This is a genomic window from Peribacillus sp. N1 (genome assembly GCF_054600815.1).
The window spans coordinates 403,700-461,370 of record NZ_BAAHZO010000002.1; the positions used below are offsets into that span (position 1 = coordinate 403,700).

Annotated in this window: 55 protein-coding genes, 1 pseudogene, 1 riboswitch and 1 other annotated feature (2 of these 58 running past the window's edge); of the genes and pseudogenes, 13 read left to right on the forward strand and 43 right to left on the reverse strand. The window is 42.7% G+C overall.

The annotated features are described in order from the left end of the window. Positions 1–1,098 carry the 5' portion of a tyrosine--tRNA ligase gene (gene tyrS / locus ACYP5M_RS10395; RefSeq protein WP_101222954.1) on the reverse strand. Its footprint begins 159 nt before the window's first position, so the window shows 1,098 of its 1,257 coding nt (coding positions 1–1,098); the start codon lies at positions 1,096–1,098; its stop codon lies off the left edge, out of view. 65 nt (positions 1,099–1,163) lie between these two features. Beyond that, positions 1,164–1,380: a binding site (T-box leader), on the reverse strand. 148 nt (positions 1,381–1,528) lie between these two features. Here tyrS and ACYP5M_RS10400 point away from each other — a divergent pair. Beyond that, complete coding sequence (locus tag ACYP5M_RS10400; RefSeq protein ID WP_459735019.1) at positions 1,529–4,555, forward strand: transglycosylase domain-containing protein; 3,027 nt, start codon at positions 1,529–1,531, stop codon at positions 4,553–4,555. 132 nt (positions 4,556–4,687) lie between these two features. Here ACYP5M_RS10400 and acsA read toward each other — a convergent pair whose 3' ends face one another. Beyond that, positions 4,688–6,406 (reverse strand): acetate--CoA ligase, encoded by a 1,719-nt coding sequence (gene acsA / locus ACYP5M_RS10405; protein ID WP_101223490.1) that lies wholly within the window; start codon positions 6,404–6,406, stop codon positions 4,688–4,690. Positions 6,407–6,744: 338 nt separating this feature from the next. Between acsA and ACYP5M_RS10410 the strand changes: the two genes are divergently transcribed. From ACYP5M_RS10410 to ACYP5M_RS10420, 3 genes are read left to right on the forward strand one after another with little or no spacing between them, the layout of a single operon-like run. Next, complete coding sequence (locus ACYP5M_RS10410) at positions 6,745–7,377, forward strand: GNAT family N-acetyltransferase (RefSeq protein ID WP_034309235.1); 633 nt, start codon at positions 6,745–6,747, stop codon at positions 7,375–7,377. A 26-nt stretch (positions 7,378–7,403) separates the two neighbouring features. After that, positions 7,404–8,054, forward strand: coding sequence for an acetoin utilization AcuB family protein (locus ACYP5M_RS10415; protein ID WP_101222957.1), 651 nt, complete (start codon positions 7,404–7,406; stop codon positions 8,052–8,054). Then, positions 8,047–9,228 (forward strand): acetoin utilization protein AcuC, encoded by a 1,182-nt coding sequence (locus tag ACYP5M_RS10420; RefSeq protein WP_101222958.1) that lies wholly within the window; start codon positions 8,047–8,049, stop codon positions 9,226–9,228. Before ACYP5M_RS10415 ends, ACYP5M_RS10420 begins: the two co-directional genes overlap by 8 nt. A gap of 91 nt (positions 9,229–9,319) precedes the next feature. On the opposite strand, the gene ccpA is transcribed toward ACYP5M_RS10420, so the two are convergent. The 5 genes from ccpA to ACYP5M_RS10445 all read right to left on the reverse strand — a co-directional run bounded on the left by ccpA (position 9,320) and on the right by ACYP5M_RS10445 (position 13,887). After that, positions 9,320–10,324 (reverse strand): catabolite control protein A, encoded by a 1,005-nt coding sequence (gene ccpA, locus ACYP5M_RS10425; RefSeq protein WP_101222959.1) that lies wholly within the window; start codon positions 10,322–10,324, stop codon positions 9,320–9,322. A gap of 382 nt (positions 10,325–10,706) precedes the next feature. Continuing rightward, the gene (locus ACYP5M_RS10430) at positions 10,707–11,783 is read right to left on the reverse strand and encodes a bifunctional 3-deoxy-7-phosphoheptulonate synthase/chorismate mutase (protein WP_101222960.1); all 1,077 of its coding nucleotides are present in this window, start codon (positions 11,781–11,783) and stop codon (positions 10,707–10,709) included. A gap of 518 nt (positions 11,784–12,301) precedes the next feature. Further along, positions 12,302–12,628 carry a bacillithiol system redox-active protein YtxJ gene (gene ytxJ, locus ACYP5M_RS10435; RefSeq protein ID WP_054400017.1) on the reverse strand — a complete coding sequence of 109 codons (327 nt, stop codon included), beginning with the start codon at positions 12,626–12,628 and terminating at the stop codon, positions 12,302–12,304. 128 nt (positions 12,629–12,756) lie between these two features. Next, on the reverse strand, positions 12,757–13,329 hold the full coding sequence (locus tag ACYP5M_RS10440) for a YtxH domain-containing protein (RefSeq protein WP_434167552.1): 573 nt from the start codon (positions 13,327–13,329) through the stop codon (positions 12,757–12,759). A gap of 48 nt (positions 13,330–13,377) precedes the next feature. Beyond that, entirely contained in the window at positions 13,378–13,887 is a 510-nt protein-coding gene (locus tag ACYP5M_RS10445) for a DUF948 domain-containing protein (RefSeq protein WP_101222962.1), read from the reverse strand. 228 nt (positions 13,888–14,115) lie between these two features. On the opposite strand from ACYP5M_RS10445, the gene ACYP5M_RS10450 reads away from it, so the two are divergent. Next, positions 14,116–15,228, forward strand: a complete 1,113-nt coding sequence (locus tag ACYP5M_RS10450; RefSeq protein ID WP_260358334.1) for an aminopeptidase — start codon at positions 14,116–14,118, stop codon at positions 15,226–15,228. Between the two features lie 48 nt (positions 15,229–15,276). Here ACYP5M_RS10450 and murC read toward each other — a convergent pair whose 3' ends face one another. The 6 genes from murC to ACYP5M_RS10480 all read right to left on the reverse strand — a co-directional run bounded on the left by murC (position 15,277) and on the right by ACYP5M_RS10480 (position 23,597). Further along, the gene (murC, locus tag ACYP5M_RS10455) at positions 15,277–16,581 is read right to left on the reverse strand and encodes a UDP-N-acetylmuramate--L-alanine ligase (protein ID WP_101222964.1); all 1,305 of its coding nucleotides are present in this window, start codon (positions 16,579–16,581) and stop codon (positions 15,277–15,279) included. Positions 16,582–16,866: 285 nt separating this feature from the next. Beyond that, positions 16,867–19,707 carry a DNA translocase FtsK gene (locus ACYP5M_RS10460; RefSeq protein WP_459735020.1) on the reverse strand — a complete coding sequence of 947 codons (2,841 nt, stop codon included), beginning with the start codon at positions 19,705–19,707 and terminating at the stop codon, positions 16,867–16,869. 418 nt (positions 19,708–20,125) lie between these two features. Beyond that, the gene (locus tag ACYP5M_RS10465) at positions 20,126–21,313 is read right to left on the reverse strand and encodes an amidohydrolase (RefSeq protein ID WP_434169709.1); all 1,188 of its coding nucleotides are present in this window, start codon (positions 21,311–21,313) and stop codon (positions 20,126–20,128) included. Between the two features lie 122 nt (positions 21,314–21,435). Next, a riboswitch (glycine riboswitch) is annotated at positions 21,436–21,542 on the reverse strand. 238 nt (positions 21,543–21,780) lie between these two features. Next, positions 21,781–22,587 (reverse strand): DUF1444 domain-containing protein, encoded by an 807-nt coding sequence (locus ACYP5M_RS10470; protein WP_101222965.1) that lies wholly within the window; start codon positions 22,585–22,587, stop codon positions 21,781–21,783. 50 nt (positions 22,588–22,637) lie between these two features. Next, entirely contained in the window at positions 22,638–22,949 is a 312-nt protein-coding gene (locus ACYP5M_RS10475) for a thioredoxin family protein (protein ID WP_101222966.1), read from the reverse strand. A 108-nt stretch (positions 22,950–23,057) separates the two neighbouring features. Further along, positions 23,058–23,597, reverse strand: coding sequence for a hypothetical protein (locus tag ACYP5M_RS10480; protein WP_459735021.1), 540 nt, complete (start codon positions 23,595–23,597; stop codon positions 23,058–23,060). A gap of 90 nt (positions 23,598–23,687) precedes the next feature. Here ACYP5M_RS10480 and ACYP5M_RS10485 point away from each other — a divergent pair, with 90 nt between their 5' ends. Further along, positions 23,688–24,137 (forward strand): YtoQ family protein, encoded by a 450-nt coding sequence (locus tag ACYP5M_RS10485; protein ID WP_241592555.1) that lies wholly within the window; start codon positions 23,688–23,690, stop codon positions 24,135–24,137. Between the two features lie 132 nt (positions 24,138–24,269). On the opposite strand, the gene ACYP5M_RS10490 is transcribed toward ACYP5M_RS10485, so the two are convergent. The 3 genes from ACYP5M_RS10490 to ACYP5M_RS10500 form a co-directional block, all read right to left on the reverse strand. After that, on the reverse strand, positions 24,270–25,139 hold the full coding sequence (locus ACYP5M_RS10490) for a GyrI-like domain-containing protein (protein ID WP_434167555.1): 870 nt from the start codon (positions 25,137–25,139) through the stop codon (positions 24,270–24,272). 119 nt (positions 25,140–25,258) lie between these two features. Beyond that, on the reverse strand, positions 25,259–25,780 hold the full coding sequence (locus ACYP5M_RS10495) for a DUF84 family protein (RefSeq protein ID WP_434167556.1): 522 nt from the start codon (positions 25,778–25,780) through the stop codon (positions 25,259–25,261). Positions 25,781–25,862: 82 nt separating this feature from the next. Then, on the reverse strand, positions 25,863–26,936 hold the full coding sequence (locus ACYP5M_RS10500) for a M42 family metallopeptidase (RefSeq protein ID WP_053535952.1): 1,074 nt from the start codon (positions 26,934–26,936) through the stop codon (positions 25,863–25,865). 177 nt (positions 26,937–27,113) lie between these two features. Between ACYP5M_RS10500 and ACYP5M_RS10505 the strand changes: the two genes are divergently transcribed. Next, on the forward strand, positions 27,114–27,431 hold the full coding sequence (locus tag ACYP5M_RS10505; protein ID WP_101222972.1) for a PepSY domain-containing protein: 318 nt from the start codon (positions 27,114–27,116) through the stop codon (positions 27,429–27,431). Between the two features lie 42 nt (positions 27,432–27,473). On the opposite strand, the gene ACYP5M_RS10510 is transcribed toward ACYP5M_RS10505, so the two are convergent. Beyond that, entirely contained in the window at positions 27,474–28,319 is an 846-nt protein-coding gene (locus ACYP5M_RS10510) for a YtnP family quorum-quenching lactonase (protein ID WP_427571704.1), read from the reverse strand. A gap of 142 nt (positions 28,320–28,461) precedes the next feature. Continuing rightward, positions 28,462–29,100, reverse strand: coding sequence for a tRNA (guanosine(46)-N7)-methyltransferase TrmB (gene trmB / locus ACYP5M_RS10515; RefSeq protein WP_101222974.1), 639 nt, complete (start codon positions 29,098–29,100; stop codon positions 28,462–28,464). 253 nt (positions 29,101–29,353) lie between these two features. On the opposite strand from trmB, the gene ACYP5M_RS10520 reads away from it, so the two are divergent. Next, a complete protein-coding gene (locus tag ACYP5M_RS10520; protein ID WP_101222975.1) occupies positions 29,354–29,629 on the forward strand; it encodes a YtzH-like family protein in 276 nt (91 codons plus the stop codon). Here the strand turns inward: ACYP5M_RS10520 and ACYP5M_RS10525 are convergent, their stop codons facing one another. The 8 genes from ACYP5M_RS10525 to ACYP5M_RS10560 all read right to left on the reverse strand — a co-directional run bounded on the left by ACYP5M_RS10525 (position 29,630) and on the right by ACYP5M_RS10560 (position 39,055). Continuing rightward, entirely contained in the window at positions 29,630–30,412 is a 783-nt protein-coding gene (locus ACYP5M_RS10525) for a phosphotransferase family protein (protein WP_063232868.1), read from the reverse strand. 292 nt (positions 30,413–30,704) lie between these two features. Beyond that, the gene (locus ACYP5M_RS10530; protein WP_459735022.1) at positions 30,705–31,736 is read right to left on the reverse strand and encodes a diacylglycerol/lipid kinase family protein; all 1,032 of its coding nucleotides are present in this window, start codon (positions 31,734–31,736) and stop codon (positions 30,705–30,707) included. Then, positions 31,648–32,649 carry an NERD domain-containing protein gene (locus ACYP5M_RS10535; protein ID WP_459735023.1) on the reverse strand — a complete coding sequence of 334 codons (1,002 nt, stop codon included), beginning with the start codon at positions 32,647–32,649 and terminating at the stop codon, positions 31,648–31,650. The genes ACYP5M_RS10530 and ACYP5M_RS10535 overlap by 89 nt, the downstream gene beginning before the upstream one ends. 19 nt (positions 32,650–32,668) lie before the next feature. Beyond that, positions 32,669–33,226, reverse strand: coding sequence for an RNA 2',3'-cyclic phosphodiesterase (gene thpR, locus ACYP5M_RS10540; protein ID WP_459735136.1), 558 nt, complete (start codon positions 33,224–33,226; stop codon positions 32,669–32,671). 437 nt (positions 33,227–33,663) lie between these two features. Continuing rightward, entirely contained in the window at positions 33,664–34,902 is a 1,239-nt protein-coding gene (locus ACYP5M_RS10545) for an Nramp family divalent metal transporter (RefSeq protein ID WP_459735024.1), read from the reverse strand. 202 nt (positions 34,903–35,104) lie between these two features. After that, entirely contained in the window at positions 35,105–35,959 is an 855-nt protein-coding gene (gene dat / locus ACYP5M_RS10550) for a D-amino-acid transaminase (protein ID WP_434167560.1), read from the reverse strand. Positions 35,960–35,979: 20 nt separating this feature from the next. Beyond that, positions 35,980–37,392 (reverse strand): dipeptidase PepV, encoded by a 1,413-nt coding sequence (pepV, locus tag ACYP5M_RS10555; protein ID WP_459735025.1) that lies wholly within the window; start codon positions 37,390–37,392, stop codon positions 35,980–35,982. Positions 37,393–37,717: 325 nt separating this feature from the next. Further along, positions 37,718–39,055, reverse strand: a complete 1,338-nt coding sequence (locus ACYP5M_RS10560) for an MATE family efflux transporter (protein WP_459735026.1) — start codon at positions 39,053–39,055, stop codon at positions 37,718–37,720. A gap of 454 nt (positions 39,056–39,509) precedes the next feature. On the opposite strand from ACYP5M_RS10560, the gene ACYP5M_RS10565 reads away from it, so the two are divergent. After that, positions 39,510–40,244, forward strand: a complete 735-nt coding sequence (locus tag ACYP5M_RS10565; RefSeq protein WP_101222983.1) for an SDR family NAD(P)-dependent oxidoreductase — start codon at positions 39,510–39,512, stop codon at positions 40,242–40,244. A gap of 86 nt (positions 40,245–40,330) precedes the next feature. Here the strand turns inward: ACYP5M_RS10565 and ACYP5M_RS10570 are convergent, their stop codons facing one another. From ACYP5M_RS10570 to ACYP5M_RS10620, 11 genes are all read right to left on the reverse strand, one after another. Next, entirely contained in the window at positions 40,331–40,816 is a 486-nt protein-coding gene (locus ACYP5M_RS10570) for a DedA family protein (protein ID WP_402898525.1), read from the reverse strand. Positions 40,817–41,049: 233 nt separating this feature from the next. Continuing rightward, positions 41,050–41,598: a signal peptidase I gene (gene lepB / locus ACYP5M_RS10575; RefSeq protein ID WP_232782922.1), complete on the reverse strand. Its 549-nt coding sequence runs from the start codon at positions 41,596–41,598 to the stop codon at positions 41,050–41,052. 94 nt (positions 41,599–41,692) lie between these two features. Continuing rightward, positions 41,693–42,067, reverse strand: a complete 375-nt coding sequence (locus tag ACYP5M_RS10580) for a DnaJ family domain-containing protein (RefSeq protein ID WP_459735027.1) — start codon at positions 42,065–42,067, stop codon at positions 41,693–41,695. Between the two features lie 438 nt (positions 42,068–42,505). Further along, positions 42,506–44,386: an immunoglobulin-like domain-containing protein gene (locus tag ACYP5M_RS10585; RefSeq protein ID WP_459735028.1), complete on the reverse strand. Its 1,881-nt coding sequence runs from the start codon at positions 44,384–44,386 to the stop codon at positions 42,506–42,508. 180 nt (positions 44,387–44,566) lie between these two features. Further along, on the reverse strand, positions 44,567–44,980 hold the full coding sequence (locus tag ACYP5M_RS10590) for a DUF4064 domain-containing protein (RefSeq protein ID WP_101222988.1): 414 nt from the start codon (positions 44,978–44,980) through the stop codon (positions 44,567–44,569). Positions 44,981–45,150: 170 nt separating this feature from the next. Continuing rightward, positions 45,151–45,324, reverse strand: coding sequence for a hypothetical protein (locus ACYP5M_RS10595; RefSeq protein ID WP_157831021.1), 174 nt, complete (start codon positions 45,322–45,324; stop codon positions 45,151–45,153). A 205-nt stretch (positions 45,325–45,529) separates the two neighbouring features. Further along, positions 45,530–46,978 carry a uroporphyrinogen-III C-methyltransferase gene (gene cobA / locus ACYP5M_RS10600; RefSeq protein ID WP_452444547.1) on the reverse strand — a complete coding sequence of 483 codons (1,449 nt, stop codon included), beginning with the start codon at positions 46,976–46,978 and terminating at the stop codon, positions 45,530–45,532. Positions 46,979–46,991: 13 nt separating this feature from the next. Next, positions 46,992–47,807 carry a uroporphyrinogen-III synthase gene (locus tag ACYP5M_RS10605; protein WP_101222990.1) on the reverse strand — a complete coding sequence of 272 codons (816 nt, stop codon included), beginning with the start codon at positions 47,805–47,807 and terminating at the stop codon, positions 46,992–46,994. A gap of 372 nt (positions 47,808–48,179) precedes the next feature. Next, a complete protein-coding gene (locus tag ACYP5M_RS10610) occupies positions 48,180–48,461 on the reverse strand; it encodes a hypothetical protein (RefSeq protein ID WP_452444546.1) in 282 nt (93 codons plus the stop codon). A gap of 131 nt (positions 48,462–48,592) precedes the next feature. Beyond that, positions 48,593–49,303 carry a DsbA family oxidoreductase gene (locus ACYP5M_RS10615; RefSeq protein WP_101222992.1) on the reverse strand — a complete coding sequence of 237 codons (711 nt, stop codon included), beginning with the start codon at positions 49,301–49,303 and terminating at the stop codon, positions 48,593–48,595. A 74-nt stretch (positions 49,304–49,377) separates the two neighbouring features. Beyond that, on the reverse strand, positions 49,378–49,833 hold the full coding sequence (locus ACYP5M_RS10620; RefSeq protein ID WP_101222993.1) for an RrF2 family transcriptional regulator: 456 nt from the start codon (positions 49,831–49,833) through the stop codon (positions 49,378–49,380). Between the two features lie 137 nt (positions 49,834–49,970). On the opposite strand from ACYP5M_RS10620, the gene ACYP5M_RS10625 reads away from it, so the two are divergent. After that, complete coding sequence (locus ACYP5M_RS10625) at positions 49,971–50,141, forward strand: hypothetical protein (protein ID WP_452444545.1); 171 nt, start codon at positions 49,971–49,973, stop codon at positions 50,139–50,141. Between the two features lie 162 nt (positions 50,142–50,303). Here ACYP5M_RS10625 and ACYP5M_RS10630 read toward each other — a convergent pair whose 3' ends face one another. Next, a complete protein-coding gene (locus tag ACYP5M_RS10630) occupies positions 50,304–50,744 on the reverse strand; it encodes a ferritin-like domain-containing protein (protein WP_230176719.1) in 441 nt (146 codons plus the stop codon). A 121-nt stretch (positions 50,745–50,865) separates the two neighbouring features. On the opposite strand from ACYP5M_RS10630, the pseudogene ACYP5M_RS10635 reads away from it, so the two are divergent. Continuing rightward, positions 50,866–50,964, forward strand: a pseudogene (locus ACYP5M_RS10635) (hypothetical protein); the annotation flags it as partial. Between the two features lie 62 nt (positions 50,965–51,026). Here ACYP5M_RS10635 and ACYP5M_RS10640 read toward each other — a convergent pair. The 5 genes from ACYP5M_RS10640 to ACYP5M_RS10660 all read right to left on the reverse strand — a co-directional run bounded on the left by ACYP5M_RS10640 (position 51,027) and on the right by ACYP5M_RS10660 (position 55,913). Next, positions 51,027–51,791, reverse strand: coding sequence for a TIGR03943 family putative permease subunit (locus ACYP5M_RS10640; RefSeq protein ID WP_434167569.1), 765 nt, complete (start codon positions 51,789–51,791; stop codon positions 51,027–51,029). Next, positions 51,791–52,801 (reverse strand): permease, encoded by a 1,011-nt coding sequence (locus tag ACYP5M_RS10645; protein ID WP_434167570.1) that lies wholly within the window; start codon positions 52,799–52,801, stop codon positions 51,791–51,793. The genes ACYP5M_RS10640 and ACYP5M_RS10645 overlap by 1 nt, the downstream gene beginning before the upstream one ends. Before the next feature lie 116 nt (positions 52,802–52,917). After that, positions 52,918–53,586, reverse strand: coding sequence for a YdeI/OmpD-associated family protein (locus ACYP5M_RS10650; protein ID WP_459735029.1), 669 nt, complete (start codon positions 53,584–53,586; stop codon positions 52,918–52,920). A 147-nt stretch (positions 53,587–53,733) separates the two neighbouring features. After that, on the reverse strand, positions 53,734–54,996 hold the full coding sequence (locus ACYP5M_RS10655) for an MFS transporter (protein ID WP_452444542.1): 1,263 nt from the start codon (positions 54,994–54,996) through the stop codon (positions 53,734–53,736). A gap of 161 nt (positions 54,997–55,157) precedes the next feature. Continuing rightward, complete coding sequence (locus tag ACYP5M_RS10660) at positions 55,158–55,913, reverse strand: SDR family NAD(P)-dependent oxidoreductase (protein ID WP_101222999.1); 756 nt, start codon at positions 55,911–55,913, stop codon at positions 55,158–55,160. Between the two features lie 370 nt (positions 55,914–56,283). Here ACYP5M_RS10660 and ACYP5M_RS10665 point away from each other — a divergent pair, with 370 nt between their 5' ends. Continuing rightward, a complete protein-coding gene (locus ACYP5M_RS10665; protein ID WP_459735030.1) occupies positions 56,284–56,880 on the forward strand; it encodes a TetR/AcrR family transcriptional regulator in 597 nt (198 codons plus the stop codon). 357 nt (positions 56,881–57,237) lie between these two features. Next, positions 57,238–57,671, forward strand: partial view of a DinB family protein gene (locus tag ACYP5M_RS10670; RefSeq protein WP_137018093.1) — the 5' portion only. The gene runs 70 nt beyond the window's last position; 434 of the gene's 504 nt are visible here — the first part of the coding sequence; its start codon is at positions 57,238–57,240; the stop codon falls past the right edge of the window.

A 57,671-nucleotide genomic window follows, 5' to 3' on the forward strand; every position in this document is an offset into this window, starting at 1 on the left:
TGGCGAAATTTTCGCTTCAACGATTAAATCGACCAAACCGATATCTTCCTTGCTTTCACGTTTGAAGCTAGGAACATCTTTGAAGCCCAATTTGATTTCCGCCGCACTTAAATTCTTCACCTCTCCGCTGAATAGGGCTGCAGAGATTTTGATTGCCTGGTCAAGAGCTTCCTGACCATGAATCAAACGGGTCATTTCTTCCCCTAAAGCTTTTTGCGCTTTACGCAAATGCGGTTCGGACTGTACGGATTGCTCTAACTCTTCAATCACCTCACGAGATAGGAATGTGAAGAATTTCAGGTATTTCACGACATCAGCATCGGCTGTATTGATCCAGAATTGGTAAAATTCATACGGAGTCGTCTTTTCAGGATCAAGCCAAATCGCTCCGCCTTCCGTTTTACCGAATTTCGTTCCATCCGCTTTCGTTACGAGCGGGATCGTCATACCGAATGCTTTTGCATCCTCATCATTGGATTTCCGGATCATTTCCAGCCCAGTCGTAATATTGCCCCATTGATCACTGCCGCCAATTTGCAATTTACAGTTGTAATTGCTGTATAAATGGCCGAAATCAATTCCTTGTAAGATCGTGTACGCGAATTCAGTAAAGGAAATTCCCGTATCCAAGCGGGAAGCAACCGTATCTTTTGCCAGCATGTAGTTAATGCCGATGTATTTCCCGTAATCACGCAAGAACGTGACCATATCGATTTTACCTATCCAGTCATAGTTATTGACCATGATCGCACCATTTTCACCTTCGAATTCAAAGATGTGGGATAGCTGCCCTTTTATGCAGTCGGCATTATAGAGCACTTTTTCCAGCGTTTGCAGCTGGCGTTCCTCTTTTTTACCGCTTGGATCACCGATAAGTCCAGTCGCACCACCCACTAATACAATGGGACGATGGCCATGCTGCTGGAAACGGCGCAATGTCAAGAATGGCAATAGATGTCCGATATGCATACTATCCGCAGTTGGATCGACACCACAGTATAAAGAAATTTTCTCTTTTTCTAAAAGGTTCTTAAACCCCTCTTCATCCGTTTGTTGATAAATAATCCCTCTCCATTCGAGGTCTTTAAGCAATTCCATTTAATATTCCTCCTCATCTTAGAAAAAAACCGCAAAAAGCACACAAAAACGCCCCTTCATAAATATGAAGGGACGAATGAATTCGCGGTACCACCCAACTTGAGGACATACTATGCCCTCCGCTCAAGACGAATAACGGTCGTCAACCGTTTCCTGCTACTAATCATTTCACAGCAAATGCTCCAGGAAGTAATTCATCATACTATTTGTACCGATTTCCACTAACCACCGGCTCTCTGAAACAGGGATAGTCTGACTACTGGGTCCTATCATCGCGATCATTTAATCATTTTATTGTTGTTAATAAACTTTTATCATACATAAGATTCCTTGTCAACATACCCTTACAGATTATAGAAAAATAAGAAAGATGCCCTTTCCCCTACCTGTTGTATGCTATAATATATGTGATTTCAGGGGGTATGATACGATGAATAATAATCAAAAAGATAGATTTCTAACAGTCTGGAAGCAGCTGACCCGTTTTTTTCAAAATGAAAAAACACATAAGAACGCGCGGGTTACATACCAAGTCATTTGGAATTTAACGCTGATCTTCATTATTGTCGGGATTCTAGGATTCTCATTCGCCGGCGGCGTCGGAGCCGGCTATTTCGCTGCCCTCGTCAATGATGAGCCGGTACGCTCAAAAGAAGATTTGAAAAAAGACATTTACAATTATGAAGAGACCTCTGAGGTATACTTTGCTGATGAAGTATACTTGGGCAAGCTTAAGAGTGACCTTGAGCGTGAAGAAGTGTCCATCGATAAAGTTTCCGAGCATCTAAAAAATGCAGTCATCGCTACTGAAGATGAGTATTTTTATGAGCATGACGGGGTTGTTCCGAAAGCTATCCTGCGTGCGATTTACCAGGAATTTTCGAATGCAACCGTCCAATCGGGAGGAAGTACATTAACACAGCAGCTCATTAAAAACCAGGTCCTGACCAACGAAGTATCGTTTGAACGGAAAGCAAAAGAAATCCTGCTTGCGCTCCGGGTCGAAAAATTCTTTGAAAAGGAAGAGATTTTGGAAACGTACTTAAACGTCTCCACTTTGGGACGAAACTCTTCAGGCCGTAACATCGCCGGGGTCGAGTCCGCCGCTGAAGGTATTTTTGGCGTGGAGGCCAAAGATCTGACACTGCCCCAATCAGCCTTTATCGCTGGATTGCCGCAAAGCCCTTTCGGATATACACCATATACCCAGAAAGGAAAATTGAAGGAAAATCAAGAGCCCGGCATCAACCGGATGAAAACCGTTTTAAAGCGGATGTATAGTAACGGATACATAACAAAAGCAGAATATGATAAAGCAAACGCATACGACATTACAAAAGACTTTATCGGTAAAACGGAGATGCCGTCGGAGAAATATCCATGGCTCACCTATGAAATCGAAAAACGCTCCATCGAAATCCTATCTGTCAGTCTGGCAAAAGAAGATGGATATGAAGAGAAAGATTTAAAGAATGATGATTTAAAAGCTCAATATCTAGCACTTGCCGATCGTAAGCTGCGGCAAAACGGCTATCAAATTTATACGACAATCGATAAAAAGATTTATGACAAGATGCAGGAAGTTACGAAAAACTATCCGAATTATGGATACGATAAAACGGCACAAGTCGTCGATCCAGATACGAAGGAAATGAAAACGGTGAGTGAGCCCGTTGAAGCCGGGGCCATTCTCATCGAAAATAAAACAGGAAAAATCATCAGTTTCGTAGGCGGCCGTGATTTCAAGCGGGAACAGACGAACCACGCCACCGCATCATTGCGATCGAACGGATCAACGATGAAGCCCCTGGTGATATATGGTCCAGGCATCGAGCTAGGCAAGATCTCGCCTGGCAGCGTATCGGCTAATGTGCCGATTTCCATTCCAACAGGCGGCAAACCGTGGAGTCCAGGAAACTATGGCGGCGGCAGCTATACGGGAGTATCGACTGCCCGCGAGGCCCTGAAGAATTCCTACAATATCCCGGCAGCGCTCTTTTACAAGAAAATAATCAACCTGAGCCCCGCTTCGTATTTGGAAAAAATGGGCTTCTCCACCGTGACGAAAGGGGATTACTCCAATCTTGCCTTGTCATTAGGTGCGATGGAAAAAGGTGTAACCGTTGAAGAAAACGTCAATGCATTTGGTACATTTGCCAATTCAGGAGAATTCATCGATGCTTATATGATCGATAAGATCGTTTCGAAAGATGGCAAAGTCATCTATCAGCATAAAGTGAAACCAGTGGATGTTTTCTCTCCGCAAGCCGCTTACTTGACGCTTGATATGATGCGTGATGTCGTAAACAGCGGGACGGCGTCCTCGGTCAGGAACCGACTTGCCTTCTCAAGCGATTGGGCAGGTAAGACCGGTACCTCACAAAACTATTGGGACGCTTGGTTCGTCGCTACGAATCCCAATGTATCATTCGGTACATGGCTGGGATATGATACACCGAAATCCTTGCAAGGGACCTATAATGGTCTTGAATATAATAAACGTAATATGTATTATTGGGCAGATCTGATCAATGCCGCATATAAAGTCGACCCTAAACTTATCGACCCCGATAAGCGATTTGAAATGCCGGGCGGAATTGTCAGCCGTTCCTTCTGTGGCGTTTCAGGACTGCTTCCTTCAAGCTCATGCCAAAAGGCCGGGCTTGTCAAATCGGATTTATTCATCGCGAAATATGCTCCATCCAGGGCGGATGATAGTTTCATAGATGGACAATATGTATCAGTCGGCAGCAAACGCTACGCAGCCCTTCCGCAAACGCCTGGCGAATTCACAAGCGGCGGGTTCATGTTGAATCCAGATTCATTTGCAGATATCGGATTGAGATATGTCGTTGACCCGGGCTCCGTGATTCCTGGAGCCGAAAAATCAGGAAATGTCGTCGGGGCGACAGCGAAATTGAATGATAATGGCAAGGCACCAGATCCCCTATCCATAACGATCGGTAACGATAAAATTACATGGGGCTTGCATGATGAAGGAGATGTCGTCGGTTATCGTGTCTATAAAGACGGCAAGAAAGTGGCAAGCATCAATGCTGGGGAGAGCCTTGTTTATAAAGTCGGCTCAGGCGGTTCCTATTATGTAACGGCCGTAGACATAGTCGGCAAAGAATCAGCCCCTTCTCAACGTGTTGAAAGCGGCGCTAAAAAGACCGGTTCAAAAGAAGATTCCACAAAAACTAAAGATGATCGTGGAAAAGATAAAATAGCTAACGAAGATAAAAAAACAGACTCAAAAGAAGAGAACGGTTCAGATAAAGATAAAGAAAAAGAACCAGAAAAAGAAACGCAAACGGATAATAATAAAGAGCCAGCTCAAGACAAAGATCAAAACAAAGAGAATACAGATCAGGAAAATCAAGAGACCGACAAAGAGCAAGACACCATCAATGATAAAGAGCAAGACACGGATAAAGCTGAAGAAGAGGAAGAATGACACTCTTTCTTGAACTAAAAACAGGCTGCCGGTTACCCCGACAGCCTGTTTCCTTATACTCTCCCCAAAAAGGCATCCATGGAAGTGACCATGGATGCCTTTTCCTTCTCAATAATCAGTAAGACTAAGTTTTCAATCCTCCATCGATGATAAATCACCAGTTGGCAGATCAAGTTCCCAAGCTTTCAAGACACGACGCATGATTTTACCGCTTCTTGTTTTAGGAAGTTTATCCCTGAATTCAATTTCACGAGGTGCCGCATGTGCTGCTAGACCATGCTTTACAAATGTACGAATTTCCTCAATCAATTCATCGTTTGCCTCGTATCCGTCACGAAGTGCGATGAACGCTTTGATAATTTCCCCCCGAACCGGATCCGGCTTACCGATGACCCCCGCTTCGGCTACGGCTGGATGCTCGACCAATTTGCTTTCCACTTCGAAAGGACCTACCCTCTCCCCTGCCGTCATGATGACATCATCAACACGGCCTTGGAACCAGAAATAACCATCTTCATCCATATATGCGGAATCTCCTGAAACATACCAATCACCTGGCATAAAGTAAGATTCATATTTAGCTTCATTCTTCCAGACGGTCTTCATCATCGAAGGCCAGCCTTTCTTGATGGCAAGGTTCCCCATTCTATGCGGCGGAAGCTCGTTGCCTTGATCATCCACTATTGCCGCCTTCACACCTGGAATCGGTTTGCCCATCGAGCCAGGTTTGATTTCCAGGCAAGGATAATTGCAGATGACCTGTGCCCCGGTCTCCGTCATCCACCATGTATCATGGATACGGTGATTGAATACCTTCATTCCCCAGCGCACCACTTCCGGGTTCAACGGTTCACCCACACTTAATATATGGCGGAGAGAACTCAAATCGAACCGCTTAACGATTTCGTCACCTGCGCCCATCAGCATCCTGAAGGCAGTCGGGGCACTATACCATACCGTGACACCAAAGTCCTCCAAGGTCTTGTACCAGGATTCAGGCTTGAACCGCCCACCTACAATGACATTCGAGGTCCCTGTCAGCCAAGGTCCAAATATCCCATAAGACGTCCCTGTCACCCATCCAGGGTCCGCTGTGCACCAATACACGTCCTCATCCTGCAAATCAAGGACCCACCTTGCCGTTTGATAATGCTGGATCATCGCATTATGAACGTGCAGCACTCCTTTTGGTTTGCCTGTGGAACCTGAGGTGTAGTGAAGAATCAGACCGTCATTCCGATCCACCCATTCAATTTCGAATTTTTTGTCGGCTTCTTTTAATTTTTTATTGAAGTTATGGTAATTTCCTTCTTCTTTTATATTTTCCCCCACCAAGAAAATATGCTTTAAATGGGGTAATTCATCCACCGGGACACGCGGCAAAAGTTCAGGTGTCGTCACTATCACACTTGCCTCACTATCCTCAAGACGGTCCCTTATGGCGCCTTCCATGAAGGCTTCGAACAACGGCCCTACGACCGCTCCCGTTTTAATCGCACCCAACAATGCAAAATAAAGCTCTGGGGAGCGAGGCATGAAGATGAAAACACGATCTCCTTTTTCCACATTGGCAATGTTCTTGAACACATTGGCCGCTTGATTCGTATAATCTTTCATTTCCTTGAATGTATACTTTTCATTTCTTTTATCGTCTTTGTAATAAAGGGCCACTTTATTCTTTTTGTATGTTTCGACATGGCGGTCAATGGCTTCATACGCAAGATTCACTTTACCGGTTTCAGACCAGGAGAATTCCTTTTCCGTCTCAGACCAGTCAAACTTATTGTATTTTTCATCATAATTCTTTAAATTAAAATTACCTTCCACTACTGGTAACGCTTTCACATTCATACGACAAACTCCCCCTTCATTCGGCTCTATATTTTTATTATAGTATAAGAATCGAATTATCTCAATTTTTAAAATATTGAATATTTCCATATAAGGGAAATCCCTTCTTGGTGAATTTTGAAAGCAACTGGTATATTGTTATGGTTAAGGCGAATCCATATGATGGCCGTGAAAGACGAAGCACTGTAACAAAAGCGCCTTGAACTTTCTGAATTATGCCCCTCGTTTTCATGTATAATTTATGTAAGCTTTCCATTCGGTCAGTTTTTAAAAGCAATGCTTCGTATACTCCGGAATGCGAGAGTGTAAGATTACTATATAACAAGGGTGGTGAAAGAATGGAATATAGTAAGACCTTTTACACTAAGGAACTGCAGACATTAAGCGGAACGCTCATCATCGAGGGGCCGTTAAGCGGCGAAAAAATGTCCGCTTATGAGTTTCACGAAGACTTGGTCGCCTTTCGCCCGCCTGCTTTGCAGCATAAAGCGTTAATAGAGATTGCAGACTTGCCTGAGGGCAGGATCTTTATCGCCCGTGAAAATGAAACAATCGTGGGTTATGTAACTTACTTATATCCCGATCCCTTGGAGCGCTGGTCTGAAATCAAGATGGAGGACCTGATTGAGCTTGGTGCAATCGAGGTCATCCCTAAATACCGGGGTGCCTCCGTCGGGAAAAACCTAATCCGCCTTTCCATGGAAGACGATTCGGTTGAAGACTTCATCATCATCACCACTGAATACTATTGGCATTGGGATTTGAAAGGGACAGGTCTGAATATTTGGGACTATCGCAAGGTCATGGAAAAAATGATGAGTGCCGGTGGTTTGGTCTACTTTGCAACAGATGACCCTGAAATCAGTTCCCACCCGGCCAACTGTCTGATGGCCCGTATTGGCAAAAGGGTCCCCCCGGAATCCATCCAGAAATTCGACCAATTGCGTTTTATGAATCGGTTTATGTATTAAAGAGGCGAGTAAGAGGAGGAAGGAAAATGATTGTTGAAACAATAATGAATGAGGATATTATCACCCTCACTCCAACCGATACAATCCATAGCGCTGTCTTGATCATCAAGGAGAAGCGAATTCGCCATATCCCCATTGTCGATGACAGCTTTCAACTTGTGGGATTAGTCAGCGACCGTGATATTCGGGATGCTGCCCCTTCTATATTCCGTACCGAAGAATACAAAAATGATTTACAAAAACCACTATCAAGCATCATGAAAACGGAAATAATCACAGGGCACCCGCTGGATTTCGTGGAAGAAATCGGGGCTGTTTTCTGTGATAACAATATCAGCTGCCTTCCAATCGTAAAGGGAAGGAAGTTAGTGGGAATCATAACCGGTTCTGATTTACTTCATTCATACGTTGAGTTGACTGGAGTCAATCAGCCCGGTTCCCAAATCGAAATCAGAATCCCGGATAAGGCAGGTTCCCTTCATGATATTGCCCATATTTTCAAAAGACGCAATACGAATATCCTGAGCACCCTCGTTTATCCTGAAAAAAATGGAACCGACTATAAAATTCTTGTAATTCGTGTACAGACGATGAATCCATTTATGGTGGTGGAGGATTTGAAGAAAGAAGGCTATACCGTTTTATGGCCTAGTCTACCGGGGTTTTCACATGAATGATACATCCCTTTTCGTATATTCGGATGAACTCCTTACCTACAAATTCAACGATGAGCATCCATTCAATCAAAAACGGCTTAAACTCACGCTTGATTTATTAAAAAAACACCATGCAATCAATGATGATCAAATTATCAAGCCCAGAATGGCAACCGATGCAGAATTGGAACTGATTCATGATCACCATTATGTAAACGCTGTCAGGTTGGCAGGCCAGGGAAAGCTCCCCCCTGAAAAGGCTGTGAATTATGGGCTAGGAACGGAGGATACCCCCATCTTCCCCAAGATGCACGAAGCAAGTGCATTGCTTGTAGGCGGTACCTTAACGGCTGTGGATGCCGTCATGACCGGCCAGTCCCTGCACGCACTTAATCTTGGCGGTGGCCTGCATCACGGTTTCCGCGGAAAAGCCTCGGGCTTTTGCATTTACAACGATAGTTCGGTCGCGATTAAATACCTGCAAAAAAAATATGGGGCGCGTGTCTTGTATGTCGATACCGATGCACATCATGGTGATGGAGTCCAATGGTCATTTTATGATGACCCGGATGTTTGTACACTATCCATCCATGAAACGGGCCGCTACTTATTTCCCGGCACCGGCAATATTAACGAGCGAGGCCAGGGAAAAGGCTACGGCTATTCATTCAACATCCCGGTCGATGCGTTCACTGAAGATGAATCATGGCTCGATTGCTACATGGCTTCCTTTAAAGAAGTCATTGAATTCTTCAAACCGGATGTCATATTAACGCAAAACGGAGCCGACTCCCATTATTACGATCCGCTCACCCATTTATCAGCCACCATGAAAATTTATAGGGAAATACCAAAGCTGGCCCACGAAATGGCCCATAAGTATTGTGAAGGACGGTGGATTGCAGTGGGCGGCGGTGGATATGATATATGGCGCGTCGTCCCGAGGGCTTGGGCGAGGGTCTGGCTTGAAATGACGAATAATGATATATCAGGTCCCCTATCAAAGGAATGGCTCGATTGCTGGCAGCCTGAGTCCCCTGTTCCCCTGCCGAATGAATGGGATGACATGGAGGATATATATGAACCCATTCCGAGGAAGCCTGAAATTACCGAGAAGAATGCCCTGACGCTTGAAAAGGTCCTTTATCCCATCAGGTCTTCCAGGCAAACAACGAAAAGCAATGAACAAAGTTAACCAAAAGATCGTTGAAAAACGATCTTTTTTGTTCGGGGCAAACATTTGAGAAACAAAAAGAGAGTGCCCTCGGGACACTCTCCAAACCAGTTTATTTCGTTGATTGACGGTTTTCAATCCGATGTGGCAGGATCACTTTTTCAAGACCTTCCTCCACTTGTTCTTTATTCATCAACTTTGTAAGAAGCCTCATCGCAACCGCACCAATATCATATAAAGGTTGAACGATCGTCGTGATTTGCGGACGCACCATCAAGGTCAATCTCGTGTTATCGAAGCTGATCACTTCAAAGTCTTCCGGTACATTAAACCCTTTGTCCTGAGCGGCATGGACAATTCCAAGCGCCATTTCATCAGCACCGGCTATGAATGCTGTCGGTCTGTCTTCAGCTTCCAGGTACTTTTCAAAAGATTCAATTCCTGAATCATATGTATAATCACCTTCAACGACATAACTTTCATCAAATGGAAGCCCAGCTTCTTTCAATCCTCGTTTATAACCAGTCAATTTCATTTCATTAATCAACGCCGAAGGGTTTCCGCTTACAAAAGCGATATGCTTGTGGCCTTTTTTAGCGAAGAAGGTCACTGCGTCGAATGCCGCCGCCTCATAATCAATATTGACCGATGGAACTTGTCCGCTTTCATCCACCGAGCCTGCCAGAACGATTGGAACAGGTGAATTCTTAAACTCTTTGACATGCTCATCAGAAATGTTGCCGCCCATGAATACGATACCATCCACTTGTTTTCCAAGCATCGTATTCAGCAAATGGAATTCCTTATCTATATTCTCATCAGAACTGCTTAGAATGATATTGTATTTATACATGGTGGCTATATCTTCTATGCCCCGTGCCAATTCTGCAAAAAAGATGCTTGAGATATCCGGGATGATGACCCCGACTGTAGTCGTTTTCTTTGAGGCAAGTCCCCTTGCCACTGCATTGGGACGGTACCCTAACTTCTCAATTACATCTGAAACTTTCTTCCTTGTTGCAGGCTTTACATTTGGATTCCCGTTAACTACGCGGGAAACGGTGGCCATGGAAACATTCGCCTCACGCGCCACATCATAAATGGTTATATTATTCATTTATCCATTCCTCCATTTCTTTCATTTTCCCCATAAAAGACCCGAATTATTTCGGAAAATAATCTTTTATGCGTTTTTCTCTATAAGGAAGATTATTTTAGGAACGATCTGCCTAACAAAAAATGCAGTCCTACTCTCTTCTCAGTCAAATATTCAATACCCTATTCAAGTATAAAATTCACATAGATATCACTTTATGTATGACTCAATCTTCCGAACAGTTCTCATTCTTGTTATTTATCATACGATAGTCGAATCTTTCCTGCAATCCAATAGTGCTCATTTCGAAGCTTTTTCTGCAAAAACTAGTATTTTACCATTAAAAAAAGCCCTTGCCAAGTTGGTAAGGGCCGTAAATAGATCATTTAAAGAATTTCTTAGCTTATACAGTTACCCAGTTCAAACGTTTAATCTCTTCGTAGAATTCATCAAATTGTTTGAAGTCCATTTGCTGTGCAGAATCCGATAAAGCAACGGAAGGATCTGGATGCACTTCAGCCATAACACCGTCAGCACCGATTGCAAGAGCCGCCTTAGCCGTAGGAAGCAGAAGATCGCGACGTCCAGTTGAATGCGTTACATCAACCATGACCGGTAAATGAGTTTCTTGTTTTAAAATCGGTACAGCAGAGATATCAAGTGTATTTCTTGTTGCTTTTTCGTAAGTACGGATACCGCGCTCACAAAGGATGATGTTGCCATTGCCCTGCGACATGATGTATTCCGCTGCATGAATGAACTCTTCAATCGTTGCCGCCAGTCCACGTTTTAAAAGAACTGGTTTATTTACAGCACCTGCCGCTTTTAGCAAGTCGAAGTTTTGCATGTTGCGCGCCCCGATTTGGATGACATCGATATGATCGATTGCCGCTTCGATATCGTTGGCACTCACGATTTCACTGATTACAGCCAAGCCGTATTCATCAGCAACACGTTTAAGTATTTGTAATCCTTCCAAACCAAGCCCTTGGAAGTCATATGGAGATGTACGTGGCTTAAATGCACCGCCTCGCATCAATTTCAAACCTTTAGCTTTAATGACTTCCGCCACCGCAGCTGTCTGTTCATAAGATTCAACGGCACATGGTCCGAAAACGAAGCTAGGGATCCCGTTACCGACCAATTCACCCTTAATGTCGATGATCGTGTCTTCAGCCTTTTGTTTTCTCGATACAAGAAGCGTTTTCTTCTGATCATCTTTTTGTAACTCCAAGCCCAATTTAAAGATTTCTTTGAAAATATGTTTAATCGAACCAAGATCAAGCGGTCCTTGATTATTGGCTTCGATAAGATCCAGCATTGTTCTTTCACGGACCGGATCGTAACGGTTTACACCTTGTTTTTCTTTAACGCGACCAATTTCCTGTACAAGTTCAGCACGTTGATTAATAAGATGTAATAACTGAAGGTTCACATCATCCAGTTGATTACGAAGTCCATCAAGCTCTTTGTTGCTCATTACAAATCCATCCCTTCGTTTTTTAAAATAGAAATCGGTTCAGCGGACTCAAACTAAAAAAAATCCCATCCGGATCCTCGAACATCCACCCCGATTGTTTTATCAATGAAAAATTTAGAATATTTCATGTATGATTAAATCAATTATAAATGAAGTGTCCATAAATGTCACTATATTTTTCTTTAATAATTAAACGCTTTTAAGCATTAAAGTTATAAATGCATAAAACTAGGTGCCGCTCATGCCAGAAAAACGATTACACAGAATATTGAAACACGATCCGTTGTAGGAATTATATTGGAAATAGAACAGGAAAGCTATCATTTAATTGATGATTTGTCACAAGAGCATAGAAAAGTTTAAATCTTCTGCCACTTGTCCGAAGCCGAGAAATGTTTAAAGAGGCTTTACGGAAAGGCCTTCCTAGAAAAGGTTTCCCCAGGATTAGCATCCTTAGGCCCGCCAATCAATGGAATAATAAAAGGCCGGACCCCTACCAAAGGGATCCAGCCTTTTATTCATTCTGTGATGGCCTTGCTCAATGAATCATATGTAATCCGCCAATGAGATTCATTCCAGACAGGTTTTCCACTTTTAAAAAGGATGGCCTGAGGTGATTGATGTTTGACCTCAAAGGTTTCTGCCACATAATTGGATAGTGGACGAGCTTCCTGGACGGCCAAATAGGCCGTTTTAAGTTGTTCGTTCCCTAAGATGTACCTCTCATATTGTTCAAATGCTTCAGCGCTGACAGGGCATGTTACGCTATGCTTGAAAAGCAGGAATGTATCCTCTTTTAGAAGCTCATTGAATTGTTCTTCTGTTTCGATTTTGCTCATGACCATATAGCAGTCTCCTTTCCTTGTCATATAAATTTTACCATCAAAAAGGCGATGAAGCCATCGAAGCACTTCACCGCCTTATTCTTAGTCCCTTAATGACTCTTCATTCCCATTAAAGGAAGCCAGGGAGTTTAATTCTTTAGTTTACTCTCCGTTTCATCAAATGCCTTTTTCGCTTCATCAAGTTTTAATTTTGCCGCATTCTTGTTTCCGCTTGTAGGATCTGCTGGATTATTTTCCGAATCATTGCCGTTAGCAAAGTTCGTTTCGACGGATACGATAGGAGCATCGGTAGTTCCGGTTACATCAATATCCTTATTGCTTGAATTCGTTGTATCATCAGCAGCGTCGCCGTTTTCTTTTCCTGTTTTCAGGCTCTTCACTTTGTTGACGATATTCGAAGATTTATTGGAAACGATTTCCGTGACGGAGCTTGTTTTTTCTTTTGCAGTATCAGCAAGGACTGTACCTTTTTCCATTGCCGTTTGTCTTAATCTTTCTGTTTTCTCGGAAATGTTTCTAGCTTGTTCATTGAAGTCATTCCTTAATTCCTTGCCTGTTTTCGGGGCCATGAACAATGCTGTTGCCGCTCCGATCATCCCGCCGATCAAGGCGCCAATCATAAAGTCCTTCGAATTGATCGAGTCGCGTTCGTCCTCATAAGATTTCTGATAGTCCTTTGCCGCAAATTCTTTTTGAGTCATAATACATTCCCCTTTCAATTTTCAGTTCATTTTTTATTTAACTAGATTTTAGGATCTAGAACGTAAAAACCTTTTTTTAGGCAGGTTATCTGTTTCAAGCGCTTCCCTTTCTAACTCCGCCCTTTCGGTTGGAGTCGGGGCAGCCTGCTTGCTTCTGGCCTTCCACTTGTCTCTGATCTCCATGGCAACATTGCTCCATTGTACAATTTGTGAGATTCGGTCTTGATTATTATCAATCTCAGCCTGCACTTTATGGGAAACCTTTTGGATGGAAGAATTGAAGCTGGAGATGGATGTTCCTACATCCTTCACCGCATCCACCACCGTGTTCAGGTTTTCTGACTTGTGCTGCAAATCTTCAGCCAACGTATTCGTTTTATGTAATAACTGAGTAGTTTCGAGCGTTATGCCCTGCATTTGGCTCTCTAGTCCTGTCAGCGTCCGGGCCACACTGTCCAGGGTAGTTTGAAGTGATGTCAGTACCTTTGTTAGGAAAATAACGAGTACCAAAAAAGCTATCGCTGCAACAGCAGCACTTACGTATAAAATAATCTCCATTGGAACACCTCCGAAAAAAATCGACTTATTTAATAGCTGTTAGATATTAATTACCCCTTCCCTAATATTATAAACGTATTTATTTTTTCAATATACCCTATCAAACCCTAATCTGGAAATATTGTTGTCTGCATCCAGTTCCTCCGTAAGTTCATGGGTCACACTTATGGCAGGAAATCGGGTATGATAGAAAAGATAAGTCGAATTTAAACAATGGAGGTATTTTTTATGAAAGATCCCAGAATTGAAACATTGGCCAAAAACTTAATCAATTATTCCGTGAAGCTTCAAAAAGGTGAAAAAATCTTGATCGAAAACTTTGGTTTGCAGCGTGAGCTTGTTAACGCACTTGTGAATGAAGCCTATGCAGCAGGTGGTTACCCATTCGTCCTTTTAAAGGATCACCAAGTGGATCGTGCCTTGCTGATGGGTGCCAAAGAAGAACAGTACAAGATGATGGGTGAGTTTGAAGCAAACGTAATGAACCAGATGGATGCCTATATCGGGCTTCGTGCCGGGGATAATATCAATGAACATTCCGATGTCCCTTCAGAGAAGATGGCGATTCATGGACAGACAGTCGGTAAAGTACATAGAAATATCCGCGTGCCAAAAACAAAATGGGTCGTGCTTCGCTACCCGACAAATTCCATGGCCCAATTAGCCAAAATGAGCACAGAAGCATTCGAAGACTTTTATTTCGAAGTCTGCAACCTCGACTATGGCAAAATGAGCGCAGCGATGGACAACCTTGTTGAATTGATGGATAAAACGGATAAGGTCCGCTTAACTGGGCCCGGTACGGACCTAACTTTCTCCATCAAAGACATTAAAGCCATCAAATGTGCGGGTGAGCTGAACATTCCTGACGGTGAAGTATATACGGCTCCGGTTAAAGATTCCATCAATGGAGTTATTTCGTATAATACTCCGTCCCCTTATCAGGGTTTTACTTTTGAAAACGTGAAGTTAACATTCAAGGATGGAAAAATCGTTGAAGCGGTTGCGAATGATACGGAACGCATCAACAAAATTTTTGATACTGATGAAGGCGCACGATATGTCGGTGAATTTGCAATTGGTGTAAATCCTTATATTCTACATCCGATGCAAGATATCCTCTTTGATGAAAAAATTGATGGAAGTTTTCATTTCACTCCCGGACAATGCTATGATGATGCCTTTAACGGAAACCATTCAGACATTCACTGGGACCTGGTCAATATTCAGCGGCCTGAATATGGCGGCGGGGAAATCCATTTTGATGACGTCTTGATACGTAAGGACGGACGCTTCGTTTTACCGGAACTGGAAAATTTAAATCCAGAAAATTTAAAATAACGTAAAATAAAAAAACGACCGACCCGCTCTAACGGGACGATCGTTTTTTTATTTTACCTGCAGTGAATGCTCATAGGCTGCTTGGAACTTTTGAATGTCCCCCGCACCCATGAATAACACGACACTGTTTTCATGATTTTGCAATATTGATGTTGTGTTCTCCGTAATCAGCTCGGCTCCGGGAATCTTATCTTGAAGGTCTTCAATCGATAACTTCCCTTGATGTTCACGAGCAGATCCAAAAATTTCACATAAGTATACTTTGTCGGCCAAATTCAAGCTGTCGGCGAATTCATCAAGGAAAGCCTGAGTTCTCGAGAAAGTATGCGGCTGGAATACCGCAACAACTTCACGCTCTGGATATTTCTGACGCGCCGAGTCGACAGTTGCCGAGATCTCGGTCGGATGATGTGCATAATCATCAATAATGATCTGACTTCCGATTTCCTTTTCTGAGAACCGGCGTTTAACTCCGCCAAAAGTCCGCAATTGGGCTTTCACAGCTTCCGTATCCAAGTTTTCATATTTACAAAGTGCAATGACACCAAGTGCATTCAACACATTATGCTTTCCAAAAGTAGGAATAGTGAATGTATCATAATAATTGTTCCTTACATGCACATCAAAAGTCGTGCCATCCGGAGTGACGGAAACATTTTTCGCTTGAAAATCATTTCCTTCTGCAAATCCGTAAAAAATAACCGGTACTTTCGCCTGAATATGTGGTAAATGTTCATCATCCCCGCACGCAATGATGCCTTTGTTGACTTGAAGGGCCATCGTTTGGAAAGCCTCGAACACGTCTTCGACATTGGCATAATAATCAGGATGATCAAAATCGATATTCGTCATGATTGCATAATCCGGATAATAGGAAAGGAAATGACGGCGATATTCACATGCTTCGAATACGAAGTAATCAGAATTCACGATTCCTTTACCCGTTCCATCCCCAATCAAGAAGGATGTCGGTTTAGCGCCCCCCATCACATGGGCAAGTAAGCCGGTCGTCGATGTTTTACCATGCGCTCCCGTAACCGCCACGCTGATGAAGTTTTTCATGAAATCACCTAGGAAACGGTGATAACGGATGATCGGCAAATCAAGTTCTTTTGCCTTCACGATTTCCGGATGACTATCCGGAAACGCATTTCCTGCAATGATGGTCATTCCAGGTTGAATATTTTCCTCGTTGAAAGGAAGGATTTTAATCCCGGCTTTTTCTAATGCCAATTGTGTAAAAAATTCTTTTTCGTAATCGGAACCCTGCACTTCAATATTCATATCATGCAGTATTTGTGCAAGAGCACTCATACCCGACCCTTTAATTCCCACAAAATGGTAAGCAGTCATAAAGCGAACCTCCACCAATCGTCTACCTGTATGACAGTATATGACGTCATCTTTTATTTGTTTTTTCATTACGAGACTTGTTAGTAACGCAATTTCTTCATAGGTTTTTCAAGCTTATATTTTCAATCATTCATCAACAAAAAACTATTATATCACTTTTTTATTCATTCATCCATGTCAGGCAGATGCCAATTTATCAAATCATTGGCTTTTCCCTTAATTAAAGTGATAAAAAAGGGTTTTCACCCCTTCACATTATATACAATTTCCTTTTATTAGGTTCTCTTAATTAACATGTAAAAATTCCAGTTCTTCTTCCGTAATCAATACATCCCTGGGCCTTGAACCCCTGGATTCGGAAACTACTCCATGTTGCTCCATCATTTCTATTAGGCGCGATGCACGGTTATAACCGACACGGAAGCGCCTTTGGACACTAGAAGCAGATGCAGCCTGCTGGCTCACGACAAATTCACAGGCCTCGAAAAACAGTTCATCCGCTTCTTCCGTGACTTGGGACCTGTTCAGCAAGTCTTCCTGCTCGAACAGGTATTTTGGCTGCTGCTCCAGTTTAACATGGTTAACGACCTGGTCGATTTCTTCATCACTAACAAAAGTCCCTTGCAGGCGCACCGTTTTTGAAGAGCCGTTTTCAGCGAATAACATATCTCCTCTTCCCAATAATTTTTCTGCACCGCCGCTATCGATGATCGTACGGGAGTCGACTTGTGAAGAAACCGAAAAAGCGATCCTTGTCGGGATATTTGCCTTGATCAATCCAGTTATGACATCGACTGAAGGTCTTTGAGTGGCTACAATCAAATGGATGCCGCAGGCACGGGCCTTTTGGGCAATCCGGCAAATTGCTTCCTCTACATCAGCCGGGGACATCATCATTAGATCCGCAAGCTCATCGATGATCACTAGGATATAAGGCAGCTTGCTTGAATATTGACCGGCTTTTTCCGCTTGGTCATTAAAGCGGGTGATATCACGGACACCGGCATGTACAAACAATTCATAACGCCGTTCCATCTCCTCTACAGCCCACTTCAACGCAGCCGTAGCGGCTTTTACATCGGTTATGACTGGACTGACCAAATGCGGGATCCGGTTATATGGGGCGAGCTCAACCATTTTCGGATCGATCAACAGCAATTTCAACTCCTGCGGTGTCGCTTTATAAAGCAAGCTTACCAGCATGGTGTTGATACAGACACTTTTCCCCGACCCCGTTTGCCCGGCTATCAATCCATGCGGCATCTTTCTCAAATCGGTGATGATTGGCTGACCGGATATATCGAGCCCTAAGGCCACAGCAAGCGGTGATTCATGCTCTTGAAACTCAGTACTTTCCAAAACCTCCCGCAAAAATACCGGTTTGCTTTTCCTGTTCGGAATCTCGATGCCAATTGTATGTTTACCCGGAATAGGCGCTTCCATCCGCATATCTTGAGCAGCAAGGCTTAGTTTGATGTCATCCATCAGGTTCGTCACTTTATTCACCTTCACTCCCGGTTCCGGATGCACCTCGAAACGGGTTACTGCCGGTCCTTGAGTGACATTGACGACCTTTGCACGGACATTGAAATTTTTCAATGTCTCATCAAGTAATAAAGTCTGTTCCTCGAGCCACACATCATCATGCACAGCATAAGTGGGAGGTGTCAGCAATTCGATGTTAGGAAACACATAGTATGGATTTTCATTTTCATCCGCTTCGACGGAGCCAAAAACTGCCGGGATTTCGCCCTTACTGCCTTCTGCCGCTTCCTCTGTATATACTGCTTCTTGATACCCGTGTCCAGAAATCGGGGATTCCTGTTCCAAGAGCGGCTTAGGGTTGGAACCGATGTTGGATTCGACTGTATTTTCAGGCACAGCAGCGACGGTTTCGGAACCAACCTTAGCGTCCGAAAAGGTAAGTGATATGGCCGGAGTCTGCTCTTTCGGAATAACTCTGCCTTCCTCCTGTTTCCGTTCAGGAATGGCGGTTGGTTTCGCTTGTCCTGCCTCTGTTTGGGCAGAATCATCCATTGGCCGCTTATCAGGTGATACTACTGCCCTTTCCGAATTAAGGCTTTTTTTTTCCGGCATCATTTTATTCATGAAGTCATTTTTTTTCCGATCTTGCTTAAGCATCATCACATTAAATGGGATGTGTTTTTTTGGACGTTTGAGCTGCACTTCAGGTATTGCCTCAGATGGGTCTTCAGGCATTGTCCCTTGACTAACGGATGGTTGATTTGATTGTACAGCAATCTCCCCAGGAACCGATATCGCTTCAGGCGGTGTGTCGTCCGTCTGTTCCATGATGGATACAGCGACTTCGCGTCCAAATTCTACTTCGTCCTGTTCAATAGCCTCTTTTTCCACCGCAGGCTCAATTTTGTTGGGCTCGATTACTGCTTGTTCTGGCAGTGTCTCAATGGAATTCCTGCGAAAGAAAGCGGGTATCTCTGAATCTTCCAGTTTTTCTTCCGCTTGTTCCGGTATAAGAACGGATGGTTCTGTCGTCAATTCCTCATGTGACACTTCTTTTGGGATTTCAGGAATCGATGCTGGAATCCCGATATCGGGTTCTTCCTTTTTTAGGACGGGCATTTTGCTTTCTAATTCATATTCGACAATTTCTTCAGAAACGACTGTTTTTTTTTCCGGACGACGGAACCCATAAATGGGTGAAGGGATTTCCGTCGGACGGAATGGAGTATTTGAAGGGACTATTTTTGAGACTTCCTCCCGTTCGAAGTTTCTCCGTTTTGGTTCAGGATCCCTCACAGGCCTTCTTGTTTCTTTGGCCGCGCTCCCCTTTTTTGGTTCATGATCTTCCCTGTTTCTTTCCCTAGGCTTTCTTTTGCTCTGTTCACGATCTGGAATGAGCGGAAACTTGAACTGCCCTTTTGGATATTGAAACAGGATTTTCGTATCAGGGTCTGGCGTCTGCGACATTTTTTCCACTTTTTGATTGTAAACCTTTATTTCTTCTTCCTTTGACTTTGCAAGCTTTGAAAAATCCATTTTCCTTAATGTCTCTTCATCAAGCGGTTCATCTATAATAATCTCTTCAATTTCAATAATTTCCTCTGCTTGGAACCATTTTTTCATCTTATTTAGCCATTTCAAAACTATCACTCTTTCTACATCTGTAGTTATGTAACTAATTCTACCAGTTATTTTAAAAATATCGAGAAAATTTAAGCTAAATTGGGATTAGTATCTATTTTTTTATCGCACTCTTACTAACTTAACGTATTTCGCAGAACTCCTACCCTATTAAACCCCTTCTGGTATGAGTTTAAACCTGCACTTCGTGAAATAACATTAGCCCTTAGTCTACTATTTAAATAAAACACCGCTGTTAAATCGCGTTTACAAAGAGATTAAGTTTTCATGCGGCGCAAGAAGCAGACTGGTCAATTCATTGAAGCATCCTTCACGAAACCTCCGGTGGCATCCTGAAACCCATAAAACACCGTTCGTTAATACCGAACGGTGTTTTGTGGGTTTCTGCACTTTTTTGCAAACAAATATACCAATGGAACTATTCCCATTCATAAAAATCGCATACAACTTGGGCCACTGATTTGGATGCGATCAAAAGGGCATCTTCATCAATGTCGAATTTGGGATGGTGATTGAAATATGCCTTCTCCACCCCTTTTGGTTTGCAGCCAATGTAAAAGAAGCAGCCAGGAATCTTTTCTGCATAATACGAAAAATCCTCTGAACCAGAGAAAACCGGAAATTCCATAACCTTTTTAATATCTTTGTCTTTCATGCTTTCCAGACTATTTTTCACGAATCCAGTCAATTCAGGGTCATTATATAACGGAGGATAATCAGGCACATATGTTAGTTCGCACTGAACATCAAATTCCGTTTCTATCCCTTTAACGATGCGGTGGATTTCCCTATCGATCAGCTGTTGGGTCTCTGCTGTCATATAACGAACATCCCCTTCAATTTCTATACGATCTTTAATGACATTAAAGCTTCCTTTTCCATCGAAGGAGCCGATTGTGACCACGCCCATATCAAAAGGGTTCAAGCGGCGGCTGATCACGGTTTGTACGGCTGTCACGAAATGGGCGCCTGCCACAATGGCATCATTGGCCATATGCGGGGACGAACCATGGCCGCCTACACCCTTAATCGCCAGCTTGAAATAGGTCCGTCCAGCCATCGAATAGCCGCCGTGATACCCGACAACCCCTGCAGGATGGGACGGAAATAAGTGGATTCCAAAAACGGCATCAAGTTCATCCAAAAACCCTGATTCCATAATGCTCTTTGCTCCACCTGGGGGTGTTTCTTCTGCATGTTGATGGATTATTTTAATCGTACCGGATAGGGAATCTTTAAGCTCATTGATGCAGTCTGCCAGAACCAATAAATAAGCGGTATGCCCATCATGTCCGCAGGCATGCATGACACCTTCATTTTTTGAACGGAACGGGACATCCGCTTCTTCTTTAATCGGCAACGCATCGAAATCCGCACGGAGACCTATCGTTTTCCCAGGTTTTCCGCCTTCGATCGTTACGATGATCCCTAATCCATTTCCTACATTCGTTTGAATCGACATATCCTTACCCTTATAAAAATCAATGATATATTGTGCCGTTTTCTCTTCTTTGAAGGATAGTTCCGGGTTCTCGTGTAAATGACGGCGGATTTGAACCATTTCCCCTTTACGGGCTTCCAGCATGTTCATTAATTTGCTTTTCACGTTCACGTTTATTCTCCCCCTTATTTCAAGTTGAGCATATTAGTAGTTCCATGTTCGCTGCATGCCTTCCGATACAAAGTGCCCATTAAAAAAGGGCAGAGAAGGATTGCGTAAACTTACCGCTCCCCTTCTCTGTCCTTTTCACCTGAGAGTTTAGCTCCATTTTTGGACATGGAGATTTCCCCTTTGGTGGCACACTGCTTCCTGCGCACTCTCCAGAGCTGCGTCCAGCTGCGGTTCCATTTACCTGAGGGATTTGCTCCAAGGGATCTTTTTGGAACTTGCTCCTTCGGTGGCTCAATGCTTGCACTCTCCCACAACGTTCATCCGCTTGTTCTTTTTATATTCTCAAAATATTCCAATTATATTATCGCCGATTAAAAAATAAATATCAACTCTGAGTTATAAACTCTATTAAACTTTAAAAGGACCGCTGCCAGATGCTGACACGGTCCTTTTGTGATTCATTATTGTTCAGGCTTTTTGTTTTTACCCATAATGAAGATGGGCTCCAACTCATTTTCTTCATAAAGGAATGATAGAGCCGTTATCGGAACATGACCGCTGGCAAAGAAGCTCATCGCCATTTGCGCAAGAATATCATAGCCCGTATCATTCTTCACATCGGCAATGATGATGACATCCTGATGTGGAATGGCCACAGCCATGGTTCCCTCGATCTTGTCCTTCATTTCCCGAAGCCATGATTCATTTAGAATCCTGCTGGCATCATATCCATCATTCGTGTTCAAAAAATAAAATGCATTACCTGCAACGATATCCGACTTCATTTCAGTGGTGAGGGAACGGGCATTGAATAGGGCAATTTCACGGATCCTGTCACCCTGCCAATTTTCCCGTTGAATCATCTTTTCATCTATAAGACGGTAGGTTTTCCCTAAATCAAGGGCATAAAAAACCCGGGTTTCAGCCGTATGCTCATCGAATAAAAACGGATTTCCTTCTTCGGATTCCATTGGAAAGGAGGTCGAGCGGATGACTGGGAAAATGAATTTCTCCTTGCCTTCCATACTGTGTTCTTCCCCCATCACATTCAGGGCCTCTTCCACGTAATAGGTAATTTCATCGATGGCCTTTTCCTGTACGTTTTCATAGTTAGCAAGCACAGGAGGCAACTCGATGGTGATCCCCTTCCCGGTCTTCACATTTTCCACCCGTAACGTATCTTGCTTGCTATCGAATTTGAATGAGCGATTCTCATCTTTTAAACGCTCCTTCAAGATATTTTTCAGCTTCGTGCTGTCCATTTTCATGACTGACCCTCCTCTTCATTGAAAAATCCCCAGCGAGAAGGGGAAATTGATTATAGTGATTGAATGAATTCCTCAATTTGTTCTTGCGTTTTGCGATCCTTGCTCACAAATCTGCCTAGCTCCTTGCCATTATCATAGGCAATGAAACTTGGTATACCGAATACATCATTAGCCGCACACACATCGATGAATTCATCACGGTCCACATAAATGAATGTAAAGTCAGGAAATTTCGTTTCAATCTCCGGCATTATCGGTTCGATTACACGGCAATCTCCACACCATGTTGCTGAAAAAAGAAAGATATGTTTGCCTTCATTTTTAAATGCATCATATTGCTCTACTGTTTGTAATTTTTCCATTTGTATATTCCTCCTGCTCTAAATGACACCTTATTTTTTATAATCCCATCATACCAGAGTCTCCAGGAATCAACCATTAATACGGATCGGTTGAAAGTCACTGGCCTCTTATTTCTGGGGCACGGATGAAACGATTTCCATCATTTGTTTTGCATCGGTTTTTAATTGGTCTTTATCCGTTTCGGTTGTCAGCTTCACTCCGCCGATTCCCACTGCAAGCTCATACTTTTCTTTCGGTATCTCTTTAATCGAAATAAAGCCGAATTTATCATCGGTTTGAAAAGAATGCAGTACTTCAAATTGATCCTCTTGTTCCTTTATGGCCAAATATAACACGGAGCTGTCTTCTTTTTCATTCGGATTGACAAATAATATATAAATCTTATCACCTTTTTGTAAAATCAAATTATTATCATGTTCTTCCACTACTTTAAAATCGTTTGGCAGATAGACCTGAATTAGGCCTGCCTCTTGATTGGGCTGTTTTTCATCGTCACGAAAAGCCAATTCAGCAGCCTTCATTGCCTTTTCGGTTTGTCTTTCGATACCTGAGCAGCCCACGATCAAACTGCTTATCAACAGGAAAACAAGAAAATTCTTATTCGATAAAGCCATCGTCATTCCTCCAGCCGTCTCTTTTACTACCATATGGATAATATTATCCTTATTTACGGAATTCATCCATTTTCTAAAAAACATGGTACAATGAAAGCAATTTTATTATCGAGGAGGAAAACAATGAAGTTAATCGTGTATCTTGCTGGGGAGATCCATTCAAATTGGAGAAGCGAGTTGAGAGATAAGGCCGCTGCACTGAAGCTTCCTTTAGAATTCGTCGGCCCGATGGAAAATCATGAACGCTCCGATAATATCGGTGAAGATATCCTCGGGGAACAGCCGAACCCTATCCTGAAGGATGCGGCCGCTTCCCAAATCAATAATTTACGGACAGGTCTTTTGATGAAAAAAGCCGATCTTGTCGTCGCCCTGTTTGGCGAGAAATATAAACAGTGGAATACTGCCATGGACGCAAGCACCGCCATTTCCCTGGGTAAACCGCTTATTTTGATTCGTCCGGAATCCCATCATCATGCCTTAAAGGAATTATCGGAAAAGGCGAGTGTCACGGTAGAATCCGTTAACCAAGCCATGAAGGTGCTTTCTTATATTTTTGAAGAAGGGCTGTAAAACTCCCTGTCCCTTAACCTTCCAGCTCAAGTATGAAGGATTTTTGTTTACCAAATAAAAAGCTTGCAGGAGAAAGTTAGATCCCTAACCTCACCTGCAAGCGAAAAACGAATAAATTTTGATGGTTGAACACTATTTCTTTTTAATGGGAATCCAAATTTCGGAGTAATAGTCTGGGTTTGAAGCGTCGTCATTCGCGTATACTTCCAATTCTGGAGTTCCGGCATGTTCATGACCGCTGGTAGGGAACCATTCGGAAAAAATTCGCTTCCAAGCTTGTTGGATGCTATCAGGCATAGGTCCGTGAACTTCGAATGCAACCCACTTGGAAGCCGGTATCGTAAGGGTTGAAAACTCTTCAGGCACTTTCCCGGCATACTCTGCACCTATCCAATAATCCATCGTTTCATTTTTTTCCACAGCCCGTTTATCGACGCATACACCAATCAAGCCATCTATTTGGCCATTGTTCAGCTTCGCTAACCTACCCCCTGTTCCATCCGAATTCACTTTCTCCCACATCTTTGGAATCCCGATCAAATTCTCTTCATTAATCAAGGAAAACTCTTGCTTGATTCCAATCAATTGAAAGGAATCCCTTTCAAGGATATTGTATTTCATCGGTTTTGCCCCTTTCAGAATCACCTGTATCACCAGGCGTTCATAGAATTTCAGCTTCCCCATATACTTTCGGGCTTCGCTTGGAGATACCCCATGCTGCCTTCGAAAAGCTTTCGAGAATGCCTCGGGGGTGTCATAGCCATACTTGTAGGCTAAATCAATGACCTTGCCATTTGTTGATGAAATTTCCTGGGCCGCTAAGGTCAGTCTTCGTCGCCGGATATAGTCACCAATGGTTATATCCGTTAAAATGGTGAATGTCCGTTGAAAATGAAAAGCTGAGGCATTCGCCTGCCTGGAAATGCTCTCGATCGTCAGGTCCTCCAATAAGTGCTCTTCGATATAGTCGATGGCCTTTTGGATTGATTCAACCCACCCCATATCCGCTCACCCCTTGTCACTATATTAGCAAAGCCGCTCAATAAAACCCTGTCCGTTCCTGCTCTGTTTTGGCAGTGTTCGTTTCCATCATTCGAAGCACACCTTTCCATGGCAGTGATTCAAAAATCCTGCTTTTTCATTTTTAGCTTATATTCGTATTGACCGGCTAACATCCTCATGATATGAAGGAACATTTCGCCCCTAGTGATTCGCTCATTTGTAAATACGCCGATTGCTCCTTCCTTTTTACTTATATTCTCTTGCCTTGTGAAGGCATCCATCACCGGGCCCAACTCTTCACCGTCCAGCAGCTTCCCGGCAACAATTCCCGGTACCGGGATTCTCGCTCCGGCAGCTACAAAGACCTCGCCGTCCCTCGTGGCCATTGCACCCCAATTGCACAGAAACAGGGCTTGTCCCATTTTCACGACACCGCCTTCAAGTCCGATACCCATATCGGCATCACTGTGAATCAAGCAATTCCGGGCACGTGTCATTGCCCCCTCCATCGTTTCCTCGTCTGAAAAAGGCTGTTCCGGGACCCCGCTCTCCACTTGAAGCGAAATGATTTTAGCATCTTCATATACACCAAGCACGGCACTTATTTTCGCCGGATTCTTACTGCCTACTGCTATTTTCAATATAATTACCTTCCTTCTATGTAAAAAAAAGCTGATGGAAAAGGATTCATGACAGCATCCCTTTCCATTTCAGCTTCCTCCATCAACCGTTTTTTATCAAGGTCTCGAATGTCGTTTTATCACAGGAACGAACCAATTTACCAATCAGTTCTCGTGCAGCGGCATAATCATCAATATGAATCATGGATGCATGAGTATGAATATAGCGGGAACAAATGCCAATCACCCCGCTTGGAATGCCTTCGTTTGCAATATGGACTTGCCCTGCATCCGTGCCGCCTTGGGAAACGAAATATTGATACGGAATCTCATTCGACTCTGCCGTATCAAGGATGAATTCCCTCATGCCGCGATGCGTTACCATCGAACGATCGAAAATGCGTAGCAGTGCCCCTTTTCCAAGCTGACCAAATTCACTTTTACTGCCGGACATATCGTTCGCCGGACTTGCATCCAAAGCGAAGAAAAGATCCGGTTTGATCATATGAGCTGCAGTTTGAGCGCCCCGTAATCCCACTTCCTCCTGGACAGTTGCCCCGGAATATAAGACATTCGGTAACGTTTCACCTTTTAAATCTTTTAACAATTCAATCGCAAGTCCGCAGCCGTAACGATTATCCCACGCTTTTGCGAGAATTTTCTTCTCATTGGCCATCGGCGTGAATGGACAAATCGGTACAATCTGCTGACCTGGCTTAATACCGATCCTCTTAACATCTTCCTTATCATCCGCCCCAATATCAATCAGCATATTTTTGATATCCATTGGTTTTGAGCGTTGCGACTCATCAAGCAAATGAGGCGGAATCGAACCGATGACACCAATGACCGGACCGTTATCAGTTATGATTTCGACTCTTTGGGCCAAAAGCACTTGACTCCACCAGCCTCCTAGGGTCTGAAAGCGGATCATTCCATTTTCCGTTACGGAGGTAACCATGAATCCCACTTCATCCATGTGCCCGGCAACTAGTACAGTCGGACCATCCTCATTGCCTCTTTTTACGCCAAATATTCCGCCAAGGCGATCTTGGACGATTTCATCGGAATACTTTTCCAGCTCACTTTTCATGAAACTCCGAACTGCATGTTCATTTCCCGAGGCTCCCGGTAATTCCGTCAATGTTTTAAAAAGCTCCAAAGTCTCATGATTCATTTTTCTACCCCTAACCTATGTATTGTTTCTTACTATTTTACAGAACTTAGCATCGTGTTACACTAGAAAGTTCTAATTTATCAGTTAATGGGTAAAATTTCAAATTATTAGTCAAATAAAGCGTTCTTCTGTATACTGGAAGAAGTGATTTTAATAAATGCAATGGAGGAGAAATCAATGAATTGGAAAACGTTTTTACTGGGTACTGCAGCCGGGTTTGCTGCGGGCTATGCGACAAAACAACTATTGGATCAATCTAGTAAACCTTCTCCCGATAAAGTCTTGGCCCAAGTGAAGGAAACAGTCAAAAAAGATGGAAATATATATGGCTCATGGATCTTGATGAAGCCGGAAAACTATTCAAAAAATGATTTGGACTATGAAGTTTACAAAGGCGGGATCACCAGAAACACAGAGGGTAAACGCGAGCAATTCGAATTTGTTGCAGATGCCTCAACAGGAACGATATTGGAGCTTAATGCGCAAAATGATTGAAACATAAAAGGAGGGTCGTCAAAATGACGTCCTCCTTTTGCTTTACCGCTTCCGTTTCAATTCGTCTATTATCTCCTTACCCGTTCCATCCCATTTGATGGCACAGTATTGTGCATCATGGTAAAAGCTGTACCAAGACCCATTTTCCAGTCCGGATTTCATCCACTTTTCCTTCGCTTCGATGGAAGTCATCGGATAATCATCATATGCGAGGACCCAGAGGACATTCGCATGGGCATGCGTCGGCATAATATCTGCCATGTGAATCAATCTATCCCCGGCATCCTCAATGATGATGATCGCATGTCCATCACTATGTCCCCCAGTATGGATCATTTTAATACCGTCCGTAATTTCCTGCTCACCTTCAAAAGGACGTACAAGAGAAGCGACAGCCTCCCAGTTTTCTGCCCAATATGTACTTTTTGATCGAATATTCGGGTTTTTCATTTCATCCCATTCAGTTTGGGTCGTAATGATTTCTGCACGCTCGAAAACAGGCACCCAAGTTTCACCATCACGTTTCGTCAAACCGCAGGCATGGTCGAAATGTAGATGGGTCATTAAAATGTAATCGATATCATTTGGCTGAAGCCCAAGTCTGCCAAGATCTTCGACAAGATTGGATTCCTCCGTCACCCCAAAATTCCGTTTCTGCTTGTCATTCAGCTTTCCATTGCCAATACCGGAATCTATAAGCATGTTCAATCCATTAGCCTGCACCAAAATCGGATCCGTTCTTAGTTCGATTTGGTTATTTTCGTTAACAGGATACTTCTTGGACCAAAGCGGCTTCGGTACAACACCGAACATCGCACCGCCATCCAAGTGAGTCACACCGCCATTCAACCATGTTAATTTAATTTCCCCTATTTGCATCTTTTCCATTATACCCCTCCTCTTCCTATAGTTTAACACCCACTTCCATATATTGAAATTGATAACGATCAAGTCATCCTTGTGATAGAAATACACCCGATAAACGATAAAAAACCAGATGCTGTGCACCTGGTTTTTTATCTGTTTATGATTATTGGAACATTGCTTCCAATCTGTATATCCGATTGCCTTTACTCGAGAACTTTTCTTCATATTCAGTCATGATATTGCCTTCAAAATTGCTGTTATGCAGATCAAGGCTTACATATTTCAAGAGCATGCCGTATTCGGAAATACTCTTCAAGGAAGATTCGAATAACCCTTGGTTATCCGTCTTGAAGTGGATCTCGCCATTGTCTGGCAGGATGCCTTCATATACTTCGAGGAAGGTCTTATACGTTAACCGACGTTTTGCATGACGTGATTTCGGCCACGGATCAGAGAAGTTCAAGTAGACGCGATCCACGTCACCTTTTGCAAAATAATCCCCCAAGTTCGCTGCGTCAACATTCAACAGCTTTAGATTTGGAACATCCGCTTCAATCAGCAAGTCCAATGCAGCTACAATGACGCTTCCATATACTTCAATTCCAATGAAATTCACATCAGGATGGGCTTTTGCCATTTCTGTGATGAATCGGCCTTTGCCCGTACCCACTTCAATATATAACGGATTATCGTTACCGAAAACTTCATGCCATTTACCTTTATGGCTCACTGGCTGCTGAATTACATATTGTGGAAAATCATTCAAACGGTCTTCAGCCCAAGGTTTATTTCTTAAACGCATGATGACACCCCTATTTATAATATAATCGTTCAAACCATACCACGAGTGGATGGATTCCTGCAAGTTGATTTTTTCAGGAAAAATCCTGCATGCACCGACTTAACAAATAAAAAAACTGCCGGCCATCCAGGCGACAGTCTCTGTAGTTTTCATGTATAAAACTTTCCGCAAAACACACCATAAATAAGTGAAGGGCAGGCAAGAACCACCTGAGAATCCCTTGAATCCATATTTAAGAAAGGAGAGGTATTATATGCCGCTTTCCCATGAACATCAAATGTCACTATTGAAAGATATATTGACCAATCATCAATCAGACTGCTGCGGATCCGTTTCTGAATGTGAACAGGTTGAAAGGCTCGTCAAATCCTTAATGATCAATATGGATATAGACAGCAATGTAAAAACGGTACTGACGGAGATTTACGAATACAGCCAGACTGGCATCGGTACCGCCGATTTAGATGCACATATTTCAACCCACCAGAACGACTTGTCCCAGTGGGTGGATGATATAGATCAATTCTGATCAGCCAACCATCAATAATGCTTCCAGTTTTTGCAGTAATTCATTTCTTTCCTCGTACCGCTTTCTGCGATGATGCCATTGGATGGAAAGCACAAGTTGTGAAACCGTGTGCCATTTCATCCTCATCTCCAGGCCTGCGTCTAGCTTCTTGCCGTAGCGGGCAAGCCATTGATTCCATTCTTCCCTTGGGACATATGAATACAGGAGTATGCCGAGGTCAATGGCCGGATCGCCAATGACCGCTCCGTCCCAATCAATCAGGAACAATCCGTCGGTTTCAGTCATGAGCCAATTATTATGGTTCACATCACAATGACAGACGACTTTTTCGTCGCATTCAATCAACAGGAGATTATTCTGTAAAAAATGGATGGCCTGCTTGATAATCGGAATATCCGTAACATCCGAAGATAACCCGGTTTCTATGTCTGTAAGTATACTTTCAGGTCGTAAAGGGGATTTCCCAAGCCTTTTGAGCATGCTTAACAAAGGATCGGATTGATGAATTTTTTGAAGCAGCTTTGCGACTCTTATATTGTTCATTTCCTGCTGAGATAGCTCCCTGCCTTCCATCCAATGCTGGGCCGTAATTACATCCCCGTTTTCCAGGCGTTTTGTCCACATTAACTTTGGAACAATGCCCTCAGCTGAAAGAACAGCTAAAAATGGCGATGAATTTCGTTTAAGGAAGAGCTTCTGCCCCTCTTTCTCGGCAATAAAGGCTTCTCCCGTAGCTCCTCCAGCAGGGGATATATCCCACTCCTGACCTAATAAATGTTCCAACTGGTTCACCTTCGATTTCCTCGCTTAATCATACAAATGTGGGTACGTTCACCTAGTGTATGTATTACCACTACTTTGAGTCCATGTTTTATAAAAAATCCGCCTGCTGGCGAAGCTGCATATATACTTGCATCGGGATGATACCCGCAATTAAAAACATCCTCATTTTAGAGAAATAAAAAAATAGCTATTGAGCAATTAAACAATAGCCATAAATTAAATTTTAGTTGAAAAACGGTTTCTTCGTCAAGTACTATAAAACGATTATACGCATAAAACAAAAACAAATAAATCATTTCATATTTTTGTCTCGGTTATCACCCTTGAACATGACGCGCAATTTCTCTTTCAGAACCACTGCAGCTACTTCGTTCCTACCAACAATTTCCCCGTCAGACTGGATTTTTACTGAACCTTGATTCTTCATTTTTATCATTTTACCAGAAAAAGAATCAACATTTTTAATGTTGAGGTGACCGCCCCATAAAACGGTGATGAAGACGGTCAATAATTTCAACAAAGTAATATCATGGACTGCAATCACGTTCAACCTGCCATCATCCACCTTCGACAATGGTGAAATTTTCATTCCACCTCCAAAGTAGGGCTGGTTCGCAATAACGATGAACCATACCTTTTTCAAAAGATGCCGTTTTCCATCAATGATCAATTCCATGCAGCTGGGCTTGTAATAAAATAACATTTTTATAAAAATCAACAGATAAATTAATTTACCCGCTCTGACAAAATTAAACCATTTTTTCAGGGGGGCACGGTTTGCTTCATCGGAAATTTCAGCATCAATGCCCATTCCCAGGCTGTTCACAAAATAACCCACCTTGCCATTCGTCTCGAACTGTCCAATATCAATGGTATTAAAGGCATTATCCTGAAATAAGGAAAGGGCTTCTTCCATACTCTCAGTTTTTTGAATGCCCCTTACATAATCATTGCCGGACCCAGCCGCAAGGGAGCCGATGATTGCGTGAGGGAAACCAATGGCGCCATTTATCATTTCATTTATCGTGCCATCTCCCCCAACAGCAATCACCCGGGTATCCTGATTAGTCCCTGATAGTATTTCCTTCGTCAATCTTAGCGCATGCCCCTTTTCCCGTGTGAAAAACACCTCATGGGGAACAGCTTTTGATTTCAGTATTTCCTCGGCTTTTTTCCAAATCTTTAAACTCTCTTCATTTCCAGCCACTGGATTGACAATGAAATACACCGTTTCATTAAGGTGCGGCATACTCATTTCCTTCTGGTTGGTTATATTCGGCTTCCCATTCAGGTCGCAGGCTGGATGTAGTTTGGCAATATTCAAGCAATGCCTGCGCCCCTTTTAACTGCTGTGCCTTAAGAGGAGACGATATTGCCCGCATCCTTTCAAACCATTCCGGGAAGGTCCGTTTATCCAATATCGTAATATCATAAGGGGCTTCTGGATAATCGACATATCCATTCCGGGATAAAATCACCTTTTTTATCGGCATGTTCACTTCATATAGCTCAAATAACTGGGAGACGATGTTCGTCATCCGATTTGCGCCCAACAAAGGATTGAGCACTTTTTTATCTGGATGCTTATGATGCCTGCGGACCCAGAACCGATCATTCGAACCGATGAATGCAGCGTCTTCTTCCGCTTCCAGAAAAGTGATGCACCAAGCATCAACAGGGGTCAATAAAATGACTTCGACTTCAACAGGCGCATTTTTCAATAGAAAGATAGGTTTATATAATACGAGAAACGTATCCGGAAAACGCTGCAGAAAAAAGCGGAGCCTCTCATCCAAAATGAATGATTGGTCCACAAATGACTTTTCATGAAGCGTCGAACTACCCCACTTCATTTGAAAGCGGAGTAATTGATTTAAATAATTTTGCTTTAATTCATCCAGACTGGCCGGACGGAACGGAAATCTTAATGAAAAAACATTAGCATCTTCATTCTGTGCCGGTATTGGCAGTTCTTCTGCTTCTGCCTCCTGTTTACCTGTCCAGTGGAAGATGCCTTTAACCTTTTTTAACAGGCCCTTCGACTCTTCCTGAGGCGGATCGAATTTGACTTGTGTTTCAGTATGCTCGCTATACAACCGATCTAGCTCGCCCGCATTATAAGCAGCCTTCAATTTATCCCATTGCTGTTTTTTCAAACGTGCAAATTGCGTTGGATAACGATAAATATCCTGCTCATACCGGGAAATATAATCCTGCATCTTTATGAGCTGTGCCATTTGACCACCACCCATCTCTCTATTTTTGAAGGTTTATCGTGAAAACCTTCTCGTATGAAGGGGACGCTCCAAGATGTGTTTGATATAACGCAACCTGATCTGCCTCAAAATGCTTATCCTTCATATTCGCTATCTGGCGGACGCTCTCCAACGAAAAGGGACTTTCACCCTCGAATTTTCTTGCCAGCGTTATATGAGGCTTAAACGGCTTTTTATCAAGTTCAAAACCCGCTTCGATACAAGAATTATAGACTTTCCTTTGGATGGCAAATAGCCTATCTTGCTGCTTGACGCCTGCCCAAAGGATCCTTGGACTGTCACTCCTGCCAAAACCGCCGATATCGCCGAGTTCCAAACCGAATGAAGCCTCATTGGAAAGCTCGCTTTCCACACGCCCCATGGCATCCTCTTTCAATGTATCGGTAGCATTGCCCAAAAATGCCATCGTAATATGATAATCGGCTGGATGCAGCCATTTCTTAAATGGAAATTCTGGCTTCAGTCGTTCCGTAACGGCATTTAAATAAGCCTTAATATCATCAGGCAATACTAAAGCAAAGAAAAAATGAGTATTCATGGTCACGTTCATTCCTTCCTATTTTCCCTTTAATTTTACCATAATTCCCATTGCATATACCTTTTCTTGGGCTTCCTAATAAATATTCCCTCCATCAGGAATATTCCAAATCATACTTACTATGAACACGGTCCAGGAAGGATTTTTTCGGGCTTGGTCGGATTATCACCCAGCTGGGTCGGATTATACCCGAGCTAGGTTGGATTATCTCCGAGCTAGGTCGAATGATCAACCCGCTAGGTCGGATTATCCGCGCACAAGGTCGAATGATCAACCCGCTGGGCCGGATTATCCGCGCACAAGGTCGAATGATCAACCCGCTGGGCCGGATTATCTCCGAGCTAGGTCGAATGATCAACCCGCTAGGTCGGATTAACGAAACACACAGCAAAAATCCAAACAAAAAAGGACCAAAGATTGGTCCTTCCCTGCTTCTTTTAACTAAAAACTGTTTCGTAAAGCAGGAACAAGTTCAGTCCAATGATAAGGACAGCTATAAGCCAAGCTACGCTCGAGGTGATTTTATGGTTGACCAGGCTGCCCATGATTTTTTTATTACTTGTAAACAAGATCAAGGGCACTAGGGCAAACGCGATGCCAAACGAGAGTACAACTTGGCTCATCACAAGTGCTTTGGATGGATTCACTCCCCATAATATTATGAGCAGGGGCGGAACGGTTGTAATGATCCTTCTCAAATAAATGGGTATATGTCTTTTAATGAATCCCTGCATGACTACATCACCGGTCATTACACCAACGGATGAGCTGGATAAGCCGGCAAATAAAAGTCCTATTCCAAAAAACATCGCGACTGATGGTCCAAGCATGGCCCCGAACTGTTGGTAGGCAACATCCAAGTCCTCAACCAGTGCTCCATTCTTATGAAATAGGGCAGCTGAAACGATGACCATGGCGGCATTGATCGCACCTGCAATCAACATGGCGATGACAATGTCAATGAGCTCAAAACGATAAATCCTTTTTCTTTCCAAATCGTTTACTCCGACTATTCTTCTTTGCGTCAAAGATGAATGAAGGTATATCGCATGTGGCATAACGGTGGCTCCAAGCATACCGGCTGAAAGTAAAATACTGTCCACTCCCTCAAACTTTGGAGTGAAGAGTCCTAAAACAACGGCTGATGTATCAGGTTTTGCATAAAAAACTTGAGCACCAAATGCTATCACAACTACAAATATCATGACAGTGATCAGAGCTTCGAATGTACGATAACCCCTGCGCTGGATTTCCAAAATGGCAAAGGAACCAATCGCTGCAATTATTGCCGATGTGATAAGCGGTAAGTCAAATAGCAAATAAATCCCTAGTGCAGCTCCTATGAATTCAGCCAGGTCGGTTGCCATTATAACGGCTTCGGCCTGAATCCATAAGAAGAAAGATGTTTTTTTCGAAAATTTTTCCCTGCATAACTCTGGAAGGTTCTTTCCAGTGACTATTCCCAATTTAGCTGATAGTGATTGTATTAGCACAGCCATTAAATTGGATGCGAAGATAACCCATAATAGCGTATAGCCATATTTTGATCCGGCTGTAATATTGGTCGCATAATTCCCTGGATCAATATAGGCCACAGCTGCTATAAAGGCAGGCCCTAGATAGGGAAGAAGTTTTTTTATTCCTCTCGAAGAAGATTGATGCAACGCATCGGACATATCTATGTCAACTCCTTTTTATACGCAACTTAAATTGTTGCGACAGGTAAACTTTTTAGGTTATTAGCAAGTATATTCCTGGTTCTTGAAAATGTCAAAAAGGGAGGATTGCATATGGAGTAATTAACTCGGAGATGTCTATCTCGCTTCCGCCTACACATATAAAAACCCCTTTGCCAATAGTGGCAAAGGGGTTTTTTTTCTAGTTAACGGAACCGCATTGCTTTTCGATTTCCTCGGAAAACAGTTTCTGCAGTCTTCGGGTAATCGGACCGGGTTCCCCGGCTGCAATCGATTGGCCATCGATATTTATAATTGGTGTCACTTCGACGCTAGTGCTTGTATAAAGGACTTCGTCGGCTGCCATCATGTCCTCGACCGTGAAGGCTTCTTCGACATAGGGAATCCCATGATCCGCGCAAAGTTTCAGCATCACCTGACGAGTAATTCCATTCAGGATCAAGTTTGTGGCCGGATGCGTTTTAAGTTGCCCATCCACCACGATTGATACATTTGACGAACTACCCTCCGTCACCGTACCATCACGATGCTGGATCGCTTCATCACAGCCTGCTTCGATCGCTTGCTGTTTAGCCATTATATTACCAAGTAGATTTAAACTCTTGATATTACAGCGCAGCCAGCGTATATCGTCGGTGGTAACAGCATTGACCCCTGGCTTCATTTTGCCTGTATAAGGCATTTCCTTTGTATAGGCGACAAAGACCGGTTCCACCTCTGCAGTTGGAAAAGAGTGTGTACGCGCAGATACTCCTCTTGTCAGCTGCATATAGACGATACCCTCCTTCAGTTGATTTTCAGCGATCAGCTTTTTCATGCGGGTTTTGATTTCCGCTATGGTAAAGGGAACCTTCATCTGTATCAACTTCGCACTGTCGATCAGACGGTTCAAATGCATATCCCCTGTAAATAATTCACCATTATAAACCCGGATGACTTCATAGACGCCATCACCGAATTGATATCCCCGGTCTTCAATATCTACCTTTACTTCGGACCTGCTTTTAAGGTCGCCGTTAAAAATGATTTTTCCCATGTCTTCTCCCTCTTTACCTCTTATTTAGCCAATTCATGAATGGCACGTGCATAAATGGACGTAGCCTTAAGCATATCCTCAATATCAATATATTCATCTTTCTGATGCGCAATGTCTTCGCTGCCTGGGAAAAGCGGGCCAAATGCAACACCTTCTTTCAATGAACGGGCATATGTGCCGCCGCCAATCGAAAGAAGCTCGGCTTTATCACCTGTCTCCGCTTCATACACTTCCTGCAAGGTCTTGATCAAGAAGCTTTCACTGTCCACATAATGTGGAGTTGAATGCGAATTAGTCTTCACTTTCAAATTATATGCCGCAAGCCTTTCTTCCAGCGCCGCCTTTTGCTGTTCCCACTCAAACGTGACCGGATAACGCATGCTGAAACCGATCGAGCTGTCGCCTTGTTTAGAATAATTGAAAACGCCGGCATTGATCGTCAATTCTCCTGTTTGCTCATCCGAATAAGCCACACCTAAATTATTTCCGCGGGAATCTTCGAACAAACGATCCTTGATGAAAGTGAAGTAGGCTTTCGCATGCGGATCAAGAGTGAGATCAGCTAAAAATACGGCTAAATGTAGACCTGCATTTCTTCCATTGTTCGGTTCCATCGCGTGTGCCGAGACACCATTCATTTCAAGCAGCACTTGATTTTTTTGCGGAACGGCTTGCCCCTCCAATGAGTACTTTTGCAAATAATCCTGATAGTTTGCCGCCACTTCAGCAGTGTTGTCCGTTTCCACAATAGCCGTCGCAAAATCCGGTACCATATTCGTCCTTCGACCTGAAGAAAACTCGATGACATTCACGTCTGAGTTCGTGCCATTTCCTGCATCGGCAGGATGGATAACCGAGAAATCCCAGATTCCTTTTTCCGCACTGATGATCGGGAAGTCAGCATCTGGTGCGAAGCCTATCGAGGGCATTTCCTCCACTTCAAAGTACCGGTCAACGCAGCGCCAATTCGATTCTTCATCGGTTCCAATGATCATCCTCACACGTTTGTTCAAAGGTTCTCCTAGCTCCCGGACCAGCTTCATCGCATGATAGGCAGCCATCGTCGGCCCTTTATCATCGATTGCCCCGCGGGCATATATGCGGCCATTGCGGATTTCAGCGCCAAACGGATCCGAACTCCAGCCTTCTCCCTCTGGTACCACGTCGACATGGCATAAAATCCCGATTAACTCCTCGCCTTCCCCCATTTCGATATGACCAGCGACATTATCGACATTTTTCACAGTAAAACCGTCTTTTTCGCCTAATTGAAGCATGAAATCAAGCGCTTCCTTCACCCCTTTACCGAGTGGGGCCTCCTCTGTCGGGTGTTCTTCATCAAGTACACTTTTTATTTTCAATAAGTTTTGTGTGTCCAGTAATAAGTCCATTTTTCGTTTTTCAACTTCTTCTCGCCAATTCAATTCACTCAAAATACGACAACTCCTCTTATATATATATTTTTCATTTTATCACTTTTACTACCTGATTCGCCAAGCGTTGCTACCTATTCTTCGTATTCCCGTATTATCGCTACCGTCAAACTACCGATAAAAGCCCTTACATAAATAAAAAACACCCCGTTGATTTCCTCTCCAGGCACTTGCTTTCCGCGGGCGTTCCGGGAGCCTCCTCGGCGCTATACGCCTCCGGGGTCTCCCTTGGACGCGCTTTTCCCGTAAGAGTCTCGCACACCTGTTCCATCAACAAAAATTTAGATAGACTTCCTTTTGTCTACAAAAAAAACACCCTCTTTTATTAAAAAGAGGATGATTTCATTAAACTATCGGCATCCATAAGCTTTGTAACTTTTCGGTTTAGCCTTGGGATGTATAATGCTAAAAACAAAGAACGTCCTAAACTGAAAGCCAGGAATGCAAGCCATAATCCATGATTGCCATGATTGCTGACTGCTGCGAATTGGACTATTAGAAAAGCCATTAGTGCAAGGAGCATCGAGTTCCTTACTGGAACGGCTTCAGTCGCTCCGGTGAACACTCCATAAAAAATGAGTCCGATAAAGGCAGTGAACGGGAATAGAACTATCCAAAGTCCATATTCATGGGCCAATTCGATGACGCCGGGAATATCCGTGAAAAGGAGAATGACCTCATCGCTGAATAGATAGTAAGATGCGGCAAGTATGAACGAAGCATACAAGCCCCACCGTGCCGATAGTGAGAGTGTTTTTTTATAAAGGTTTATATCTTTCGAACCAATCGCCTTCCCGACCAGAAGACTCGATGCATTCGCGAAGCCATCAAAGCAATAGGCCATCAGGTAATGGATTTGAATGAGTACGGCGTTTGCTGCCAGTGTCTCTGTCCCGAAAGTGGCTCCCTTGGCCGTAAAAAGATTGAAAACCGTGATCAGGCAAATGGTCCTGATGAATAAATCCCTGTTGACCACCATCATTTTTTTCAGGGATGCCCGATCGAACCCCTCCCGGAATGAAAATGAATCCGGTACGTTGACCGCTTTCCGGATCACCCACAAGCCCAGGAAAAACGCGGCAATCTCTGATATCAATGAAGCGGCAGCAACCCCTGATACAGACCATGAAAAGCCATTTACAAAAACGAGGCATAAGACTATATTGATCACGTTCATGAAAACTTGAATGAACAAAGATGTTTTTATCCTGGATTTCCCAATTAACCAGCCTAAGATGACATAGTTCAATAATGCAAAAGGTGCCCCCCATATCCGGATGCCGAAATAGTCTGCGGCAAAGGCGGAAACGTCCGATTCCGGACCGATTGCGCCTAACGAAACATTCAAAATGGGCTTCTGGATCACGATAAAAAGAAGACCGATGATCGCTGCTATGAAAAATGGCCGAACCAAGGCCATCAGGCTTTGCTTTTCATCCCTTGCCCCCTCCGCTTGTGCAGCGAAGGCAGATGTACTTACCCGAAGAAAACCAAAAAGCCAATACATCGTATTAAAAATAATGGTTCCGACAGCCACTCCGCCAATATAGGCGGGATCGCTCAACTTTCCAACCACAGCCGTATCGACCGCACCAAGCAAGGGCGTACTCATCGTCGAAATCGTAAGCGGGATGGCCAAGGAAAGATACATTCTGTTATTCATAAAATGATGACCTCCAATGTACAGAAAAGTTCTGAAAAGTTAGAATTGGAATGATGTTATAAAAATTTGTATCCAAAGTACAAAAAGTTTGCAGTATTCCATTTTAATCACTAGAATTGAACATATGGTGCTCCCCAACATGCATACGATGCCTCTACAAGATTACTTGTTAATCGGTTCAAATAGAACGGATTAAGCTATTTTAGATATTGATGATCTACGGTATCAAATTTGTAGATTAAAAGATTGATAACGCTCTCAACATGGGAATTCCTTTTTCCACAAACGTACATGAATTTTTTTACCCAGCAAGAAAAAGCAAAATCGCAAGCGAAAAAATAAAAAGCTTGACGGATTTTAAAAGGAGTTATAGTATTGCTCGTTGATAATATAACTTTTGAACTATGCTTGAACATATATTCATCGTTATAACAACCAATTAGGAGTGATCATGATGGGAAGATTGACTAATAAAGTAGCCATTATCACTGGCGGAGCATCTGGTATGGGCAGGGAAATGGTTGACCTATTCACAAAAGAAGGAGCACAAGTCATTGCTGCTGATATCAATGAAAAAGCTGTAGCTGTTGTGAATGAATTGGATAACGTCCATGGAGCTGTACTTGATGTATCTTCAGACGAAAGCTGGAAAAAAGTGACGGATGAAGTTATCGCTAAATTTGGCAAGATCGACATTTTGGTTAACAATGCCGGTATCTCAACGGAAAAAGGCATTAACGATACGTCATTGGCCGATTGGCAGCTAATGTTAAGCATCAATGGATTTGGACCATTCCTTGGAATGAAACATGTTGTTCCTTACATGGCTAAAGAAGGTAAAGGCGCAGTCGTGAACATTTCTTCCTTTACTGCTCAAATCGGAATGGGCTTAAACTCTTATTCTGCTTCAAAAGGTGCCGTTCGTGCTATTTCCAAGGCTGCCGCAACGCAATATGGCCGCATGGGTGTCCGTGTCAACGCTGTATTCCCTGGTATCATCGAAACACCGATGACTCAAAAATTAGAAGAGTCAAAAGAGTTAGTGAACCAAATGATCAAGGCAACACCATTACAACGCTTGGGTCAGCCGGCGGATATTGCAAATGCCGTGCTTTATCTTGCTTCCGATGACGCTTCATACGTAACTGGTGCCGAGCTTGTCATCGACGGTGGATACTCAGCTCAATAATTATAGGCAGAAATGGAAAAACCCGTTTCTGGAATCCAGAAACGGGTTTTTCTGATTCAATAAAGAAATTTTGAAGTTGAAATGATTTAAGTTAACACACCAATGAAATAGCCAAAAGTCGTAAATACCAAACACCAGCTGAAAGCACCTGCTCCGGCAAAGATAAAGTACTTTCGTTTCCCCATTCCATTCATACCGGAAATGTAACTGGCGAAGTGACGGACTCCTGGGATGAAATAGGCTATGATAATGGTCCAAGGACCGTATTTATTGAACCATTTCTCCAATTTTTCCAACCTCGCGGGGGTCATTTTGATCCACTTACCATACTTCCTCAAAAAAGGCTTCCCTACCTTTTTCCCGATGAAATAACTGAAAAGCATCCCGGATATCGATCCAAGGAAACTGACAAGGAATGCTCCCTGGACATTCAAAACGGAAATGGATGACAAATAGCCGACAAAAGTCATCATGAACTCATCAGGAACCGGCAAGCCGATAATCCCAATGGCCAACAGCCCATATATCGCGAAATAACCATAGTTTGATATTAAATCCTTTACTATATCCATCTATAGTACTCCATCTCAGCACCCTTTTTTAAAGTAATCCAATTTCTTATGCGGGCCTGGGTAACGTGATTACTTCTTTTTAATAGGATAACCTAATTTAACCCAAATGAGTTGATTTTCATAAAAAAAGATAAAAAAAGTAGAATTGACACGTTTTTTGTTGAAAAACCTGTATGACAATGGAATGTAAAACGCAACAATAAAGCGGACTCTAAACCTGAGTCCGCTTCTTCTTATTTCACAATCTTTATTTCATTGATCGGCCAATACACTAGATTCGCCTTGCCTACAATTTCATCGACGGAAATCGTGCCGATTTCACGGCTATCCAAACTATTTTGGCGATTGTCCCCCATAAGGAACAGCTGACCTTCCGGCACAGTCATGCTGCCTGTAATATCTTCGAGCTTGAAGGATTCAGTCAGCGGCACCCCTGCCATCTGATTCTTATATTTGTCCAAGTATGGTTCTTCATAAGCTTTCCCATTAATATAAAGCGTATCATCTTTATATTCAATATGGTCTCCTGGCAGACCGATAACCCTTTTTATATAATCTTTATCTACCGTTGCATGAAAAACGACAATATCAAACCGGTCGATATTATCGATACTCGTTCCAAACTTGGTAAGAACAATTCTCTCGTGGTCTTGCAGAGTCGGCATCATTGACTCACCGTCCACGACAATCGGTGCAAAAATATACGTTCGAATTAAAAAAGCTAGAATGACTGCAATCAATATCGCTTTTATCCATGAAAAAACTTCTTTTCTATTTTCCAATCGAAGTCCCTCTCTCTGTTTTTTATTCATGCCATTATATCATAATCCTTTAATGATCACGTCATACAAATACCCACATTTTATACATTGTCAATTACTTCCATTTTTCACATTGGATATCGATGCTTTCCAACTCTATTTCCCTGCGCTGCATTTTGGCTGGACAAATCGCATTATATGTACGTACTTTCTCATTTATTTCATCAATTCGTTTCATTATTTCAGATTCAGGTCCATTCATTTTTTTCAATCGAACCAATCCGGATAACTCTTCCCGAATTTCTTTTTGCCATTTTATCCAAAGCGGAAGGTAGCCGGCATCCTTGGCCTTTGCCAAGAAATTGTCATATATATTTCCCGATAACGCCGACTCCGGAAGCGGTTTTCCAAAGCCAGGATTATTCTTCAACCCGCCGTCACGTTCATATTCCTTAAAAATCTGATCCATCCAGTTTACATGTTTGCCCATAAACAATCCCCCTTCAGATCACTTTATGTTACATCTATTTACAATTATAACATTTTTATCAATATCCACTCCACCCTGAAAGACACTTTCTACTATTATATATGCATACCTTTCAGCCAAATACATTTAGACATCAAAAAAGGATTCCCTATGACGGGAATCCTACAGACTGTAAACAAACCCGTTGAAAATCAAGTTTATCTACAGTTTTTATGAGGGTTTGTAAAATCTCGGATGTCGATTGAAACGTAGGGCACTCGCTTTCCGCGGGCGGTCCGTTAGCCTCCTCGGCGCTTTTGCGCCTGTGGGTCTACCCTCGACTCGCTTTTCCAGCAGGAGTCTCGCACACCCGCTCCAATCAACTTTTTTTGAAATTTAGATAAACCCTTGCCTACAAATTCAAGGATTCCCCCTATTGCGGGAATCCTTTTTTGCCATCTATTTAACTGTGATTTTCCTTTTTACTTCTGCCTTGTTCTTCGATTTATCCGTAACTGTGTAAGTCAATGTATAGTTACCTTTTTTCTTCGTATTCACAGTCCCTGTTATTTTGATCTTACTTGTTAAACTTCCATCAAGATTATCTTTCGCAGATACACCTGATTTAGGATTGAATGTCGAGTTATAGGCAATGGTTTTGCTTTTGGCACCGGAAATGACCGGCTTGGTGCTGTCTACCGTAATCTTTCTTGTGACTGTCGCAGTATTTTTCGATGAATCAGTGATTGTATACTTTAATGTATACGTTCCCTTTTTCTTCGTATTCACCGTACCTGTCACTTTGATTTTACTAGTCAAGTTGCCATCAAGGTTATCTTTCGCAGAAACACCTGATTTAGGGTTGAATGTCGAATAATAGGCAACTGTTTTACTATTGGCTCCCGAGATGACCGGCTTGGTGCCATCAATCGTGATCTTCCTTGTAACTGTCGCTGCATTTTTCGATGAATCGGTGACCGTATACTTCAATGTATAGGTCCCCTTTTTCTTCGTATTGACTGTACCCGTCACTTTGATTTTACTAGTCAAGTTGCCATCGGCATTATCCTTGGCACTCACGTTCGTTTTTGGACTGAATGAAGAATTAAGTTTGATGGTTTTATTCCCGGCACCTGAAATCACTGGCTTGACTTGATCATAAACAGTTATTTTCCTTGTGACCTTGGCAACATTCCCAGCCTTGTCGGCTACCGTATAAGTCAAATTATAGGTGCCCACTTTCTTGGTATCCACCTTACCTTCGACACGTATGACACTCGTTAAGTCACCATCTTTATCATCCTTCGCCTTTATGCCGGTTTTAGGATTGAAGGTTGAGTTGAATGGTATCGATTTACCGGCAGCTCCTGAAATCACAGGCATATCCGTATCCTTGACAATCGATGGCCCATTGGAGATGTAAGCCGATGAAACATACCCCTTAATACTGTTGTCTTCCGTTTGTACGGGGTAAAAGACAAATTTATTTCCCGTAGATTCGTGATAATCAAAATTCCCTGTGATGATCATGCTTGTATTTGGTGGCACACGTACTGCACCTGCCGTAGTGCTTATTTCTTTCCTGATATTCGCACTGGATGTCGTCACAACTTTGTCTCCTGCCTTGAACCAATAAACGGAGTCATGCGTTTGATCTGTCAGTGTGTATTCAAGATTTTTAAAGATGATATTTTCGGTGCTTTCCCGGTCATATTGAAAGTCCGTTGTTTTGAATGGATATTTGGCCAGTTTTGTGCCATCCAAATAACTTTGTTTTTCTATCTCAGCAAAAACTTCCTCTTGGTAGGCACTCGCATTTCTTTGTCCGTTTTCCTGGTAAAGAGGACTGTTCACCGGTTTTGTCCCATTGTATGCCATGACAGGGAAATACCAATTTTCGATGACCCTGCGTCCTGCACCTTTGATCTTCGGCAAATCACTTCTTGAATACATGCCACTCAGGACCTCGACGCCTGCCTCGATATTGTAGACTATATCATTTTCCAGCTTTTTCTGATCATATCCAGTTTTATTGGTAAGCTGCATTAGACCGATACCGCCATCGTCGGATTTAATCGGTTTACCGTCCTCATTAAATTGCCTCCAATCCCCGTTTTCCTGTGTAGCCACCGCTTTTACCACTTCAGGGGGGATTTCAGCCTCTATTGCTGCATTCGTCAGTAAGCAGTTAATCTGCTTATGGGAAGGATTTTCATTGGGTTGAATCTCACCGAATGATGAACACGCATTGGTTATACCAGACTCCGCAAAAGCCTGTCCATTGAACAATCCGAGTGTTAAACAGGTCAGTGCCCCAACCTTCAATAATGGTATTTTCATTGATCGAACTCCAGTCTATTTATATTTAAATCTATAATAATAGTAACATGATAGACTGGTTATTTCAGGTATAAAAAGGTATATACTCCTATAATATCCTTACAGCAAATAAAGGAGCTTACCCGCATTTTCGGGCCAGCTCCTTTATTTTCAAATCACAGAACTATGTATGGTGTCGTATTATACGATTACTTCCACCGTTTCCCTCGGCTTCCTTACAAGGCACATGATTCCCGGTACGATGAAGAAGATAAGCGGCCAAACATGAAAGATCGTCAGAATGCCCGTAATGATCAATAAGATTCCGGCTCCCTTCGCTTTGCCGCCTTTTAATAGAAAGATAGCGATCAAACCGCCTGCCAAGGCAATGAACAGCGATATGATTCCAGCCCATAATAAGCCCATAAAAAATTTGACTGACATATCTATCTCAGATGAAGAAAACTCCTGAGAATCTGTCATTAATGAGTAGTCCACCATTTCTTTCAAATCGATACTGTTGAGATAAACGGCCGTTATGATCGTCACGATTAAAAAAATTGCAGCGATGCTCACGCCTATGATACTTAATACGTATTCCCATGTCCGTTTCATTTGCTTCGCCTCCCTGGAAAAGTCACTTATATATAATACCCAATCCGGGAAGGAATAAAAGACTTTTATTCTTTACTTCTTAAAATCTTACGAGCGTTCATTTGGCAAGGCTAATCCAATCTACCCCTGCCATAACTCGCAAACAGGAAACCGACCCGGAGATACGGCCGTCACTCATCCTTCTTTTTCAATCGTTCATTTAATTCATCTCTTTTATTTTCAAGGTTATTCATTTTTGTCATATGTTTTATAAAGAAACGGATCGACTTCACAACCATTACGAATAGCAGAACTAGCAGGGCAAGGTAGAATAATTGCCATAAAATATCAACAATATTAAACATTAAGTCACCCCCTGTCTATGAATGGTAAACATCAATTCTGGCCAATAAAAGCAGTAAGTGATGCCTTTTTAAACTTTCCGCATTTTGTTATGTCCCGTAATTAAATGATAACACGATAGACCATAACACTGAATGCAAACAACAGTTCTGCAGGAATGATTAACGAAGCCCCTCCAAAGGAAATAGACTCTGTTATTATCAGAGCCTAAAAAACATACCTATTCACGATTAACTCCACCAATTGTTCGACAGACGGTTCATTGGGCATCATATCCAATGTAAATCCATAGTCTTTAAGTCTATTTCCGGTACTTTCCCCGATTACCCCAATGGAGGCTTGATTTAGCAGCCCTTCAACATCCACGTCTGCCTTGTTCCCATATTGCATCAGCATATCAACAGAATGCCGATTCGAAAAAAGCACCGTTCCGACAGCTTTCCCGTCCAGCATTCTCGGAAGTATTTCAAGGAATCTTTCATCGACGAATTTATCGATTGATTGAAAATAGTCTCCGTCCCCATGGTCCGGATCTCTTTGATCTCTGTTTCGATCTCCGACAACCAACAGTGTTCCGGCTTCCGCCATCTCGGATTTGAGTTCTGCCATCAGTCCCCGTTGCTGTAAAGCCTTTTTTGATTTCCTTGATAACACATAAAGTTTCGAAGAAATCCGTCGGAAATCAATAGCATGTTCAGTGAGTGAATCCAAGAATCCATGGACACTTTCGGGGGAAGTGAAGAGTATTCGATCATACGAAAGAAAAGAGAGCAGCTGACTTTCTTCCATTTTCACTTTTGCCACATTCCATTTAGGAAACTCGATGACTTCGCCGCCAAGTTCATGCAGGGCTTCTGCCAAGGAACTCTTTGCCGTTCCGGTCCGGGCCACTAAAAACCGCTGTCCATATAGTGGCTTCTTTTCGAACCATTGCAGTTTGCCCCTTAGTGAAATGATATCCCCGACCAAGGTGATCGCAGGATTGCCAAGCGACCTTTCACTTACCCTTTCGACGATATCAGCCAAGGTCCCCTCGACACTTTCCTGACTTCCATATGTGCCCCATTGGATGACGAGTGCCGGCGTGTTCCCCGGCTTTCCATGATTGATCAAATTTTCACGGATATAAGGAAGATTGGCCACACCCATATAAAAGGCGACCGTATCTATACTTTTCACAAGCCCGTTCCAATCTATATCCTTCTTCGTTCGGTCATGGCCCGTCACCATCGCAAAGGAGCGTCCGAAATCCCGATGTGTGACGGGTACTCCTGCGTATATCGATGCAGCAATGCTGGACGTAACCCCCGGAATGACTTCGAATGGGATTCCCTCATCCTTCAACGATTCCGCTTCCTCCCCGACTCTTCCAAAAACGGCAGGGTCACCGCCTTTCAAACGGACGACCCGCTGCCCTGCCTGTGCTTTGGAAACAAGCAGCTCATTGATTTCCCCTTGACTGATGCCAGTAGTATAAGGTGTCTTGCCACAATATATCAATTCACACTTGAGGGTGGCAGCCTCCAACAGTTTGGGATTTAGCAATCTGTCATACAAAATGACGTCCGCTTTTTCAATCGCTTTTTGACCCTTTACGGTAATCAGGCCCATATCACCCGGACCTGCACCCACAAAATAGACCTTGCCATTGGCCATGCTGAACTCACCCCTATCTGCTTGCTATTCCCTGATAATATTTCACCAGCTCCACCATTGCACTGCCCATCCGTTGATCTTCAGGATAAATGACCCGCTCGATCCCTTCATCGATTACCACCTGCGCCGTTACCTTTCCGACCGCAAGAGCAATTACATCTGATGCAAACAGGTCGGCTATCTTATCCTCCACACCTTGTTCACGGACAAATCTCATTAAATTTCGCGGCTGCGGTGCACTCGTGAACACAACCGAATCGATTTTGCCTTCAAGGAGTTCTTGGATCAGCTGCTGCATCGTTTCCTTTTCGGGCGGTATATGTTCATATGGCAGGATTTCTTTATGCTCCACTTTTTGTTCATCCAACCAGTTCATCAAAAGTGGCGCCGGATCGCCGTGAAGCTGCAAAGCGACCTTTACACCTCCTGGCAGATGGCCTTCCAGATTGCGAACAAGCCCTGCCGTACTGCCATCATCATCACGGATTAATGGCTGCAGGCCAAGCTTTTTCAGCATATTCACCGTTTTATAGCCCCTAGCTGCAATTTTCATAGACTGCAAGGCTTCTACGAAACGATCTCCCGCTTCCATCTTCACGGCCGTTTTATATAATAATTCCGTCCCCACTCCCGTCGTGAGGATAATCCAATCGAACTCCCCTTCCATCAACCGGGTGACATCCTCTTCCAAATGGGAATCATCAAGGAATACCGTCCCCTGTGCCGGGCGAACGAGCGGGACTCCCCCAAGATTTTGAACGATTTTACTAAGTTCTTCCGTCTTCCTTGCTCCCAATAAAGCAACGGTCCTGCCATTAAGCTTACTCATCCATGCCCCTCCTATATGTACATTCAATTAAATCCATCTCACCCATTATACAAATTTTCAGTCTTTGAAACTATAAAAAACCAATTCCATATCAAAATCAACGCTTTTTCTTTCTTTTATCCTATATGAAATCAATCGAAAGATGAATTAGCAGCACCTTGCTTTTTTTAAGTCCCACCCTCGTAAGTTTCGGGCTTTTACTCGTGAGTTTGGAGCAAATACTCGTGAGTTTTCCAAGAAAGTAAAACTAATCTGGAGTTCACTCCAGGTTGTATACTGTGTTCATCATTTAAAAATAATTATGTAAGGGGATATAGTTTGCCTGAACACCGGCAATAAAAAAGCTGCCATCAGGACAGCGATTTACTTTTGTTAATTCTTGTTTAGTGCCCTTTGGGCAATATGTTTCTGTTCTTTTTTCACAAAAACATCATATTGAGTGGTTTCATAGCGATTTTGAAAGCTTTCAGAGCCTAAATTCATAGGCGTTTTCGTTTTGAATTGTATCCCTTCCCTTTCCAATTTCGCAACCGCCTTAAAATAATTTTCATTCCCGAATGCTGAATAAATACATGTCCAATATTTATAGGAAATTAGTTTGGCAGTTACTGCACATGCAATCACGAAGACTAGTATTCCAATCATTATATACACCATTTAGCTCCCTTTCATTTCGGACTTTTTTGAAAAGCCATCCTGTACACTATATTCTTTGCCATATATAACATTTCCTTTTTAAGTAAAAAAGGAGACCCCAGTTTCGGGTCTCCTTCTTCATATCTTCATTATTTTTCCGGCACGTTACATGAATCGTCCGTACAAGCGTCGCCTGTTGCTGGATCATTCACGATCGTAAGTGGATTTTCCTCAGCCCATACTTTTTTTAGCGTATCCAGGAACGCTTCTGTTGGCTGGGCACCAGAAATTCCATACTTGCGGTTAATGACGAAGAATGGCACTCCTGTAATACCAAGCAGGCTTCCTTCTTGCTCATTTCCCCTAACCTCAGCCGTGAATGCCGTTCCTGCCAGCATGGCCTCCGTCTCGGACTTTTCAAGGCCAACCTCTTCAGCCAAACTAGCCAATGTAGCGTGATCGCCAATATGTTTGCCTTCCGTAAAGTAAGCTTTAAATAGGCGTTCATTCATTTCTTTCTCTTTACCTTTTGATTCAGCAAAATGCATCAAGCGGTGGGCATCGAACGAATTCGTTAAGACCACTTTGTCCAAATGATAATCGAGTCCCAATTCTTTGGCCTGTTGAGTCAGGTTTTGGCTGTTTGCTTCCACCTGTGCTTGAGACATGCCGTATTTCTTGGCCAGCATTTCATTTTGAGTCATATTGATATCCCGTTCAGCTTCTGGGTTCAACTCAAAACTCCGAAATGAAACCTCTACCTGTTCTTTATTTTCAAACTGCTTTAACGCCTCTTCGAATCGACGCTTTCCTATATAACAGAACGGACATTGATAATCCGACCAAATTTCCACCTTCATGTAAATACCTCCTTATTTCAAATGCAATCGCATTAAGCACATTATATATTCCTAGGTATCCTCTTGCAAGGATATTACCCTAGACACTCATTTTCAAAATTGGTAAAGTCGACTTTTTTCATGAATTCTTCCAATGTATAGCCCTTTAGCAGGCGCAATGTTTCCTTTTCGGCTTCGTTCATGATCTCCTCCAAAGCCGTATCCAGCTGTTTCCCGACTTCACCGCATTCGCTCGTTTCCATACAAACAAGACATTCCGGCCGTACCGCTTGATACACATCGGCCAAAGTCAGCTGAGAGGCAGGCACCTTCAAGCTGTATCCGCCTTCCCGCCCTTCCTTTGTTTCGACGATCCCCTCAGCTGCAAGCTGAGCCATCACCCTTCTTAAAAAAGTGGCATGTGACTTCACCTTTAAAGCGATTGCCGAACTTGTCAGGAGCTTTTCGCTTTGTGCGAGCCAAACCAGAGAGTGAATGGCAATAGCGAACCGCGGCGGCCCAATTTGATTGTTTCGATTACCTGAAGACAAGATTATCCCCCCTTATACTCTTATCCATTGTAAGGCCATTATACTATGTTACGTTCTCTCGAACAAATAGGCCCCTTTGAATTAATAGGCACAAACATATAGTCTGAATAGTAGTTCTTTATTACAGGATAACTTCCATGAAGGAAAAATACCCCTATTTACTCGTCATCCTTGGGGCAATGCTTTGGGGAACGACCGGAACGGCCCAGTCATTCGCCCCCGATGGAGCCCATCCCATTGCAATAGGTGGTGCGCTGCTTGCGCTGGGGGCCGGAGCTTCATATACGGTATACAAACTGGTTAGTTAGGATTTTTTCGTAGCCCAGGTGAATCGTCAAAGAGATGATTCCGCATAAGAGCAATCCGACCCCGATCCATTACATGGGGACATTGATGAACCAGGAGCTGTCCTAAAGTGAAAAAAAGTCAGGATAATCTCCTGGCTTTTTTTCACTTTACTTACTATTGAATCAGCCTTTGAGTTTTACTAAGTAAAACAAAAACCAGACGGCATGGTTTTGTTCATCCGCGGCAGCACGCCGGAACGCCTTTCTAATGGTTCTATCAGCCGCACCATCTGCGACATCCTGATAAAAATCTACTGTTTCCTGTTCATCTTGAACGGCAAATTCCAATCCAGCTGCATAGGAGTCCGGGCATGGTTCCGTCACTTTAGGCTGTGGCTGCATCCCGGTCAAGCTGTTGTATATCCGGGTGAATGCTTGAAAATGTTTTATTTCATCTTCCCTTATTTCAATGATTTGTTTCCTCTGCTTTTCATCCGGCGCTAATGCTGCCAATTTCTCATAACACTGGATGGCACTGTACTCGCCATTTATCGCCTTTTCAAGCTGAATCAACATATCCTGCTGTCTGTTCCAATCACCTTCATACATATCATGCCCATACATGGCATAACCCCTCTCTGTTCTTTATCCCATATAGTATGAATAACAGAGAACCAGGTGCCCACCAAATAAATGTTTGCCTTCAAAAAATGAATTTGAAGATAACTCTCGCCGCCCACGTTTTCTGCCATTTGGCTGTGTAAATAAAAGAGGAATGGGATCTTATGATGGAATATATGGCTTTAAGGCCTTTTTACATGAAAAGGGTGTCTTCGTACAGGCAAAACACCCCTTTCGACACCAGTTGAAAATCCGGCAAACATCCTTTTGCCGGGTTTTCAACTTCTACTGAATGATTTGTACATTTTCATATAAATAAGCTTCTTCGGGTGCCTTTATTTTATTCGACTCTTTTAAATCGATCACCGGTACGGGTTCCCCTTTATAACTTCCTTTTTTTAATGTTCCTGTAATCGTATACCAATCATTCGTCTTCATTCCTTCCACATTCCCGTTTACCATATATCCGTATAACGTCGCATCGACCACACAGCAGGACATGGAGAGGCGGGAGATGGCCATTTGTTTTTTCGTAAATGTATCCTCACGGTATATGAACCCCGAAATCTCTATTTCCTTACCCTCTATCGTATCGAGGTTGTTCAGTAAATCATCCAGCACTTCAAAATAATTATCATCGGTTACGGAGATTTTCTCCCCATTCGCATGTTTCCCTGAATCATAAGAACTTACCATCTGTGCCTGCTGCTTCGCCATCCCTCTTTTCGCCAGCACTTCCCCGCTTAATGTAAAATCGGTCAAGGTGAAGCCAAGAAGAATCGGAATGAAGAACAAACTATATTTCAGGACCAGTGCGGACGAGGAAGACTCCCCATTCGATCCGCACTCACAATGTTGTTCACCCTGTTTTTGTTTTTTCATTCGGAGAAGGCTGATCACTAAAAAAGCAAAAAGCGCTGCCAATGCATATGGAACCATTTTGGGTGCAATCAATTTCGTTAAATATCCTGAAACATACAATTTAAAGATCATGAGGCCAAGTCCAAGCAGCAGCAATCCTTCAAGTCTTTGGATAAAAAAACGTTTCATCAGAAGCCCCCCTTACTGATCAATCCGCCTGCAATCAGGCACAGGCTGAAGACGACTGCGAAAACAAGCAAGACATACGTGAAGACGAAGCTCCGTTTAAAACAGGACATCATGATCAAAACATTTTTCAAATCCAGCATGGGGCCAAATACAAGGAAACCCAGTATCGAGCCTGGCAGAAAACTATGGGAAAAGGAGGCCGCAACGAATGCATCTGCTGATGAACAGAGTGAAAGCACAAATGCAATTCCCATCATCAACGCCGTGCCTTTTATTGGCGCTTGACCAATATCGGCCATTACAGATCGATCCATGAACACTTGAAATACACTGGCAAACAAGGCCCCGATGATAAAGTATCTTCCGACCATAAAAAATTCCTGTGAAGTATGATCAATAAAGCTTGTCCATTTACTGGACTGACTATCATGTTCATGCCCATGTACCAGTTCCAGCTTGTCCTCTTTCACCACATCTTTAGTGCTGAATAAATGAATAAATAAACCTGCGATTATGGCCGTCAGGACACAAAGAATGATTCTTCCATATAGAATGGAAGGATTATTTTGGAACGCATAATAAGTTGAGCCGAACACGATGACATTCAATATTGGGGCTGTTACGAGCAAGACCACACCTGCATGGACCGGGACACCTTTTTGAATCAATCTCCGGACAACCGGGATGATTGCACATTCGCAAACCGGAATGATAAGCGCCGCCGCTATCGATGCAAAAATGGCGGTCAGGGGTCTTTTTGGTATCATCCGCTGAATGATTTCTTCACTGATGAACAGCTGGATGAACGATGAAGCAATGGCCCCGAGGAACAGGAAAGGAATCGATTCTAAAAACAATCCCAAAAACACGACGAATACAGAGTGAAGCATCGGGTAGCCCGAGAAATCAATCGCTTTGGGAATGAATACATCTCCTAGAAAAAAGAATGCCAGCAGCAAAAACAGCAGTATCACTAACAGCAAATTCCCCGTGTAGCGTTTCAAAAGCATATTTAACCACCTCGCAAATCATAATTATTACGATTTAAGTTTGGATTCGGTCTAGTATATGCTTTTGATAGGATGATCAGAACAAGAAAAAAGAGAATGGTAGACATTCCCCACCCTCATTTATTTCTTCGATATAGATCCCTGCTCTTGTAACCCTCTCCTAAAATCATTTTCATTTCCTGGCGCCGTTTCACTTGGGTCGCCTCTTGTTTTGCACTATACACGTAACGGGCCCAATCCTTGCGAAACCCTGGGGTAAGTGATTGATAGAACGCAAGCAAATCAGGAGAATCGTGTAAATCTTTCTCAATTTCAGAAATCATTTCGATATAATCATCTACTGATTGGCTTGCTTTGGTAGATGGACGGTTTCTATTTTTCGAATCTTCTTTCAGTCCGACTACCGTAAAGACATCATCCAACCCAACCATACGTGCAAACTTCAGGTCACTCGAGCCAACATAACCTTCATCATCCGCACCAAGGCCTTGCATCAGATCATCACGATGAATATATGTAGCATAACCCTTATTCCCCTTCTTGGGGTACGCCAAATAAATATAGCCGTTTTTACTCAAATGATTCTTCTCGATTACCTTATCCACGATTCCTTTTAAAGAACCCATATCCAATACAAAGGCAAATATAAGATCATAGGCACTTTCATTAAGCTCTGTATCGTAATCCGGCAGCTCTTTTAAATAATCCGCCCCGGCTGGCAGATTCAAGACTGCTACCCGTTCATATTTATGTAAATTCAGTTTTTCGACTATTGTTTTGCCCATCGGCATTCACCATCCCAGTTCATTTTGTCTCTCTTCAGTTTATAAGCACCCCATTGCGTTAGCAACTTTCCTTATTCAAGAGAAAAAGGACGGGAAATAATGCTCCCGCCCTTTTTAAATATATTGGCTCATGCCCTTAGAAAAAAATCAATTCCAGTGCCCAGCTACCTCGAGTTTCCTTTTTCCTTTGAAAGCAAGGATAATCAAAGCTAAATTGATGATTAACATGATAGCGATCGCATAGAGTACGGATGTATAGCTACCTGTGAATTCAAAGATATAACCGTATCCCGGTAAAGCGACAATACCAGCGACAGCTAAACCTACCACAGCAGAAGCATAGATTTCACTGTATTCTTTATTGCCGAACAAAGCAGTTGTCAGCAGCGGTCCCAATGTGCCGATAGATGCAACTACAAATCCATAGATAGCAATGGCCAATGTAAACATTGCTGAATTTTCCGGAACGGCTAAAAGGATTACAATTGGAACCAAACCTATTATCATCGCAAAGAGTGCTGTGTTTTTCGCTCCAATTTTATCCGAAAGAACACCGAAGGCTAAAGCACCTAATAACACACCAACCGACCAGCCTCCCATTGCATTACCCGCAAATGTAACATCATAGCCCAAGCCCATCGCAAATGGTGCAACATGCTGACCAAAGCTTCCTATTGCCGTTATAAAGAAGAAAAATAGGAGCAATGCATAAAATGCAGAGGATTTTCTTGCTACTGCTGCTGTAACCCCTTTATTAGTAACTGCTTTAGGAATTGCCTTTTCATCACTTTCAGATTCGTCTTCCCCAAGCCGCTGCATACCTTTTTGCTGTGGGGCCATCCTGATCGTTAAAAGTACGATTGGTATTACGATTGCCATCACCAATACACCTAAAATGATATACGTATTTCTCCAGCCTTGGCTATCTATTAAATTACCTGCCATTGGTTGAAGGATTGCCCCGAATAACCCGCCTGAAGCCACCATGATTCCCATCGCCAGGCCATTATGCTTTTTAAACCAATTATTGATCAATACTGGCCCAGCCATTTGGCAGACAAAAATTGATCCAATTGACATAGGGATACAGAACAAGTACCAGCCCCATACGGAATTCATTAAACCAAACATAGCAAATGATCCTGCTTGTAAAATAACTCCTATTACCAATATTGTTCTAATATCATATTTCGCCATCATTTTCCCTGCAATCGGCAGAAAAATCATGGTGACGATTGATGAAATGCTGAAGTACAAGGATAAGCTTCCCATCCCGATGCCCAAATCCTCTGACACAGGTGTCAAAAACAATCCGCCTGCAGTCATAATGCCGCCTTTGGCAATACCGACCATAATAGCCAATCCAGCTAATAGCCACCAAGCAAAGTGAATTTTTTTCTTTTCACTCATTGATGTTTCCCCCTAAGCTCTCGTATTGCATCAAAATCCCCGCAGTAAAAGCCAGTAGCGTCATCGATTTGAAATAACACTACTGGTTATTAATGGACATTATCTTAACTCCATATATCCAATTATTGTTTATTCATCAAAAACACCCAGCTAGCATCCGCTTAACGTAGTTTAATGGAACCGCCATCCACCATGATTGTTTGACCAGTAATATAATCAGAATCCTCACTTGCCAAGAATACAGCTGTACGTCCGATGTCACTTTCAAGCTCACCAAGTCTTCTTAGCGGAATTTTCGCAAGCATGTTTTGATAATATTCTGGCTGCTCCTCTGCCCATTGAAGCATGCCTGGTGATTTGGCAATCGGGGCAATGATATTTACATTGATGCCGAATGGACCGAATTCATTTGCTGCAACACGGGTAATTCCACGGATTGCTTCTTTTGCTGCTGCATACGTACCTTGATTGACATCACCATTAATCCCGGCACCTGATGCAAAGTTAATGATTTTACCCTGTGTTTCTTTTAAGTATGGCAATGCAGCTTGCATGAAGTAGAAGGTTGGATAGAATCCGGTATTAAAGGATAAATCCAATTCTTTTTGTGTTGTGTCAGCAATGGAAGCCATTCTTGAAGCGTGTGCATTATTTACCAAGATATCAATTTTCCCGAATTTATCAGCCACTTCTTTAACGATCGAAGCCAATTTGTCATGCTCTGCAAGATTAGCTTGAATGAAAATGGATTCCGGTTGATATTCTTGTAATTCTTTTATGGTTTGGTTCCCAAGCTCTTCATTTAAATCGATGATCGCCACTTTTGCTCCTTCTTTAACGAAAGCCATGGCCATACCTTTACCAATACCGCCAGCTGCCCCAGTGATGATAGCGGTTTTCCCTTGAAGTCTACTCATTTTTCTATCCCCTTTTAATACATGTATTTTTTGAAATGCAATGAACTGCTTCTCTATGCATATATCAAGCTTTTATATCAGTATCGTGAATATGCACATTAGCATGAACCAATAATATAAAACGTTGACTTGTAAGTCAATCAAAAAGTTGACTGATGAGTCAATCAAAAAAGTATTCGCTGAAAAACGAGGATAACCTCCCTTTTCTATCGAATATGTTAGTGAATGTTAAAAAGCCCCATCACTATTTTTTTTGATAAACTTATATGGTAGAGTGTTTATGGACAGAAAAATTTCCTACCGGTCGTTTTTTTAAAATTACCCATGTGCATCAGCGATGAAATATTATTCAGCAAGTGAGGAATCAACGATGGCTCCAAAAAATGATGAACAATTTAAGATAATCCGAGATCAACGCTATGAAGAAATCAGCAGTGCTGCACTGAAGATTTTCGCACGCAAGGGCTTTGCTGCAGCAAAAATCAGTGATATTACTTCATCCGTGAATTTAAGTCATGGACTGTTTTACCATTACTTCAAATCTAAAGAGAATATTTATGTTTCCATTATCATGAACGTAATGGATATGTTTATTGAAACAGTGAATGAAGCGGAAAATAGAAAAGGCACACCTTGGGATCAACTGGTTTGGTTCACTGAACTTACTTTTTCCGGTTCACCAGAGGAAGCCTTGGACCGCCGTGTTCTTGTTATTGAAGCCCAACATTCCGACACGCTCCCTGATGAGATTAAACAAGAATTGAATCAAAAATACGCCACAGCCATGAGAGGGATTGCCCGTATTATCAGTAAAGGACAGCAGGATGGAATTTTTGTGGATGGTGACCCGTTGGAACTGGCCATTTACTTCATTTCACTTAATCAAGGACTTTTATTATGGAATTCAAAAGATATCCATCCCATTAAGGTTTCCGTTAACCAAGTAATGCGTCAATTACAGGCATAAACTTAAGTAATGTGCATAGGCATTAGGGTATCAACACTCCTGAAAAAATGATTCTCATAGAAATGCAGACCTGACTTTTGATCTGTATTTCTACCTCAAATCAAAACATTATAAATACCGATAAACAATGTCTTTTCGTTGTACTATAAGAAATCTTTTAACACTCTTTTTAAAATAGAAAACATGCTTAAAAGCATAGTCTCACACTCCTTCAATCATCATGAATCCACTTTAAATCAGGTGTTTTTTCCGTAGTTTTTATGCATTCTTTATGCAATCAGATATCCCTTTGTTTTTTCTTATATCAAAAAATTCAGTGATGCTTTCATATGGGGGTGTCACAAAAGGGGAGTTCTCATGAATTTTATCGAGTATGATTTGCTATTTGAATCAAGAAAACAGTTAATAGAGGAAATTACGGAGTTGGATGAAAAAATGCTCCACCATAGGCCTGTGCCTGAAGTATGGAACATCGCCCAAATTTGCCATCATTTATATCTTACGGAACAGGTTTTTACAGAAGTTATAGCAAATGGCATTCGGGAAAGGGATTTTAATAATATCATTCAAAAAAACATTTACTTCGTTACTGATAGAACAAGGAAATTCTCATCCCCTGAGGTCATTTCACCCTCTTCAACCCCATTTCAATTATCGAGCCTTATGGATTTGCTGGCAGAATCAAGAGATCGATTATTACAGGTTCTTTATGATATGGATTCAGATATCTTGTTGAACAGAAAGAAAGCCAAGCATCCCCTGTTCGGGGACCTCTCATTGGATCAATGGAT

Excerpts from the sequence above, each read along its gene's own strand:
- ACYP5M_RS10400 (WP_459735019.1), top strand. The coding sequence starts at position 1,529 with ATGAATAATAATCAAAAAGATAGATTTCTAACAGTCTGGAAGCAGCTG.
- acsA (WP_101223490.1), bottom strand. The coding sequence starts at position 6,406 with ATGAATGTGAAAGCGTTACCAGTAGTGGAAGGTAATTTTAATTTAAAG.
- ACYP5M_RS10410 (WP_034309235.1), top strand. The coding sequence starts at position 6,745 with ATGGAATATAGTAAGACCTTTTACACTAAGGAACTGCAGACATTAAGC.
- ACYP5M_RS10415 (WP_101222957.1), top strand. The coding sequence starts at position 7,404 with ATGATTGTTGAAACAATAATGAATGAGGATATTATCACCCTCACTCCA.
- ACYP5M_RS10420 (WP_101222958.1), top strand. The coding sequence starts at position 8,047 with ATGAATGATACATCCCTTTTCGTATATTCGGATGAACTCCTTACCTAC.
- ccpA (WP_101222959.1), bottom strand. The coding sequence starts at position 10,324 with ATGAATAATATAACCATTTATGATGTGGCGCGTGAGGCGAATGTTTCC.
- ACYP5M_RS10430 (WP_101222960.1), bottom strand. The coding sequence starts at position 11,783 with ATGAGCAACAAAGAGCTTGATGGACTTCGTAATCAACTGGATGATGTG.
- ytxJ (WP_054400017.1), bottom strand. The coding sequence starts at position 12,628 with ATGGTCATGAGCAAAATCGAAACAGAAGAACAATTCAATGAGCTTCTA.
- ACYP5M_RS10440 (WP_434167552.1), bottom strand. The coding sequence starts at position 13,329 with ATGACTCAAAAAGAATTTGCGGCAAAGGACTATCAGAAATCTTATGAG.
- ACYP5M_RS10445 (WP_101222962.1), bottom strand. The coding sequence starts at position 13,887 with ATGGAGATTATTTTATACGTAAGTGCTGCTGTTGCAGCGATAGCTTTT.
- ACYP5M_RS10450 (WP_260358334.1), top strand. The coding sequence starts at position 14,116 with ATGAAAGATCCCAGAATTGAAACATTGGCCAAAAACTTAATCAATTAT.
- murC (WP_101222964.1), bottom strand. The coding sequence starts at position 16,581 with ATGACTGCTTACCATTTTGTGGGAATTAAAGGGTCGGGTATGAGTGCT.
- ACYP5M_RS10470 (WP_101222965.1), bottom strand. The coding sequence starts at position 22,587 with ATGAAAATGGACAGCACGAAGCTGAAAAATATCTTGAAGGAGCGTTTA.
- ACYP5M_RS10475 (WP_101222966.1), bottom strand. The coding sequence starts at position 22,949 with ATGGAAAAATTACAAACAGTAGAGCAATATGATGCATTTAAAAATGAA.
- ACYP5M_RS10480 (WP_459735021.1), bottom strand. The coding sequence starts at position 23,597 with ATGGTAGTAAAAGAGACGGCTGGAGGAATGACGATGGCTTTATCGAAT.
- ACYP5M_RS10485 (WP_241592555.1), top strand. The coding sequence starts at position 23,688 with ATGAAGTTAATCGTGTATCTTGCTGGGGAGATCCATTCAAATTGGAGA.
- ACYP5M_RS10490 (WP_434167555.1), bottom strand. The coding sequence starts at position 25,139 with ATGGGGTGGGTTGAATCAATCCAAAAGGCCATCGACTATATCGAAGAG.
- ACYP5M_RS10500 (WP_053535952.1), bottom strand. The coding sequence starts at position 26,936 with ATGAATCATGAGACTTTGGAGCTTTTTAAAACATTGACGGAATTACCG.
- ACYP5M_RS10505 (WP_101222972.1), top strand. The coding sequence starts at position 27,114 with ATGAATTGGAAAACGTTTTTACTGGGTACTGCAGCCGGGTTTGCTGCG.
- ACYP5M_RS10510 (WP_427571704.1), bottom strand. The coding sequence starts at position 28,319 with ATGGAAAAGATGCAAATAGGGGAAATTAAATTAACATGGTTGAATGGC.
- trmB (WP_101222974.1), bottom strand. The coding sequence starts at position 29,100 with ATGCGTTTAAGAAATAAACCTTGGGCTGAAGACCGTTTGAATGATTTT.
- ACYP5M_RS10520 (WP_101222975.1), top strand. The coding sequence starts at position 29,354 with ATGCCGCTTTCCCATGAACATCAAATGTCACTATTGAAAGATATATTG.
- ACYP5M_RS10535 (WP_459735023.1), bottom strand. The coding sequence starts at position 32,649 with ATGGCACAGCTCATAAAGATGCAGGATTATATTTCCCGGTATGAGCAG.
- thpR (WP_459735136.1), bottom strand. The coding sequence starts at position 33,226 with ATGAATACTCATTTTTTCTTTGCTTTAGTATTGCCTGATGATATTAAG.
- ACYP5M_RS10545 (WP_459735024.1), bottom strand. The coding sequence starts at position 34,902 with ATGTCCGATGCGTTGCATCAATCTTCTTCGAGAGGAATAAAAAAACTT.
- dat (WP_434167560.1), bottom strand. The coding sequence starts at position 35,959 with ATGGGAAAAATCATTTTTAACGGCGACCTTAAAAGCAGGTCCGAAGTA.
- ACYP5M_RS10560 (WP_459735026.1), bottom strand. The coding sequence starts at position 39,055 with ATGAATAACAGAATGTATCTTTCCTTGGCCATCCCGCTTACGATTTCG.
- ACYP5M_RS10565 (WP_101222983.1), top strand. The coding sequence starts at position 39,510 with ATGGGAAGATTGACTAATAAAGTAGCCATTATCACTGGCGGAGCATCT.
- ACYP5M_RS10570 (WP_402898525.1), bottom strand. The coding sequence starts at position 40,816 with ATGGATATAGTAAAGGATTTAATATCAAACTATGGTTATTTCGCGATA.
- ACYP5M_RS10580 (WP_459735027.1), bottom strand. The coding sequence starts at position 42,067 with ATGGGCAAACATGTAAACTGGATGGATCAGATTTTTAAGGAATATGAA.
- ACYP5M_RS10585 (WP_459735028.1), bottom strand. The coding sequence starts at position 44,386 with ATGAAAATACCATTATTGAAGGTTGGGGCACTGACCTGTTTAACACTC.
- ACYP5M_RS10590 (WP_101222988.1), bottom strand. The coding sequence starts at position 44,980 with ATGAAACGGACATGGGAATACGTATTAAGTATCATAGGCGTGAGCATC.
- ACYP5M_RS10595 (WP_157831021.1), bottom strand. The coding sequence starts at position 45,324 with ATGTTTAATATTGTTGATATTTTATGGCAATTATTCTACCTTGCCCTG.
- cobA (WP_452444547.1), bottom strand. The coding sequence starts at position 46,978 with ATGGCCAATGGCAAGGTCTATTTTGTGGGTGCAGGTCCGGGTGATATG.
- ACYP5M_RS10605 (WP_101222990.1), bottom strand. The coding sequence starts at position 47,807 with ATGAGTAAGCTTAATGGCAGGACCGTTGCTTTATTGGGAGCAAGGAAG.
- ACYP5M_RS10615 (WP_101222992.1), bottom strand. The coding sequence starts at position 49,303 with ATGAAGGTGGAAATTTGGTCGGATTATCAATGTCCGTTCTGTTATATA.
- ACYP5M_RS10625 (WP_452444545.1), top strand. The coding sequence starts at position 49,971 with ATGAAGGAAAAATACCCCTATTTACTCGTCATCCTTGGGGCAATGCTT.
- ACYP5M_RS10630 (WP_230176719.1), bottom strand. The coding sequence starts at position 50,744 with ATGTATGGGCATGATATGTATGAAGGTGATTGGAACAGACAGCAGGAT.
- ACYP5M_RS10640 (WP_434167569.1), bottom strand. The coding sequence starts at position 51,791 with ATGAAACGTTTTTTTATCCAAAGACTTGAAGGATTGCTGCTGCTTGGA.
- ACYP5M_RS10645 (WP_434167570.1), bottom strand. The coding sequence starts at position 52,801 with ATGCTTTTGAAACGCTACACGGGGAATTTGCTGTTAGTGATACTGCTG.
- ACYP5M_RS10650 (WP_459735029.1), bottom strand. The coding sequence starts at position 53,586 with ATGGGCAAAACAATAGTCGAAAAACTGAATTTACATAAATATGAACGG.
- ACYP5M_RS10655 (WP_452444542.1), bottom strand. The coding sequence starts at position 54,996 with ATGAGTGAAAAGAAAAAAATTCACTTTGCTTGGTGGCTATTAGCTGGA.
- ACYP5M_RS10660 (WP_101222999.1), bottom strand. The coding sequence starts at position 55,913 with ATGAGTAGACTTCAAGGGAAAACCGCTATCATCACTGGGGCAGCTGGC.
- ACYP5M_RS10665 (WP_459735030.1), top strand. The coding sequence starts at position 56,284 with ATGGCTCCAAAAAATGATGAACAATTTAAGATAATCCGAGATCAACGC.